The sequence below is a fragment of the Halodesulfurarchaeum sp. genome (assembly GCF_036626455.1).
In the GTDB taxonomy this organism is placed as follows: domain Archaea; phylum Halobacteriota; class Halobacteria; order Halobacteriales; family Halobacteriaceae; genus Halodesulfurarchaeum.
In genome coordinates this window covers 1-52,936 of record NZ_JAZKRK010000008.1, presented here as the reverse complement: position 1 = coordinate 52,936, position 52,936 = coordinate 1, and the positions used below count along the sequence as shown (strand labels likewise).

Annotated in this window: 64 protein-coding genes, 2 tRNA genes and 1 pseudogene (1 of these 67 cut by a window edge); 26 read left to right on the top strand and 41 right to left on the bottom strand. The window is 62.0% G+C overall.

Annotated elements, in window-relative coordinates; translation table 11 throughout:
- From thrC to V5A26_RS04390, 5 genes are all read right to left on the bottom strand, one after another.
- On the bottom strand, positions 1-839 hold the 5' portion of the coding sequence (gene thrC / locus V5A26_RS04410) for a threonine synthase (RefSeq protein WP_332321257.1). Its footprint begins 415 nt before the window's first position; the window shows 839 of its 1,254 coding nt (coding positions 1-839); its start codon is at positions 837-839; its stop codon lies off the left edge, out of view.
- 58 nt (positions 840-897) lie between these two features.
- Positions 898-1,776, bottom strand: a complete 879-nt coding sequence (gene lysX, locus V5A26_RS04405) for a lysine biosynthesis protein LysX (protein ID WP_332321258.1) — start codon at positions 1,774-1,776, stop codon at positions 898-900.
- Between the two features lie 2 nt (positions 1,777-1,778).
- Positions 1,779-1,943 (bottom strand): lysine biosynthesis protein LysW, encoded by a 165-nt coding sequence (lysW, locus tag V5A26_RS04400; protein ID WP_332321259.1) that lies wholly within the window; start codon positions 1,941-1,943, stop codon positions 1,779-1,781.
- 188 nt (positions 1,944-2,131) lie between these two features.
- Positions 2,132-3,670, bottom strand: coding sequence for an argininosuccinate lyase (argH, locus tag V5A26_RS04395; RefSeq protein ID WP_332321260.1), 1,539 nt, complete (start codon positions 3,668-3,670; stop codon positions 2,132-2,134).
- A gap of 7 nt (positions 3,671-3,677) precedes the next feature.
- Positions 3,678-4,913 (bottom strand): argininosuccinate synthase, encoded by a 1,236-nt coding sequence (locus V5A26_RS04390; protein ID WP_332321261.1) that lies wholly within the window; start codon positions 4,911-4,913, stop codon positions 3,678-3,680.
- 303 nt (positions 4,914-5,216) lie between these two features.
- On the opposite strand from V5A26_RS04390, the gene V5A26_RS04385 reads away from it, so the two are divergent.
- Together V5A26_RS04385 and V5A26_RS04380 are read left to right on the top strand one after the other, a co-directional pair.
- Positions 5,217-5,408: a hypothetical protein gene (locus tag V5A26_RS04385; protein ID WP_332321262.1), complete on the top strand. Its 192-nt coding sequence runs from the start codon at positions 5,217-5,219 to the stop codon at positions 5,406-5,408.
- Between the two features lie 46 nt (positions 5,409-5,454).
- Positions 5,455-5,967 (top strand): 2'-5' RNA ligase family protein, encoded by a 513-nt coding sequence (locus V5A26_RS04380; RefSeq protein ID WP_332321263.1) that lies wholly within the window; start codon positions 5,455-5,457, stop codon positions 5,965-5,967.
- On the opposite strand, the gene V5A26_RS04375 is transcribed toward V5A26_RS04380, so the two are convergent.
- A complete protein-coding gene (locus V5A26_RS04375) occupies positions 5,968-8,136 on the bottom strand; it encodes an ATP-dependent DNA helicase (protein WP_332322233.1) in 2,169 nt (722 codons plus the stop codon). It abuts the gene before it with no gap.
- 112 nt (positions 8,137-8,248) lie between these two features.
- Between V5A26_RS04375 and V5A26_RS04370 the strand changes: the two genes are divergently transcribed.
- Complete coding sequence (locus tag V5A26_RS04370; protein ID WP_332321265.1) at positions 8,249-8,797, top strand: metallophosphoesterase; 549 nt, start codon at positions 8,249-8,251, stop codon at positions 8,795-8,797.
- A 141-nt stretch (positions 8,798-8,938) separates the two neighbouring features.
- Positions 8,939-9,070, top strand: coding sequence for a DUF7859 family protein (locus tag V5A26_RS04365; RefSeq protein ID WP_332321266.1), 132 nt, complete (start codon positions 8,939-8,941; stop codon positions 9,068-9,070).
- On the opposite strand, the gene V5A26_RS04360 is transcribed toward V5A26_RS04365, so the two are convergent.
- Positions 9,067-10,086 (bottom strand): threonine aldolase family protein, encoded by a 1,020-nt coding sequence (locus tag V5A26_RS04360; RefSeq protein ID WP_332321267.1) that lies wholly within the window; start codon positions 10,084-10,086, stop codon positions 9,067-9,069. The two genes, V5A26_RS04365 and V5A26_RS04360, sit on opposite strands and share 4 nt — an antisense overlap.
- Positions 10,087-10,223: 137 nt before the next feature.
- Here V5A26_RS04360 and V5A26_RS04355 point away from each other — a divergent pair, with 137 nt between their 5' ends.
- The 3 genes from V5A26_RS04355 (at position 10,224) to V5A26_RS04345 (ending at position 12,774) form a co-directional block, all read left to right on the top strand.
- A complete protein-coding gene (locus tag V5A26_RS04355) occupies positions 10,224-10,688 on the top strand; it encodes an OsmC family protein (protein ID WP_332321268.1) in 465 nt (154 codons plus the stop codon).
- Between the two features lie 50 nt (positions 10,689-10,738).
- A complete protein-coding gene (locus V5A26_RS04350; RefSeq protein ID WP_332321269.1) occupies positions 10,739-10,888 on the top strand; it encodes a hypothetical protein in 150 nt (49 codons plus the stop codon).
- An 83-nt stretch (positions 10,889-10,971) separates the two neighbouring features.
- A complete protein-coding gene (locus V5A26_RS04345) occupies positions 10,972-12,774 on the top strand; it encodes a PAS domain-containing protein (protein WP_332321270.1) in 1,803 nt (600 codons plus the stop codon).
- A 109-nt stretch (positions 12,775-12,883) separates the two neighbouring features.
- On the opposite strand, the gene V5A26_RS04340 is transcribed toward V5A26_RS04345, so the two are convergent.
- Positions 12,884-13,033 (bottom strand): hypothetical protein, encoded by a 150-nt coding sequence (locus V5A26_RS04340; RefSeq protein WP_332321271.1) that lies wholly within the window; start codon positions 13,031-13,033, stop codon positions 12,884-12,886.
- Positions 13,034-13,200: 167 nt separating this feature from the next.
- Positions 13,201-13,305: transfer RNA gene (locus V5A26_RS04335), tRNA-Arg, on the bottom strand.
- A gap of 94 nt (positions 13,306-13,399) precedes the next feature.
- Here V5A26_RS04335 and V5A26_RS04330 point away from each other — a divergent pair.
- Positions 13,400-13,972 (top strand): annotated as a pseudogene (locus V5A26_RS04330) (AAA family ATPase); the annotation flags it as partial.
- 410 nt (positions 13,973-14,382) lie between these two features.
- On the opposite strand, the gene V5A26_RS04325 reads toward V5A26_RS04330, so the two are convergent.
- The 3 genes from V5A26_RS04325 to V5A26_RS04315 all read right to left on the bottom strand — a co-directional run bounded on the left by V5A26_RS04325 (position 14,383) and on the right by V5A26_RS04315 (position 16,980).
- Positions 14,383-14,952, bottom strand: a complete 570-nt coding sequence (locus V5A26_RS04325) for a magnesium transporter (RefSeq protein WP_332321272.1) — start codon at positions 14,950-14,952, stop codon at positions 14,383-14,385.
- Complete coding sequence (locus V5A26_RS04320; RefSeq protein ID WP_332321273.1) at positions 14,953-15,525, bottom strand: magnesium transporter; 573 nt, start codon at positions 15,523-15,525, stop codon at positions 14,953-14,955.
- A gap of 66 nt (positions 15,526-15,591) precedes the next feature.
- The gene (locus V5A26_RS04315) at positions 15,592-16,980 is read right to left on the bottom strand and encodes a signal recognition particle protein Srp54 (RefSeq protein ID WP_332321274.1); all 1,389 of its coding nucleotides are present in this window, start codon (positions 16,978-16,980) and stop codon (positions 15,592-15,594) included.
- A gap of 97 nt (positions 16,981-17,077) precedes the next feature.
- Here V5A26_RS04315 and V5A26_RS04310 point away from each other — a divergent pair, with 97 nt between their 5' ends.
- A complete protein-coding gene (locus V5A26_RS04310; RefSeq protein ID WP_332321275.1) occupies positions 17,078-17,572 on the top strand; it encodes a hypothetical protein in 495 nt (164 codons plus the stop codon).
- Positions 17,573-17,769: 197 nt separating this feature from the next.
- Here V5A26_RS04310 and V5A26_RS04305 read toward each other — a convergent pair whose 3' ends face one another.
- The 7 genes from V5A26_RS04305 to thpR form a co-directional block, all read right to left on the bottom strand.
- On the bottom strand, positions 17,770-18,000 hold the full coding sequence (locus V5A26_RS04305; RefSeq protein WP_332321276.1) for a DUF7385 family protein: 231 nt from the start codon (positions 17,998-18,000) through the stop codon (positions 17,770-17,772).
- Between the two features lie 41 nt (positions 18,001-18,041).
- Positions 18,042-19,106, bottom strand: a complete 1,065-nt coding sequence (gene ftsY, locus V5A26_RS04300; RefSeq protein ID WP_332322232.1) for a signal recognition particle-docking protein FtsY — start codon at positions 19,104-19,106, stop codon at positions 18,042-18,044.
- 4 nt (positions 19,107-19,110) lie between these two features.
- Positions 19,111-19,554: a prefoldin subunit alpha gene (pfdA, locus tag V5A26_RS04295; protein ID WP_332321278.1), complete on the bottom strand. Its 444-nt coding sequence runs from the start codon at positions 19,552-19,554 to the stop codon at positions 19,111-19,113.
- A gap of 50 nt (positions 19,555-19,604) precedes the next feature.
- On the bottom strand, positions 19,605-20,270 hold the full coding sequence (locus tag V5A26_RS04290) for a translation initiation factor IF-6 (protein WP_332321279.1): 666 nt from the start codon (positions 20,268-20,270) through the stop codon (positions 19,605-19,607).
- 2 nt (positions 20,271-20,272) lie between these two features.
- The gene (locus V5A26_RS04285) at positions 20,273-20,554 is read right to left on the bottom strand and encodes a 50S ribosomal protein L31e (RefSeq protein ID WP_332321280.1); all 282 of its coding nucleotides are present in this window, start codon (positions 20,552-20,554) and stop codon (positions 20,273-20,275) included.
- Positions 20,555-20,557: 3 nt separating this feature from the next.
- Positions 20,558-20,710 carry a 50S ribosomal protein L39e gene (locus tag V5A26_RS04280; RefSeq protein WP_332321281.1) on the bottom strand — a complete coding sequence of 51 codons (153 nt, stop codon included), beginning with the start codon at positions 20,708-20,710 and terminating at the stop codon, positions 20,558-20,560.
- 174 nt (positions 20,711-20,884) lie between these two features.
- The gene (thpR, locus tag V5A26_RS04275; RefSeq protein ID WP_332321282.1) at positions 20,885-21,439 is read right to left on the bottom strand and encodes an RNA 2',3'-cyclic phosphodiesterase; all 555 of its coding nucleotides are present in this window, start codon (positions 21,437-21,439) and stop codon (positions 20,885-20,887) included.
- 54 nt (positions 21,440-21,493) lie between these two features.
- Here thpR and V5A26_RS04270 point away from each other — a divergent pair, with 54 nt between their 5' ends.
- Complete coding sequence (locus V5A26_RS04270) at positions 21,494-22,255, top strand: tetratricopeptide repeat protein (protein WP_332321283.1); 762 nt, start codon at positions 21,494-21,496, stop codon at positions 22,253-22,255.
- On the top strand, positions 22,252-22,542 hold the full coding sequence (locus tag V5A26_RS04265; protein WP_332321284.1) for a DUF424 domain-containing protein: 291 nt from the start codon (positions 22,252-22,254) through the stop codon (positions 22,540-22,542). The genes V5A26_RS04270 and V5A26_RS04265 overlap by 4 nt, the downstream gene beginning before the upstream one ends.
- 1 nt (position 22,543) lies before the next feature.
- On the opposite strand, the gene V5A26_RS04260 is transcribed toward V5A26_RS04265, so the two are convergent.
- Both V5A26_RS04260 and V5A26_RS04255 read right to left on the bottom strand, forming a co-directional pair.
- Positions 22,544-23,563, bottom strand: a complete 1,020-nt coding sequence (locus tag V5A26_RS04260; protein WP_332321285.1) for a lysylphosphatidylglycerol synthase transmembrane domain-containing protein — start codon at positions 23,561-23,563, stop codon at positions 22,544-22,546.
- A 94-nt stretch (positions 23,564-23,657) separates the two neighbouring features.
- Positions 23,658-24,515 carry a hypothetical protein gene (locus V5A26_RS04255; RefSeq protein WP_442908747.1) on the bottom strand — a complete coding sequence of 286 codons (858 nt, stop codon included), beginning with the start codon at positions 24,513-24,515 and terminating at the stop codon, positions 23,658-23,660.
- Positions 24,516-24,698: 183 nt separating this feature from the next.
- On the opposite strand from V5A26_RS04255, the gene V5A26_RS04250 reads away from it, so the two are divergent.
- Together V5A26_RS04250 and V5A26_RS04245 are read left to right on the top strand one after the other, a co-directional pair.
- Positions 24,699-25,946 carry an aminotransferase class V-fold PLP-dependent enzyme gene (locus tag V5A26_RS04250; RefSeq protein WP_332321287.1) on the top strand — a complete coding sequence of 416 codons (1,248 nt, stop codon included), beginning with the start codon at positions 24,699-24,701 and terminating at the stop codon, positions 25,944-25,946.
- 66 nt (positions 25,947-26,012) lie between these two features.
- Positions 26,013-26,432: an iron-sulfur cluster assembly scaffold protein gene (locus V5A26_RS04245; protein ID WP_332321288.1), complete on the top strand. Its 420-nt coding sequence runs from the start codon at positions 26,013-26,015 to the stop codon at positions 26,430-26,432.
- 121 nt (positions 26,433-26,553) lie between these two features.
- Here the strand turns inward: V5A26_RS04245 and V5A26_RS04240 are convergent, their stop codons facing one another.
- From V5A26_RS04240 to htpX, 7 genes are all read right to left on the bottom strand, one after another.
- Positions 26,554-26,982, bottom strand: coding sequence for a DUF1641 domain-containing protein (locus V5A26_RS04240; protein ID WP_332322231.1), 429 nt, complete (start codon positions 26,980-26,982; stop codon positions 26,554-26,556).
- Complete coding sequence (locus V5A26_RS04235) at positions 26,983-28,122, bottom strand: NAD(P)/FAD-dependent oxidoreductase (RefSeq protein WP_332321290.1); 1,140 nt, start codon at positions 28,120-28,122, stop codon at positions 26,983-26,985. It abuts the gene before it with no gap.
- A 1-nt stretch (position 28,123) separates the two neighbouring features.
- The gene (locus V5A26_RS04230) at positions 28,124-28,366 is read right to left on the bottom strand and encodes a sulfurtransferase TusA family protein (protein ID WP_332321291.1); all 243 of its coding nucleotides are present in this window, start codon (positions 28,364-28,366) and stop codon (positions 28,124-28,126) included.
- Between the two features lie 5 nt (positions 28,367-28,371).
- A complete protein-coding gene (locus V5A26_RS04225) occupies positions 28,372-28,767 on the bottom strand; it encodes a DsrE/DsrF/DrsH-like family protein (protein WP_332321292.1) in 396 nt (131 codons plus the stop codon).
- A 149-nt stretch (positions 28,768-28,916) separates the two neighbouring features.
- On the bottom strand, positions 28,917-29,951 hold the full coding sequence (gene radA / locus V5A26_RS04220; protein WP_332321293.1) for a DNA repair and recombination protein RadA: 1,035 nt from the start codon (positions 29,949-29,951) through the stop codon (positions 28,917-28,919).
- Positions 29,952-30,098: 147 nt separating this feature from the next.
- A complete protein-coding gene (gene pspAB, locus V5A26_RS04215) occupies positions 30,099-30,695 on the bottom strand; it encodes a PspA-associated protein PspAB (RefSeq protein WP_332321294.1) in 597 nt (198 codons plus the stop codon).
- Position 30,696: 1 nt separating this feature from the next.
- Positions 30,697-31,578: a zinc metalloprotease HtpX gene (htpX, locus tag V5A26_RS04210; RefSeq protein ID WP_332321295.1), complete on the bottom strand. Its 882-nt coding sequence runs from the start codon at positions 31,576-31,578 to the stop codon at positions 30,697-30,699.
- A 115-nt stretch (positions 31,579-31,693) separates the two neighbouring features.
- On the opposite strand from htpX, the gene V5A26_RS04205 reads away from it, so the two are divergent.
- Positions 31,694-32,788, top strand: a complete 1,095-nt coding sequence (locus V5A26_RS04205) for a 60S ribosomal export protein NMD3 (RefSeq protein WP_332321296.1) — start codon at positions 31,694-31,696, stop codon at positions 32,786-32,788.
- On the top strand, positions 32,781-33,800 hold the full coding sequence (locus V5A26_RS04200; protein ID WP_332321297.1) for a class I SAM-dependent methyltransferase: 1,020 nt from the start codon (positions 32,781-32,783) through the stop codon (positions 33,798-33,800). Before V5A26_RS04205 ends, V5A26_RS04200 begins: the two co-directional genes overlap by 8 nt.
- Positions 33,801-33,938: 138 nt before the next feature.
- Here V5A26_RS04200 and V5A26_RS04195 read toward each other — a convergent pair whose 3' ends face one another.
- The gene (locus V5A26_RS04195; RefSeq protein WP_332321298.1) at positions 33,939-34,145 is read right to left on the bottom strand and encodes a DUF7561 family protein; all 207 of its coding nucleotides are present in this window, start codon (positions 34,143-34,145) and stop codon (positions 33,939-33,941) included.
- A 46-nt stretch (positions 34,146-34,191) separates the two neighbouring features.
- The gene (locus tag V5A26_RS04190; protein WP_332321299.1) at positions 34,192-34,365 is read right to left on the bottom strand and encodes a DUF5786 family protein; all 174 of its coding nucleotides are present in this window, start codon (positions 34,363-34,365) and stop codon (positions 34,192-34,194) included.
- Between the two features lie 97 nt (positions 34,366-34,462).
- Between V5A26_RS04190 and V5A26_RS04185 the strand changes: the two genes are divergently transcribed.
- Positions 34,463-35,272 carry a PHP domain-containing protein gene (locus V5A26_RS04185; protein ID WP_332321303.1) on the top strand — a complete coding sequence of 270 codons (810 nt, stop codon included), beginning with the start codon at positions 34,463-34,465 and terminating at the stop codon, positions 35,270-35,272.
- 32 nt (positions 35,273-35,304) lie between these two features.
- Positions 35,305-35,466 (top strand): DUF6757 family protein, encoded by a 162-nt coding sequence (locus V5A26_RS04180; RefSeq protein WP_332321300.1) that lies wholly within the window; start codon positions 35,305-35,307, stop codon positions 35,464-35,466.
- A 47-nt stretch (positions 35,467-35,513) separates the two neighbouring features.
- On the opposite strand, the gene alaS is transcribed toward V5A26_RS04180, so the two are convergent.
- Together alaS and V5A26_RS04170 are read right to left on the bottom strand one after the other, a co-directional pair.
- Positions 35,514-38,285 (bottom strand): alanine--tRNA ligase, encoded by a 2,772-nt coding sequence (alaS, locus tag V5A26_RS04175; protein ID WP_332321301.1) that lies wholly within the window; start codon positions 38,283-38,285, stop codon positions 35,514-35,516.
- Between the two features lie 66 nt (positions 38,286-38,351).
- Positions 38,352-39,326, bottom strand: coding sequence for a replication factor C small subunit (locus V5A26_RS04170; RefSeq protein ID WP_332321302.1), 975 nt, complete (start codon positions 39,324-39,326; stop codon positions 38,352-38,354).
- Positions 39,327-39,473: 147 nt separating this feature from the next.
- On the opposite strand from V5A26_RS04170, the gene V5A26_RS04165 reads away from it, so the two are divergent.
- From V5A26_RS04165 to V5A26_RS04135, 7 genes are all read left to right on the top strand, one after another.
- Complete coding sequence (locus tag V5A26_RS04165; protein WP_332322230.1) at positions 39,474-39,674, top strand: hypothetical protein; 201 nt, start codon at positions 39,474-39,476, stop codon at positions 39,672-39,674.
- A complete protein-coding gene (locus tag V5A26_RS04160; protein WP_332322229.1) occupies positions 39,675-40,604 on the top strand; it encodes a bactofilin family protein in 930 nt (309 codons plus the stop codon).
- A gap of 61 nt (positions 40,605-40,665) precedes the next feature.
- Positions 40,666-40,863, top strand: coding sequence for a ubiquitin-like small modifier protein SAMP2 (samp2, locus tag V5A26_RS04155; protein ID WP_332321847.1), 198 nt, complete (start codon positions 40,666-40,668; stop codon positions 40,861-40,863).
- Positions 40,860-41,240, top strand: coding sequence for a GNAT family N-acetyltransferase (locus V5A26_RS04150; protein ID WP_332321848.1), 381 nt, complete (start codon positions 40,860-40,862; stop codon positions 41,238-41,240). Before samp2 ends, V5A26_RS04150 begins: the two co-directional genes overlap by 4 nt.
- A gap of 136 nt (positions 41,241-41,376) precedes the next feature.
- The gene (locus V5A26_RS04145; RefSeq protein WP_332321849.1) at positions 41,377-41,760 is read left to right on the top strand and encodes an ArsR/SmtB family transcription factor; all 384 of its coding nucleotides are present in this window, start codon (positions 41,377-41,379) and stop codon (positions 41,758-41,760) included.
- Entirely contained in the window at positions 41,757-42,644 is an 888-nt protein-coding gene (gene arsM / locus V5A26_RS04140; RefSeq protein ID WP_332321850.1) for an arsenite methyltransferase, read from the top strand. Before V5A26_RS04145 ends, arsM begins: the two co-directional genes overlap by 4 nt.
- 154 nt (positions 42,645-42,798) lie before the next feature.
- Positions 42,799-43,242, top strand: a complete 444-nt coding sequence (locus V5A26_RS04135) for a TIGR00725 family protein (RefSeq protein WP_332321851.1) — start codon at positions 42,799-42,801, stop codon at positions 43,240-43,242.
- 26 nt (positions 43,243-43,268) lie between these two features.
- On the opposite strand, the gene V5A26_RS04130 is transcribed toward V5A26_RS04135, so the two are convergent.
- Positions 43,269-44,645: a phosphoglucomutase/phosphomannomutase family protein gene (locus tag V5A26_RS04130; protein WP_332321852.1), complete on the bottom strand. Its 1,377-nt coding sequence runs from the start codon at positions 44,643-44,645 to the stop codon at positions 43,269-43,271.
- A gap of 276 nt (positions 44,646-44,921) precedes the next feature.
- Here V5A26_RS04130 and V5A26_RS04125 point away from each other — a divergent pair, with 276 nt between their 5' ends.
- Entirely contained in the window at positions 44,922-45,089 is a 168-nt protein-coding gene (locus tag V5A26_RS04125; RefSeq protein ID WP_332321853.1) for a DUF1931 family protein, read from the top strand.
- A 22-nt stretch (positions 45,090-45,111) separates the two neighbouring features.
- Here V5A26_RS04125 and rpiA read toward each other — a convergent pair whose 3' ends face one another.
- Together rpiA and V5A26_RS04115 are read right to left on the bottom strand one after the other, a co-directional pair.
- Positions 45,112-45,801: a ribose-5-phosphate isomerase RpiA gene (rpiA, locus tag V5A26_RS04120; RefSeq protein WP_332321854.1), complete on the bottom strand. Its 690-nt coding sequence runs from the start codon at positions 45,799-45,801 to the stop codon at positions 45,112-45,114.
- A 38-nt stretch (positions 45,802-45,839) separates the two neighbouring features.
- The gene (locus V5A26_RS04115; protein ID WP_332321855.1) at positions 45,840-46,451 is read right to left on the bottom strand and encodes a protein sorting system archaetidylserine decarboxylase; all 612 of its coding nucleotides are present in this window, start codon (positions 46,449-46,451) and stop codon (positions 45,840-45,842) included.
- An 83-nt stretch (positions 46,452-46,534) separates the two neighbouring features.
- Between V5A26_RS04115 and priL the strand changes: the two genes are divergently transcribed.
- A complete protein-coding gene (priL, locus tag V5A26_RS04110) occupies positions 46,535-47,626 on the top strand; it encodes a DNA primase regulatory subunit PriL (protein ID WP_332321856.1) in 1,092 nt (363 codons plus the stop codon).
- Here priL and V5A26_RS04105 read toward each other — a convergent pair.
- The 6 genes from V5A26_RS04105 to tatC all read right to left on the bottom strand — a co-directional run bounded on the left by V5A26_RS04105 (position 47,623) and on the right by tatC (position 52,856).
- Positions 47,623-47,823, bottom strand: a complete 201-nt coding sequence (locus V5A26_RS04105; protein WP_332321857.1) for a DUF7472 family protein — start codon at positions 47,821-47,823, stop codon at positions 47,623-47,625. The two genes, priL and V5A26_RS04105, sit on opposite strands and share 4 nt — an antisense overlap.
- Positions 47,824-48,183: 360 nt before the next feature.
- Positions 48,184-48,266: transfer RNA gene (locus tag V5A26_RS04100), tRNA-Leu, on the bottom strand.
- 52 nt (positions 48,267-48,318) lie between these two features.
- Positions 48,319-48,834 (bottom strand): peptidylprolyl isomerase, encoded by a 516-nt coding sequence (locus V5A26_RS04095; RefSeq protein ID WP_332321858.1) that lies wholly within the window; start codon positions 48,832-48,834, stop codon positions 48,319-48,321.
- 48 nt (positions 48,835-48,882) lie between these two features.
- Positions 48,883-50,001, bottom strand: coding sequence for an ORC1-type DNA replication protein (locus V5A26_RS04090; protein ID WP_332321859.1), 1,119 nt, complete (start codon positions 49,999-50,001; stop codon positions 48,883-48,885).
- 87 nt (positions 50,002-50,088) lie between these two features.
- Complete coding sequence (locus V5A26_RS04085) at positions 50,089-52,074, bottom strand: MutS-related protein (protein WP_332322228.1); 1,986 nt, start codon at positions 52,072-52,074, stop codon at positions 50,089-50,091.
- A 41-nt stretch (positions 52,075-52,115) separates the two neighbouring features.
- A complete protein-coding gene (gene tatC, locus V5A26_RS04080; protein ID WP_332321861.1) occupies positions 52,116-52,856 on the bottom strand; it encodes a twin-arginine translocase subunit TatC in 741 nt (246 codons plus the stop codon).
- Between the last annotated feature and the right edge of the window lie 80 nt (positions 52,857-52,936).

Sequence of the window (52,936 nt, the reverse complement as noted above, 5' to 3'; positions counted from 1 at the left end):
GCGGCCTGGACACCAGTCAGGACTGGGACCTCGTCGTCTTCGAGTACCTCCGCCTCGACGAGTTCGCGGAACGCCTTGTGGAGCGCGGCCGTGTTGCCAGCGTTCCCCACTGGAAGAACGATGCGGTCCGGCACGTCACCGGTCTGGTCCAGGAACTGCTCGATTATTTCGAGGCCGATGGTTTTCTGGCCCTCGAGTCGGAACGGGTTCAGCGAGTTGAGGAGGTAGACCTCGCCCCTGTCGGCCAGTTCCGAGACGATATCCAGACAATCGTCGAAGTTCCCGTCGACCTCGAGCATCGTCGCCCCGTGGAGGCTCGCCTGGGCGAGTTTCCCCTCGGCGACCTTCCCTTCGGGGAGCAACACGAGTGTCTCCTTGTCCGCCCGGGCGCCATATGCTGCCAGCGCGGCGCTGGTGTTCCCCGTGCTCGCACAGGCTAACCGGCCGACACCGATCCGCTCAGCAACCCGCACCCCGACGGTCATTCCCCGGTCTTTGAAACTCCCGGTCGGGTTCATCCCCTCGTGCTTGATACGAAGGTCGGCGACGCCTGTTTCGGCCTCGATAGTCGGGGCCTCGTACAGTGGGGTGTTTCCCTCCTGGATGGTGACGCCATCATCGACCGGCATGGCGGCGTCGTAGCGCCAGACCCCGGAACCGGAGAAGGCGTCAAGGTCATGATAGTCTTCGTATCGGGCTTCGAGCAACGACCCACAGTTAGCACACTTGTAGGTCGGTTCTTCGAAGGGCGCGACCGTTTCGCCACACTCGATACACGCGAGCCAGACCCCATCCGTGGCTTCGTCCGGGACGGGGCCTGAAAGCGAAAGATCTGTCATCGGGTCAACTCAGACGGTCCCGATACAAATACCACCCGAACGCAACAAAAGGCCCGGCCTACAATGCCATCTTCGCGGCCCCGTTGTCGCTCGCTGTGGCTTTTACCTCAAGCCAATCGACGACTTCGCCGACGATGTCCACGTCGACGACGTCGGCCAGGGCTTTGTACTCGACCGTGTGATTGATCTCGTGGATCGTGTATCCGTCGTCAGTTTCCATGAGATCGACTCCAAGCAGGCCGCCACCGACTGCGTCACTGGCCCGCCGGACGAGGTCCTCGATCTCCTCGTTGATATCCAAGACCCGGGTTTCGGCGCCCCGATGGGCGTTCGTGATCCAGTGATCGGCCGACCGGATCATCCCGGCGACCGGGTCACCGTCCAGGGATAACACACGTAAATCCCGGCCCGGCTTGTCCACGAACTCCTGAATGTAGAAGATCTTGTGTTCGTAGTGGCCCAGGGTCTCCTTGTGTTCAAGGATCGCCTCGGCGGCGTGGTCGTCTTCGATGCGGGCCATCAGCCGGCCCCACGACCCGACGACCGGTTTGAGCACGACCGGATAGCCAAAGTCCTTGATCGCATCTAGTGCTGCCTCGCGGGTAAACGCCACCCGGGTGTCCGGCGTCGGAATGCCGGCCTCCTCAAGGGCCAGACTCGTCTTGACCTTGTCCGAACAGGTGCTCGCCACGTCCGGCGGGTTCACGATCGGCACCCCGTAGGAATCGAAGAATTCCGTGACGTACATCGAGCGACTGGTGGCGACACACCGGTCGACGACGATATCAAGCTCTGCGGCGTCGACACTCGATCCAGACAGGCCGAACTGCTGGTCGCGAACGTCGATCTTTTTGACTTCGTGGCCACGGGACCGCAACTCCTCGAGTAGGAGCTTTTCGTCGGTTCGGATCCGCGAATAGAGGAGGCCGACTTTCACAGTTACTCCCCCCAGTCCTCGTCGAGCTCCGGGGCCAGGTCGAGGACCGGTGGATTCTCCTCGACGACCTCGAGTTCGGTCCCGCAGGTCGAGCAATCGACGATCTCTCCGACTTCGATCGAGTCGTGCAGGGTGAGTCCGGCCCCGCATTCAGGACACGTTGTCATAGCACCAGTTTGTACGCGACTGATTCCCTTAAGCGTTCCGAACCTATCAGCATACATATACTATCTGCACCGGCCGCTCCTCGTGTCAAACCCCGTATTTACCCGGAATCGACGCTTCGTTTTTCGGTGTTTCGATATGATAGTATCAGACTATCGGGAAGATCGAATCCCTGGACGATCGTGTCGGTTCATTCGAACTGGCTCACGGCCTCCGTGCGTGCCTGTTCGGCAGCGTCGCTCGCCGCCTGGCGCTTTTCGGCGTCGATCCGGTCAGCTTCGATGGCCCGCTTCGTTTCTTCGAGGGCCGCCGCCACCTGGGTCGGCGCTGGACCGCCATGCGAATCGCGAGCCGCGACACTCTCGTGTGGGTCCAGCAGCGTTTCGACCGTCTCCCGCTCGACGAACGCCGAAAGGTCGTCCCCGGTCACCGCCTCGGTCGCCTCGGCGAGTGCGTCGATCGTTGCCGACGGGTCGGGGGCGCCCCCATCGAATTCCCCCACGTCTTCCAGTGCTTCCGCGGTTGTCGACACGATCTCGTGAGCGGTGCGGAACGGAAGTCCGCTCATTGCGAGTCGATCGGCGATCCCGGTCGCCGTCGAAAAGCCCTCGCTGGCCGCTGTTTCGAGGACCGACTTGTTCCAGGTGAGCGTGCCAACGGCGCCGGCCGCAACCCCGGTGGCTTCTGTCACGTCGTCCATAGGCTCCCAGACATGGGGGGTCGCCCGCTGAAGATCACGGTTGTAGGCCCGCGGGAGCCCCGAAATCGTCGTCAGCAGCCCCTGGACCGCGCCGGCTGCATCCCCGGCGGTCGCCCGGACCAGTTCCAGGCTGTCCGGGTTCTTTTTCTGGGGCATGATCGACGACGTCGAGGAGTACTCGTCGGCGAGAATCACGTAATCGCGGTTTGCATAGAGGATCAAGTCCTCTGCGAGTCCCGACAGCGTGACCGAGAGGCCGCCGATTGCAGCCATCGATTCGAGAAGGACGTCACGTCCAGCGACCGCATCCATGCTGTTCTCGACAAGGCCGTCGAACCCAAGCAGTTCGGCCGTCCGCTCCCGGTCAATCTCGAACGGCGTCCCCGCAAGTGCCGCGGCCCCAAGCGGCGAGCGGTTGACGCGGTCGATCGCCCCGAACAGACGCTCGGTGTCACGCGCCGCCGCGCCCGCGTAGGATAACAGATAGTGGGCTACCGTCGTCGGCTGAGCCGGTTGCAGGTGTGTGTAACCGGGCATCACCGTTTCGACGTGTTCATCGGCGACCTCGACGAGTGCCTCGCGGAACGTGAGTACCGCTTCGACCGTTTCGAGCAGGTCGGCGCGGAGCTGATAGCGGAGACAGGCTGCCACTTCGTCGTTGCGCGACCGGCCCGTGTGCATCCGGCCCCCTTCCGGGCCGATCGAGTCGATGACTGCCGTTTCGATGGCCTCGTGCACGTCTTCGCCGTCAGGGAGTGCCCCGTGGCCCGCTGCCTCGATATCGTCTAATGCAGTCAGGATCGACCCGGCCGTTTCGTCATCGATGATCCCCTGTTCGGCCAGCATGACGACGTGGGCGCGATCGACAGCTACGTCGGCCTCGAAAATCCGTGCATCGGCGGCCATCGAGGAGAGGAAGTCCCGCGCCGGTCCGCCGCTGAAGCGATCACGGCGAACCACAGTCTCCTCGTTGGTGTCGGTCTCGCTTGGGGCGTCTTCGCTCGTCTGCTCCGATGTGTCCTCGGTCATTGTCTTGTTACTCCTCGTCGGTCGAGAGTCCGTCGGCCGCGAAATCCCCGACGTTCGTCGAGGCCTGGATCGAGGCCGCGAGGCGATCCTGGAACCCGTGGTACTTCGCGACCCCGGTCGCGTCGCCCTGTTCGATGTCCCCCGTAATGCCCTCCGTGTTGAACGAGGCCGCCGCCTCTGAGTAGACCGCGTTGTCGCTCTCGCGGGCGACGGGGCGGGCCTGGCCGCCTTCGAATTTGATCGTGACGGTGCCCGTGACCGCAGTTTGGGTATCGTCGATGAACGCGTTGAGGCTGTCAACAAGCGGTGAGGCGAGCAGTCCCTGGTAGGCCTTTTGTGCCCACATGTCGTCGACGGATTCCTTGAAATCGAGTGTTTCAGCGGTGAGGACGAAGGATTCGAGGGCTTCATGGGCCGCGAGCAGTGTGGTCGCCGCTGGGTGTTCGTAGTTCTCGCGGACCTTCAGGCCCAGAATGCGGTCCTCCATCATGTCAGTCCGGCCGACGCCGTGGGCCCCCGCCATCTCGTTGAGGGTGGTGATGAGTTCGACTGGGTCCATCGTTTCCCCATCGAGGGCGACTGGAACCCCTTCGTCAAACTCGATTTCCACGAGTTCGGTCACGCCGCTCGGTTCCTCGGTCCACTCGTAGATCTCCTCGGGCGGGACGTAGCCGGGATCCTCGAGGTGGCCGCCCTCGATCGACCGGCTCCAGAGGTTCGAGTCGATCGACCAGGTGCCCTCGTTGCCGCTGTCGATGGGTAGGCCCCGCTCTTCGGCGTACTCGATTTCCCACTCGCGTGTCAGATTACGTTCGCGGACTGGTGCGATGACATCCATGTCGGACTGGCGCCAAACGGCTTCGAACCGGAGCTGGTCGTTGCCCTTTCCGGTGCACCCGTGGGCCAGGCCGTCAGCGTCGTGGTCCTCGGCGACTGCCTGGATCGTCGCCGCAATGATAGGGCGAGCCAGGGCGGTCCCGAGCGGATAGCCCTGATAGGTGGCGTTTGCTTTGACAGCGCCGAGGAGCAGGTCGGCGAAGGCGTCAGTGGCATCGACGATGTAGTGTTCGACGTCGAGGGCCTCGGCAGTGGCTTTGGCCTCCTCGAATTCGCTTTCGGGCTGGCCGACGTCGACGGTGACGCCGATGACCTCGTCGTAGCCGTACGCTTCTTTCAATAGCGGTACCGTGACGGTCGTGTCGAGCCCCCCTGAGAAGGCGAGCGCGACGGTGTTGTGTGACATTGGTGTGGATTTGGGTTGTGGTTCACCACGTCGGTGACTGGCTGTCAGGCGTGGCGTTCGAAACGAATCAGGTCGGTGTGGATGAGTCTGGGGTCAGAGAGACCCCCCTCGTCGTCGGGAGGAGTGGAAAAGAGACCCCCGGCTCACGGGCTGAGACGGCTGCCGTGACGTCGAGGGGACCATTGTACCCGTTTCTATCAAGTCGGGGTATTTGAATCCTTCTTTCCGCGCGAGCCTCTGGCACCGTCCCGGCACCGTCCCTCGTCCCTGGTCTTATGTATCCCCTCCCCATACCGGAATGTGATGAAGACTCCGGGAATTGAGACATCGACCGTTCTGAAAGTCCTCCTGGCGATAGCTGCTGCAGTGATCGCATTTCTGGTCTTTGGCTGGGTGTTCCGCGTCATCACCCGGCTCATCTGGTTGCTGGCTGGAGTGCTCATCGTAGTCGTCCTGGCGCTGGTCGCCCTTCGGCTTTTGCGGGACTTGCTGTAGGACGGAATTTCCGGCGGTTTTTATTCGGGACTCACGTAGGACAGCCGTGTACAGCGTCAACGTCCCGGTGCCGCTCGAAATCCGTGAGCTTGCGAGTCAGCTCCGGCCCGCCCTCAGTGGCTTCGATCGGATTCGACCCGCCCGCACCCGGACGCTGGTCCTCAAACGCCTGCCGGCGACTGACCGCCGGGAGTACCTCCACGTGGCGCGACGGGCACGCGAGGCCCTCGAGGGAACGCCACCGTTCGAGGCCGCGGTCACCGGGATCGAGACGTTTTGGGACCCGCCGAAAGGGCCGAGTCCGGTGGCCTACCTCGCAGTCGAGGGTGAGGGATTGAGCCGGATTCACGACCGCCTCGTCGCGGAGTTCGAAGCCGTCGAGACACTGGAAGGCCCGAATTACGTCCCCCACGTGACGCTGGCTCGGGGCGGTCCCCAATCAGCACCTGACCCCGTCCAGGACCGGGAGATCGAGCCGGTCCGCTTTCGAGTCGACACGCTCGAACTGTACGATAGTGTGCACACCGAACGGGTCGAATCGATCTCCCTCCCGGCCTGATCAGGGGTGGGGGGCCTCACCGTCCCAGGCGTCGTGGTCTCTGAAGAAGTTCAACATCGCGTATTTCAGTTTTTCCGGCTCGACGTCGACGAGTTCTCGCCGCTCCTCCGGTGGAAAGTCCGTGTTGACCGAATAGTCGGCCATCCGCGTTCGGGAGGCGGTGGTATAGCGGCGGTCGATGAGGGCCCGCACGCCGATTTCCTCAGGTGAGCGGATCACCCGCCCGATGGCCTGTCGGGTCTTCCTGACGGTCGGAATCTCGACCGCGTATCGCCAGCCGGCGTTTTCCTCGCGGTCGCCAAAGACCTCATCGTAGGCGTCCTGAACCGCCTGCGAGCGCTCGTCAAGGCGAGGATATGGAACCCCCACGACTGCGACTGACTGTGCATCTTCGCCATCGAAACTCACGCCTTCTGCGAGGGTTCCCCAGAGCGATGTGAACATGACCCCGTCGGACCGGGAGACGAACTTCTGGCGACGTTCCTCGACGGGAACTCCCGGTTCGTCGAGAAACGTCGACCCATCGATGTCCTCGAGATGGTCGTAATACCGCGCTGCTTCCGCGTAACTTGGGAAGAAAAACAGCGCGTTCCCGGGCGTGAACCGAACGATGTCCCGAAGGGTGTTCGAGACGACCTCCTGGATGCCGGGGTCCTCGCGTCGACTGGCAAACAGCGGTGGGACGTTCACTGCGAAGGTCCGGCGATTTGCTTCCGGGAACGTCAATCCAAAGGCCAGTTCTTTGGGATCCGCAAGGCCGAGGACCTCCGACAGGACGTCGAACGGCCGGAGCGTGGCACTCATGAGGACTGTCGAGTGGACCTCCTCGAACAGCGATTCGGTGACCTCTCGCGGGATGCAGTTGAAGAGTTCCGCTCGCCCGTAGACTTCTCCGGTCGCCTCGTCCCGGCGAACGCCAAGGGTCGGGTACTGACCGGTTTCCTCGCCCTTCTCGAAGTAGCGCTTGATGAAGTCCGCGGCCTGGAGTGTCTGTGACTCGCGACGGGTGTCCGCATCACCTTCGCGGTAGGCCGTCTCGTACTCCTCGTCGAGGACGATGCCCAGTTTGATCGCGTCCTCCAGGTCGGCCGTGATGTCCGGCCCCTCGTATCGGTTCAGAAACGCTACTGTGAGGTCGTCGCGACCGGTTTCGTTCGCAATTGGGACGTCTGCCCAGTTCGTCCCGACCGCCTCCCGGTCGCCGAAGTCAAAGGAGGCCTCATAGGTTTCGATGAGAGCTTCGCAGAAGGGATCGAAGATACGAATCGCTCCCCCAGACCGCGAGTCCTCGACCTCTTCGGCCTCGGTTGAGGCTTCCTCGAGGGTGTTTTCGGTGAGGGTTCTCGTTGCATGATCTCGGGCGGCGTCCTCGACGTTGTGGGCCTCGTCGAAGACCGCGATGACGTCCTCAGGGTCTCGATCGAGCCATCGGAAGAACTGGGTGCGAATGGCCGGATCGAGGAGGTGGTGGTAGTTCGCCACGACCAACTCCACCCCATTGAGCCCCTCTTTCAGTCGCTCGTAGCCACAGGCACCCCGCTGTTCGGCATACGAGTACACTTCTTCAGGCGTCCGGACGCCGTCGAACAGCCAGGAGACGAACTCGTCGCCGGGACGGGTCAGATTCTCCCGGTAGTGCTTGCAGGTGTGTTGGTCCTCCAACTCCTCGATCTGTTCCTCGACAGCTTCGATCTCTTGGAGGATCGACTGGCGTTTTTCGGCCGCGGATTCGGAACCGGACTGGGCGTCGTCGAGCAGTCGGCGCTCCTTGTCCCGCAACTCTGCGAGTTCGGTTTCCAGGTCAACCACATCCCGAGTGGTATCTCGCAAAACTTGACATTCCTCGTAGCCAACGTCGATATGGCACATCGAGGACTTGCCTTTGAACACTGCGCTCCGGATCGGGGTCTCCGCGTGTATTTCTCGGGCTTCGGCGGTGAACTGTCGCATCTGCTGATGGACGTTCGTCGTGATGACGACGGTCTTGTCGTGCTCTCGTGCATAGGCCAGGGACGGGGCGAGGGCGGCGAGAGTTTTCCCGGTTCCCGGCGCTCCCTCGAAAGCCACATCGCGCCCCACTTCGAGGGCGGCCGCGATGGCATCCATCGCCTCCGCCTGGTGCTCGTAGGGCGTGGCCTTCGGGAAGAACTGGTCGTACTCGGCTGCCACGTGTGCAGGTCACTGGCCTCTCGGACATAAACCCACGCCTGCGCGATGAACGACTTCGCCTGCAACTCTACTGGTTCCAAACGCTGAGGTGAGTGGGGCCCAAGCATCGACCATGATCGTGGTGCTCTCGGACACCCACCGGACCGAGCGGCCCGGACTCACCGGCCCCATTCGCGAAGCCGTCCAGACGGCAGATCGAGTGATTCACGCAGGTGATTTCACCACCGAAGCCGTGCTCGAGGGGTTTCAGTCCCTTACCGACAGCTTCGTGGCGGTTGCGGGGAACCGGGACAGTCCGACTGTGTCCGACCGACTGCCATCTGCTCGGACCCTCGAAATCGGCGAATTCACCGTCGCGGTAACACACACCCAGTCCGGCGGCCAAACAGGGCTGACGTATTTTGGGGCCGAGCGGGACGCCGACCTGGTCATCTCCGGCCATACCCACCACCCACATTTCGTGTCTGCGGAGGGGCCGGCGCTCGTGAATCCGGGCAGCCACGCTGATCCTCGCGGTGGGGACCCGACGTACGTCGAACTCGAACTCCGGAACGGGGCGCTCCAGGGCCGTATCCGCACGCCTTTCGGGGACGAGAAACAGGTGTTTCGGATGGAGGGCCGAAGTGGAGCGGGAGGTGACACGGCAAGGGGCGGGGACTGAACCCGGCCAGAGGGGGGAAAGGACGGGTTTGGCCCCAGGTGTTTGGACAGTGGCTGATACAAAGACTCCAGCGAAGCCTCAAAGAGCGATTTGAGCGCCTGCTGACGAAACGGCTTTGGCCCTGCCGGCCAAGGAATTGATATGGTTGATACAGGCCCGGTCTTTTACTTCATCCTCGCGGCGCTACTGCTCTTTTTCTTCTTCATCTATCTCATGATTCGCCGAACCCTTCTCGGGTTCAAGGAAGGGATGGACCAGAGCCGCGAACGCTAATTGGAAACCGCCACGGTGACAGCCTCGATGGCGTCCTCGATGTCGGTCGCTGAAACGTCGCGGTGCGTGACAAACCGTGCGATCTCCGGCCCGAATTCGGAGGCTTGAACGCCTTCCCCCTCGATTAGGTCGAGGAACTCTGCAGCCGAGAGCCCGAGGCCCCCGGTATCTGCGAGCACGATGTTCGTCTCCGGTTCGGTGATCGCCAACCCCTCGATCTCATCGAGGCTGTTGGCGAGTCGGGTCGCATTGTCATGGTCGATTTCGAGGTGCGAGCGGTTCTCGAGGGCTGTAAGCCCTGGGGCTGCGACGATCCCGGCCTGTCGCATTCCGCCGCCGAGCAGTTTCCGGATGCCACGGGCCGCCTCGATGAACTCGGCCGATCCGGCCAGAATGGAGCCGATCGGGGCGCCCAATCCCTTTGATAGACAGAACATGACCGAGTCGACGGCCTCAGTATACGCGGTCACGTCGACGTCATGGGCGACGGCTGCGTTGAAGAGTCGGGCACCATCAAGATGGACGGGCACGTCTAATTCGTGAGCTGTCGCGGCTGTCTCGCTGAACTGTTCGGGATCAAGCGCGAGGCCGCCACGGGCATTATGCGTGTTCTCGAGGGAGAGGAGCCCAGTCGGCGGGCGATGGAGACCTCCCTCCAGATAGGCATCGCGGACCTGTTCGGGAGTGGGCAACCCTCGCTCGGCGTCGATGGTGCGGATTTGCAGGGCTGAATGCTGGGCAAAGCCGGCTCGTTCGTAGCGCACGACGTGGCTTTCCCGGTCCGTGATGACCTCCTGGCCCCGGTCGGTGTGGACTCGAGCCGCAATTTGATTGCCCATCGTTCCGGACGGAACGAACAGCGCTGCCTCCATCCCAACGACGTCCGCGGCTCTGGCTTCGAGTTCCGCGACGGTGGGGTCGTCCCCGTGAACGTCGTCTCCGACGGCGGCACCGGCGGCTTCCTCACGCATTTCCTCGGTCGGACGAGTGACGGTATCACTTCGCAGATCGATCATGGCAAAACGTGTGTGGCCGGGTGATAAACCGATGACGGTCCGCGTGCAAGGCGTGCACCTCTCTAACATGAAAATATGTCACACTTTACCGTAAAATAATAGACAAGTATACGGTAATTCAGCGTAAAATTAGATATATGCCACAACAGGAACCGGAAACGGACGAGACCGTCTCGTTTGCGATCAGCGCTGAGAGTCGGACTGAGACTCACACGGTCGTCGAGGCTCGAGATTTTTCCTTTTCAGTGGACGAACCAACCCACCTCGGGGGCACCAACGCCGGGCCCAACCCCGTCGAGTACCTACTGGGGGCTCTCGCCGGCTGCCTAAACGTCGTCGGGCACACAGTCGCCGACGAGATGGACCTCGAGATGCGGAACATCGAAGTGGAGATCGAGGGCGACCTCGACCCGCGGAAGTTCATGGGTCAAAGTGAGGAGCCACGGGCCGGCTATCAGCAGGTTGCTGTCTCACTCGCGGTCGAAACGGCGGCTGACGACGACCAGCTCGCGGCGTGGCTCGAAACGGTCGAGGAGCGATGCCCGGTCAGCGACAACATCGCGAATTCGACGCCGCTGTCCCTGGCTGTCGACCGGCGCTAAGCCGATTCCCGGCACCACCCTTGAAGGTTCTGGGGACCATACAACTGTGCGTGCCCGATATCGAGTGCCCAGAGTGTGGCCGCCGGATCGCCATGCACGAACTCGAAACACAAACGGTTGCCAGGCGGGACGAGTTCGAGACGACCTACCGGTGCCCGTACTGTGGCGGTGACTTCCCAGATCCATCTGGGCTTTTCTGAGCCACGGTGAGTCGGTCCGTCTAATATCCATCTACCGTTGATTCTAGGAGAATCCTTTCCCGGATAGCATCCGTAGGGGCCGTATGGCTTCCCAACCGCCGAGCGACTCATATCGGGCGTATTTCGAGCAGTCGCCACTCGCGGTCTTTGTCGTTGACGAAACGGGGAGCTACGTCGACGTCAATCCGCATGCGGCTAAGTTAACTGGGTATTCCCGTGACGAACTCCTCGATATGTCGGTTTCCACTCTGGCCTATCAGACATCCATCGACGAGCCCCTACCGTCGTTTCAGGCCCTCAAGGAGTCGGATCGGGTGGAAACCGAGCTCCAAATCGAACACGCCGATGGCCATCCCATCACCGTTCAGCTCGATGCTGTTTCAGTTAGCGAGGACCGGTTCGTGGCCTACGTCAGAGACATTTCCGATCGGAAAGAGCGCGAACAACAACTCCGGGAACTCACGGAGCGACTCGACCTCGCCATCGAAGGTGCGGACCTGGGAATCTGGGACTGGGACATGGAAACCGGCGAGGTAACCCGTAACGACGAATGGGCCCGGATGTTGGGATACGAGCCTGGCGAGATCCCCGATCGATTCGAGGAATGGGAGGACCTCGTCCATCCGGACGATCGCCAACTGCACGATGAAGCCCTTGAACAGCATATCGAGGGAACCGAACCACTGTATCGGTGTGAATATCGACTCAGAACCACTGATGGGGAGTGGCTGTGGATCCGGAACATCGGGAAAGTGGTCGAGTGGGAAGACGGCGACCCCAAGCGGGCCGTCGGCGTCCATCAGGAAATCGATCAACGGAAACGGGCCGAACAGGCCATTGAAACCGCCAAAGACCGGCTCAGACAGATCATCGATTTGGTGCCGGACCTCCTGTTCGTGAAAAACCGGGACGGGGAGTATCTCTTGGCTAACGAGGCTGTCGCCGATGCGTTCGGGCGTCCGGTCGCGGAGATCCTGGGACAGTCGGATTACGACTTGCTCCATTCGGATCAGGACCCAGCGGATTTCCGGTCGGACGACCTTGAGGTGATCGAGTCGGGCCAGCCAAAGACGATCGAGGAGGAGGAATTACTCACCGCAAGTGGGGAGCACCGGATTTACAACACCGTCAAGATTCCCTACGAACCCGCGGGGAGCGAGGACCCCGCAGTGCTCGGGTACGCCCGGGATATCACGGACCTCAAGGAATACGAACGAACCCTGGAGGCCCAGCGAGATAGCCTCGAAGTGCTGAACCAGACCGTTCGTCACGATATCCGCAATGACCTCCAACTCGTGGTGGCCTACGCCGAGTTGCTCGAGGACCACGTCGAGGAGGCCGGGGTGTCCCATCTCGAACAGGTTCGAAACGCCGCAAAAAACGCGGTCCGGATCACCAAAACGGCCCGCACAGTTGCCGACGTAGTACTACAGGCCGATACCGACCTGACACCGATCAACCTGCGGTCCACGTTAGAGGACGAAATTGAGACCGCCCGCTCGAATCACGAGGCAGCCATCATCCAGGCCACCGGGTCGATTCCGGAGAGTTCCGTGCTGGCTGATGACCTTCTGAATTCGGTGTTCCGGAACTTGTTCCAGAACGCGGTGATGCACAACGATACCGAGGTTCCGACCGTCACCGTGACGGCGACCGAGCAGGACGGCCAGGCCAGTATCGAGATCGCTGATGACGGTCCCGGCGTTTCGGACGAGAAAAGGGACGAGATTTTCGAGAAAGGCGTTCATGGCCTTCAAAGCGAGGGGTCGGGCTTAGGGCTGTATATCGTCGAGACATTGGTCGACCGGTACGGTGGTGAAGTGACCGTCGCGGACAACGACCCTCGCGGAGCGGTGTTTACCGTCCGGTTGCCGTTGGCGGAGTGAGGATTTGAGCAATTTTGTACCGCGGGCACAACGGATTCGAACCAGAGGAAGACTCGCTCCCCGCGGTCGCTCCTCTTCCAGGGCTCGAATCCCGCAGCGTGTTCACCGCTCACTTCGTTCGCTGGAACACGCGGCTCCCGTTCACACGACTCACTTCGCTCGTCGGTTCACGGGCACGACGGGATTCGAACCACCTGAAGACGCTCGTTTCACTCGCGCCTTCCGTACTTCGAATCCCATGTGCCGCTTTCTTCGTCACGTTCGTTCCTCAGAAAAGCGGGCACGACGGGATTCGAACCGGAGGAAGACTCGCTCCCTACGGTCGCTCCTCTTCCAGGGCTCGAATCCCTCGGCGTGTTCACTGCTCACTTCGTTCGCAGGAACACGCGGCTCCCGTTCACACGACTCGCTTCGCTCGTCGGTTCACGGGCACGACGGGATTCGAACCCGCGACCGTCGGATGTCTTCCCCACACAGCCAGGCTGCCCGGGATAGAAGTCCGACGCTCTGTCCGGACTGAGCTACGTGCCCTCACCCCGGGCTTTGACTCCCGCCGTAATATGTGTTACACTCGACCGACTCCAGAGCGGAACCAAAAAGACCACGCACCCGATAGACGGACCTAATGACTATCATCGGCATCGTCGGCCTCCCGGGAAGCGGCAAGAGTGAGGCTGCGACGGTGGCCCGCGAACTCGGCCTGCCCGTCGTCACGATGGGCGATATTGTCCGCCAGGAGACCGAAGCCCGGGACCTCGACCCCGCCGCCGACCACGGGTCGGTCGCCCAGGCACTCCGAGAGGAAGAGGGCCTGGCTGCCATCGCAGACCGCTCGCTCCCAGCAATTCGTGATGCCCAGGCCGAGTCTGACGCGGTCGTGATCGACGGAATCCGATCGGGGGCCGAAGTCGAGCGCTTCGAAGCGGCCTTTGGCGAGGACTTCACGCTTGTCGCGATCACCGCGCCCGACGAACTTCGGGCCGACCGCCTCGAAGTCCGGAACCGCGATTCGAGCGCCGAAGACGGCGGCGAAACGCTTGCCGATCGGGACGAACGGGAACTCGGCTTCGGGCTCCGGGATGCCATTGACCGAGCCGACGTGATCATCGAGAACGACGGCTCGCTAGAGGCGTATCGCGAGACCGTGAGTTCGGTCTTCGAGGACGCCATCGATGGGCCCATTCGGCGGGTCGAGGCGACAATCGAGGCCCCTGTCAAGGAGACGGAAGTCACGGAGCGAGTCGCTGAGGCGATCCTGACGCTGTTTCCCGAAAGTGAGATCGAGTCCCGGGACGATCGGGTGGTGGCGACGACCTACGACCTTGATCACTTCCGCAGGCGGCTCTTCGAGCAGCGGATCCTCGATACCGCTCGGGATCTCTTCTTCGACCGCGCGGGCCCTCGGGGGTTCAGTTTCGAACTGAAAAAAGCGGCCGCCCTGGAGGACGTGATCAACTTCTCTATCGGGACGCCGAACGAACTTGGCGCCATCGAAGTTGCGGTGATCGTCCACGAACCGGGCGTCGAGGAGTATATCGACCTCCTGGCCCCTCGAACAGAGGATGGGACCCCGGCCGAATCGCCGGATCTCTGAGCCAGCCAGGGCGGTCAGGTGAAGAGAGCGACCGCGACGAAAAGCATGACGACGCCGAACACGTCCGCAGTGACCGTCACGACCGGAATAACGACGTCGTCCGGGTCGAGTTCGGCCCGGTACGCGCCATAGGTCGTCAGAACCGTGGCGAGGATCGCTACCACGGCAAGGCCCGCCCCACTGACGGTGGCAATCGCCACAACCTTCCAGAGCGGGAGGACGACCCGGCCCGTCACCAGTGCGAGTATCCAGGCACCGGCTCCAACGAGTGGGAATAGTGTGAGGGCAAGGCCGATAGTGGCAAGTGAGTGGCCACCGAGTTGCTCGTTTCGAGGGCGAAAGGAGAGTGTGCCCAGGTGAAACGCCGTCGAGAGCCGCGACGCGAGCAGACTTCCGAGGTTCCCCGCGGTCCCGATAGTGACCGGGACGAGAATCAGAAGCGAGGGGTACCGATAGAGGACGGCCTCGAAGGTCCCAAGTAGCAGTCCCGACCCGACCGCAACAACCGTCAAGAGGAGGAGCGTTGGCAGCGTCGCCCGGGAAAGCGACCGGAAGGACCAGTACTGTCCGGATGCTGCCTGCATTCAGATCCCCCCGGCGACGATTTCGACGGCGAGTAGCAGGAAGGCGATTCCGATGACGTCCCCGGTGGTTGTGACCAGCGGGCCCACGAGGGTATCGGGGTCGATCCCTCGGCGAAAGCCAAGGAACATGGCCCCGATGACCACTGCAGCGAGGGCGACCCCGGAGAGGAAGGCCGCGATCAGCGCGATGGCCAACAGCATCCAGAGCGGGGCCGCGCTCTGTCCGAGCGCACGGAGCGCGGCCACGGTGAGCACGGCAGCGAATCCACTTGCCAGCATGTTGTTCGACGTGGCCGCGGCGGTGGCCGCCTGAAGTCGATCGTCATCCCACTGAAAATCTGGTCCGAGGAGGCCCTGGTGGAGCCCGGAGGCGATCCGGGCGGCGTAGGCGCCGAAGACGTTTCCCCGGGTGGCGAGGAGCGCGGGAACGAGCACGAGGAGCCCCCGGATCCGTTCGAGGTCACTTTCCATCCCGGCAAGCACCAGCCCAGCAAAAAGCCCTCCGACGGCACTCACCAGGAGCGGTCCGAGCGCCTCGCGGTATGCGGTCCGTGCCAGCGAGGCGATTGTCATCGTGGGAACGTCGGCCGGCGCAGTCAAAAAGGAACCGTCCGCCGCGGCCGAACCTCGGTGCCGAATTTATCCTGTCGGGCCGAGGCCGCCGAGATCGCCGCCCGGACCGCCACCCTGTTGCATCTGTTTCATCATCCGTTCCATGTCGGCATCACCCATGCCCTGGAACTGATTGATGGCCCGGGCCATCATCCGGTATTGTTCGAGCAACTCCCGCACGTCGTCGACCTCAGTGCCGCTTCCGGCGGCGATCCGTTTCATCCGGCTTGCCCCGATCGAGCGTGGATTATCGAGTTCCTCCTCGGTCATCGAGTCCATGATGATCTCGAAGGTGCGCATCCGCTCTTGGGTCATGTCCATTGCATCGTCGGGGAGCTGATCCATCATCCCCCCGCCCAGGCCTGGGACCATGTCGAGCACCTGCGAGAGCGGCCCCATCCGGTCGAGGGCCTTCATCTGATGGCGCATGTCTTTGAGGGTGAAATCCCCTTCCATCATGTCCTCGGGCTCCCAATCGCCCTCCTCTTCTTCGGTCTCCTCCATCGCCCGCTCGACCCGCTCCGTGAGTTGCTTGAGATCCCCCATGCCCAACAGCCGAGAGATGAAGCCGGAGGGCTCGAAGCGCTCGATGTCCTTGACCGTCTCACCGGTCCCGAGGAAGGCGATGGTCGAGTCGGTTTCGTTGACCGCTGTGAGGGCACCACCACCCTTCGCCGTCCCGTCGAGTTTCGCGATCGTAACCCCATCGATACCGATGGACTCGTCGAATCGCGTTGCCTGCTCCTTGGCCCCCTGGCCGATCGCGGCGTCCAGGACGAGGAGGTTTCGATCCGGTTCGACCGCAGTCTCGATCTCCTCGATCTCGTCGATGAGCCCCTCTTCGAGTGCGTGTCGACCGGCCGTGTCGACGATACGGACGTCCGCGTCTTCGGTCGCTTCGAGTCCATCCCTGCCGATTTCGACCGGGTCGTCGGCATCCGGGTCGCCGTAGAACTCGACCTCGGCCCGTTCGGCCATCTCTTTGCCCTGTTCGTAGGCGCCAGGGCGGAACGTGTCGGTCTGAATGACCGCCGGACGAAGGCCTTTCTTCGAGAACCACCAGGCCATTTTGGCCGCCGTCGTCGTTTTCCCGGAGCCCTGAAGCCCGGCCAGGAGGATGGTCTGTGACTCGAGTGGGAGGTCCGTCGACTCGCCGACGAGCTCGACTAGCTCCTCGTAGACAATCCGCAGGACGTGATCCCGCGCCGTGGTGCCACCGGGCGGTTCCTCGTCGAGTGCCCGCTCGCGGATGGCATCCGAGAGCTCCATCACCAGCCCGGTGTCCACGTCGGCTTGGAGGAGCGACCGCTGGATCTCCGTGACGACGTTGTCGACGTCCTCCTCGCTGATGCGGGATTTTCCCCGGAGGTCGTCTAGCGTCGATCGAAGCGAACTCCCCAGATCCTCGAGTACCATCGTGTTGTAAGTGTTAGGCCCGCCGAGCGGTAAATGTCTAACCGTGTGGATTCGCTGGGAGCCGCCGATTTATCCGGTCCGGACCCGAAACGCGCCTGTGCCACCCGCCGCCCTATACATTACGCGCCCGCTGCTCTCGGTGTTGCTGGAGATCGCGGCCGACGCGGAGCCCAATCCTGCGAACGTCTATCTCGTCGCGAGTGCGGCCGGGGACCTCGAAGAACCATCGGCGGATCTGGACGAGGACTCGCTGTCGGAGTCCCTACTTGGGCGAGAGACAGCACCGACCCCGCTTCCCGATCTCGACGCCGTCACCCCTGTGTACTCCGATTTCTACTTCCCGGACGTGGGCAACGCCCTCGATTTCGTCTTTGGCGTCGATCTCGGCACGCCGGCGGGGCAGTCACAGGGCCGCTTTCTCTCACACCCCGATGGAAACCCCGATTTGACTGTTCGGGACGATCTCCATGCGTCGGTACTGGTGGCTGTTCCACCTTGGAAGACGGGGAACGTGTGGGCCTATGACCGGGATAGTACGCGGCGGGATCTGACCATCGTGGCTGCCGAAACGCCAGCCCAACAGTTCGAATAATAAACGGCCGAAAGGAGCCTGAACTCCCCTCTGGCCGACCCGGACCTTTTTCCCGGAAAACCGGACCACTTCAACCCATCACCCGGTCAGTGCCCCGGACGGAACACGGCGGGAGTGTGGCACACCCGTCCGGGCCGAGCAGGTGCCACCTGCTCGCCTTTGTCAACTGCATCCGACCGTCTCCGATGCCACTTCGGCTACATATGCGTGAACAACATCGGCTTGTCCTCTGAGGTCCGGGTGACGCACAGATCGAGTGGTTCTGATAGTTCCAGGCTCGTGGTCTCTCCCGTCACGACCACCAGGTCAGCGAAGGCCTCATCACAAACCGGACAGGGGATCGCGGTGGTGTTCTGGTAGCGCTTCATCGAGTCGGTCTCCTCACGGGGCGTGAGGTAGCTGACCAAATCGTCGTAGTCCTCGCCCATACACGGTTCCTCGGGGGCGGGGACGAAAGCCCTTCGGCTGCTCAGGCGCCGAGCAGGTCCTCGACCAGTGCCTCCGGATCGAAGGCCTCCAGGTCGTCGTAGCCTTGCCCGGTTCCCAAAAAGAGGATCGGCGCGCCAGTCACGCTCGCAATCGAGATGGCGGCGCCACCATGGGTGTCGGCGTCGGCCTTGGTCAGCACCGTGCCGTCGATGTTCGCCGCCTCGTTGAACTCGGTGGCTCGCTTGACAGCGTCCTGGCCTGCGACGGCCTCGTCCACGAACAGCGTCATGTCCGGCCCAACGACCCGGTCGATCTTTGCGAGTTGATTCATCAACCCGTCACTCGTGTGCAGGCGTCCGGCCGTGTCTCCGAGGACCACATCGATATCGTGGGCGTTTGCGTACTCCACAGCATCGTAGATCACCGCTGCCGGATCACCGCCTTGCTCGTGGCTGATGAGCGGCGCGTCGATGCGGTCGGCATGGACCTCGATCTGCTCGTTCGCTCCGGCCCGGTAGGTGTCGCCGTTTGCGAGCACCGACGAGAACCCGTGCTCCTCGAGGTACGTCGCGAGTTTGGCGATCGAGGTGGTTTTTCCGACGCCATTGACCCCGGTGAAAATGATGACGGCTGGTTTATCCGTGGCAGCGAGCCGGTCGAGAAAATCAAACTGACCGACGGAGACGACATCAAACAGCGCCTCCCGAAGCGCTTCCTCGATGAGTCCCGTCGTACTCTCGGTGATCGTCTTCTGCTCGCCGACGAGTTCGGCTTCGATACCGTCCAGGATCTCTTCGGCGACGGACATCTCGACGTCGTTTTCGAGCAAGGCCAGTTCGAGTTCCCACAAGGGCTCCTCCAGGTCCTCGGCGTCGAGAATGACTTTGCCTGTCGCCAGGGACTTCGCTCGGTCGGTCAGTGACGGGCCGCCCTCCGATTCGTCCGCCCCGTCCGGCGCGCCCGCTGTCGAGTCTTCGGTTGCCGTAGAATCGTCAGGGGCTTCGGAATCGGCCTGGGCCTCGTGTTCGGTCGTCGCCTGCTCCGCCGCCACATCGGCCGCGTCCTCGCGGAACTCTCCCAGCTTCTCCTTCAGCCCGTCGAACATCCGCTTATTCGCCCTGTTGCTGGGCCTGCTGCTGGAGCATCTGCTGTTGGGCCTGCTGGGCCTCCTGTTCCAGCTGAGCCTCTTGTTCGTCGAGTTCGGCCTGCTCCTCACGCAGCTCCTCGATACGCTCGTCGACTCGTTCCTGCTTCGTTTCGAGGGTCTCGGCTGCCTCTTCGCGGTCCTCGGTCGCCGCGAAGTTGGCGCCCAGGCTGACGACGATTTCGTCCGCGTCCTCGATGGTCGCGCGGACGAACGCGTCCCCGCCAAGTGGAACGTGAACGGTCGAGCCCGTCTCGAGTACGTCGAGCCCTTCGATGGCCTCGTCAATCTCGCGTTTATCGGTTTCCAGTTCTTCGATCTGCTCGTCGAGTTCTTCACGTCGCTCCGCGAGGGCCTGCATTTCCTCCTGAAGCGCCTGAAGCTGACCGCCGCCTCCTCCAATACTCATGGTCCAAAACCAGACTCTGAGCGGGAAGTATCTTCCTACTCGGGACCGAGCTAATCGATGTAGCCCAGGGCGTCCTCGATGCGTCCGAGTTCCGGGCCAGTCGTGTCCTCCCCGACGAGATAGCCCGCTCCCGCCGCAATAAGTCCCGAACCGACGAGCTGGCCGCCGTAATTAACTGTCCCCACGTCCGCCGGCACCGACAGCGCCGCCTCGACGGCGTCCAACTCCTCGTCGGTGGCCTGTGGATGACAGAGTGCGCCACGATTCGTGGCGACCGCGGCGGAGCCGACGGTATCGACGCCCCCGATCCGGCCGTTGGTCATCGGGACATCGAGTGTCTCCTCGACCACACTCACCGCTTCGTCGGAAAGGTCAGGATGCCCGAAGGCGCCGTGATCGTTCGCGAGGATGACGTTCCCTGCAGCGTTGATCCGACCCGGAAGTAACGCCACTGGCCGATCAGTTTCGGATTCGAGCCGTTCGCGTTCGTGATCGGCAGTGCGCTCGCTCACGACCATCCCATTCGAGTTCGCCGCGAGGAGCGCGCCAACCGTCCCCGACCCATCGATGGTTGTCTCGACGACTGGTGTTTCGAACTCCGCTTCGATCGCTTCGACGGTCTCGGCCTCGAGGTCGGGACGGAGAACCAGAAACCCCTCCGATGCGGCCCCAAAGACCCCGACGTAGGACGATCCGTAGAATGCAGTGCGAAGCACTCTCAGGACTCGGCGTGTTCGGCCTCGACGACCGCGGCGCCCTCTTCTTCGAACCGAGCGGCCCGCACACGAACTTTACTCGGCGGATTGGCACGGCCCCGTTCCCAGACCGCTTCGTTGATCGAGGGGTCCAGTCGAACCGCGTCTTCGGTGACGCTGAACTGGGTGGCCAGGTGCTCGCGAATCATCGACATGGCCTTGTCCCCACGCTCGCTTTTCGACGTCGCCTTGACTTTTCTGAGGGGCACCGTGACGATGCGCTCCTCGAAATCGCTTGCGCTCATGGATTACTCGTCGGTGTCGCTTCGCCGCCAGTGACGACGCTGTGGGTTGCGCTGGGTTTCCTGATCCGTCTTCATGATGACCCAGGCCGGGACGCGGCTGTTCTGGCGCTCGAGCTTGGCCAGCCGCTTTTTCTTGGACTTCGTTTTCTTACTCATAGTGGGCTGAAATACTGGCTCTACTCCTTAAAACGTTGTCCGTTTCCGTCGGCTCGCAGTCGCTGGAGTCTCTCGACGGAAGCTGGAACCGGTAGCAGGGTTTCGATCACCGATCACAACCCAAGTGGAGCAAGATTCGAGTTCGGACCGGCCGAGGACACGATCCAGTCGGACTTACAGCGAGACGCCGTGTACCGTCTCGTATTCCGGCCCATCGTCCGTGAGCGTGCTTTCTTTGAGGCGGACTTCATCGACGGTCATCGTGCCGACAGTCGGGTCCGTCGTCCGGACTCGTTCCTGGACGAGTTCCTTGCCCCCGGCGTGTTTCATACGGGCGAGCGTGACGTGTGGGGTGAACTCGTGATCCTCGGCGTCGAATCCCAGACCGACCAGTTGGTCCTCGATGGGGGCCTGGAGATCGACGAGCGAGTCGGTGCCCTTCCCTACCCCGAGCCAGAGCACGTTGATGTACTCGATGGACGGAAAGACACCCAATCCCTCGAAGGTTGCCTCGAATGGGTCCACGTCGGCCTCGGCGACCGCCCGATCGAGCGCGTCGGCAATGTCGTCGACCCGGCCCGGATCGATATCGCCGAGAAATTTCATCGTCACGTGGGCCTGTTCGGGATCGACGAAGTCCAGCCCTGTGGCGCCCTGGAAATCCTTCTGGAGGTCGGCGATCGGCCCGGTGAACGATTCGGACAGGTCGATGCTGACGAACACCCGCATATCGGCCTTTCGTGTGCCGGTGGCCTTAACCCTCCGTCTCACTTATCCGCTGACATGACTAATCAGGACCGTGAGGAGGGGAACGGCCGCGAGAGCGGCCACGAGTTCTCCTCGGGACAGGGGTTCTCGGAGCCCTACGAGGGCTTCGATCTGGACCCACCCGAACTCGACGTGGAGGACCCGTCGGCCGTCGACCCGGTGGACTCCCGGTCGGTGACCGACCTACTGGACGATCGAAACATCGCGAACGAGCAGGCCGACGCCGACTCCCTCATCGATGTCGGCATCGAGTACATGGCGATCAACCGAGGCGAGCAGGCCGTCGAAACGTTCGAACGTGCGGCCAGGTATGCCACGGACGACACCCGCGAAGCAGAGTCGTGGGTCAACAAAGGCATCGCCCACGGCGAACTCGAGGAGTGGGATGCCGCCGTCTCATCCCATCGCGAAGCGCTGCACGTTGAGGAAGAGGGCGAATTCGCGGCCCTTGCGCACACGAATCTGGCGTACGCGCTTTGGGAGCAGGGCGAGGACGAGTCCGCCTTCCAGCACGCCGAGGACGCCGTTCGAGAGGACCAGCGCCTGCCACAGGCCTGGTACAACCTCGGCTACATTCAGGTCGAACGGGCCCAGCACGAGGACGCGTTGGAGTGTCTCGACAACGCGATTCGCCTGGGCTTCCAGGAGTCCTCGGTCTACGAGGAGAAAGCCAGGGCGCTCGAAGGGCTCGAACGCGACGAGGAGGCCGCTCAGATGCGCGAGACCGCCACCGAAATGCAGGAAGCCGAAGAGGAACGTCTCGTTCACGGTGAATGATCCTCACGGAACGGCAGACCGACCGGGGCCTGCTCATCACGGTCTGTGACCCGGACGTCTTGGGTGAGACCTTCGAGGAGGGGTCGATTTCGCTGGAAGTCACCGAGGAGTTTTATGGGGGGGACCGGGTCGACACCGAAACTGCCGTCGAGGCACTGAAGAGAGCGAGCATCGCGAACCTCGTGGGCACCGAGTCGGTCGAACTCGCCATCGAAGAGGGCTTTGTCGAGGAAGGCAACGTGCTCGAAGTCGAACAGACCCTCCACGCTCAGTATCTCCGACTATAACTTAGCCCCAGCGAGTCGTGACGCCCAGGGCAAGTGAGACACTGCCCCCCAAAATCGTCGGGAGCCAGTAGGTCGCCGCCCGGTGAAGCAATACTGCGGCTGTGGCCATTCCACCAGCCACTGGCGTCGTCGCCACGAGCAACCCCACGAGCATGGCTTCGATGCTCCCAAAGCCACCTGGAAGTGGCACAAACCCGGCGAGTTTGCCGACAGGAATGATGACGAGAAGCGTGGCGACCGGCACTGGGCCACCTAATCCCCAGAGTGCAAGCGACAGAGCGCCGACCTCGAAGAGCCACCCGGCCGTGGAGTAGCCAAGCGCCAGCACGAGGGTTCTTTGGTTCGCCGCGATCCGGCCCAGATCGCCCTGAAAGTTCGCAAAGCGGCTCCGTGCCGTTTGTAGCAGGTTGGCGAGGCGGTCCGGGAAGGCGGCCCCGAGTCGATGAATCGCATCCGCGACCGGGACCTCCAGGCCCCGCGCAATCGAGCGGCGATACCGAACGAGTAGACTGCCTGCGACCCCGACAGCGACCCCTAGCCCAAGTACCCCGAGGACGACGAGTGTCAACTGCTGATTCGGCGAGAAGACGGTCACCGTCAACAGCCCACCCGTCACCGCGATCGAGATCGAGGTGAAGACGTGGGCCGCATCGACGGTCGCGATCGCTGCGAGCCCAGTTTCAAAGCGCGTGTCCGTGACCCGGTTGATCACGTAGGCGGTGACAGGTTCGCCCCCAGCCTGGCCAAAGGGCGTGACGTTGTTCGCGAACATCGCCGAGGCGTAGAGTGCGATCCCCTTCCGTCGGGAGACCGGTTCGTCCAGTGACCCCATAACGGTCCGCAACGAAAGTCCCCAGGCACTCACCTGGCCGAGTCCGAACAACCCGACGAGCGCCAACAGGCCCGGACTGGCGGTCGAAAGCGCCGTTCCGATCCGCTCGAGGCCGACGATCGAGAGCAACAGCCCCATAACCGCAAGCGACCCGAGAAATCCGAGAACCGCAATTTGGCGTCGATTCACGATCGACCACCCCATGCGCGAAGCGATGGGCTCGGATACTCACTTGCGGGTGGAATACACACCACTCTAGTGACACGTCGTGCCAGGGGAACCATTACTTGACTTCGAGCCAGGGGACCTCGATAAGTGGCGGTATATAGGTCTCGATGTGGTGTTCCCAGATGCCCTGTTCCCCGAATGCCTCCCCGTGATCCGACGTGACGACCACGTCACCGTCGAGTTCCTCGACGAGTTCGGCCGTTTCCGCCAGCGCCAGTCGAAGGTTGTCCTCGTAATAGCCACGCAACGTGTCCTCGATGCCGTCAGTGAGGATGTCCGTGGTGCTTCCAGCGTCGAGTTCCACGAGCATGCCCAGTCGCTGGGCGAGTTCGCTGTTGCCCAGTTTGGGTTCGATCCAACGCCGGAGCCGTCCCCCCAGCGAATCGGCTTCTTCCTCCGGCGCGTTTCCGGCCGCCGGGACATCGTCGAAACCCGCCTTGATCCGTTTCATTTTGCGACCGGTTCCCTCCTGGATGAACGGCGCGTGTGGCTGGAGGTAGTGAACAACCAATCGTCCGTCATAGCCGGTTTCGAGTTGCCGTCGGGCGGCCTCCGTGACCGACTGGGGTGCGATAGCTCCCAGGTTCTCGTCCCATTCGTCCTGCCAGAGATCGACGATCGTGTCGATGTGTTCGGTTGCGGTCCACTCGTAGCCCGACGAGGCGCCCCATTTGAGTTCGTTCAGCGGGATGCCGAGGCTGTTGATGAACGGATTTGCCGAGAGATAGGTAAGCTCGTGATCCCCTGTAAACGTCCGAGTTGCCCACTCAGGGGTCGCCGAGCCACTGCTGCGGACCTTCGTCAATTCGCCGTCGAGATACTCCTCGTAGATGTCTGCAAAGACGTCGTATCGGGCCGCATCGAGAACGATGAGGTAGTCCCAGTCCGCTTCGAGAACGTTCTGTTGGGGCAGCGAATCTGAATCACTCATGAGTCTCAATTGGACTTCCTTGGGCGAACTTCGCTTGAAGGCGGGTAAAGGATTGTGATACGCCGAGACCAGGCAGTTTGACCGGCCAGCCCACTTCTGGTTGCAAACCGCCGAGACTCACCCGTACCGAACGACACTTGGGGAGTCACCTCCAAACAGTCGACAATGACGGCCACGGAGCCCGAGTCTCTTGATGTCGAGGCCATTCGCGGGGACTTCCCGATACTCTCACGGACGATCGGTGAGAACACCCCGCTCACGTACCTGGACAACGCCGCGACGACCCAGACGCCGACCCCGGTCATCGATGCGATGAACGAGTTTCATCGCGAGTACAACGCCAACGTCGACCGCGGGATTCACCAGCTCTCGATGGAGGCCTCGATCGAGTACGAGGAGGCCCACGACCGCATCGCTGAGTTCGTCGGCGCCACCGGGCGCAAGGAGATCGTCTTCACGAAGAACACGACCGAGGCAATGAACATGGTCGCTCAGGCCTGGGGCCGAGAGCACCTCGAACCCGGCCGGGCAGTCGTCCTGACGGAGATGGATCATCACGCCTCGCTGGTTCCGTTCACCCAGATCGCCGGTCGGATGGGTGCCGAAGTCCGGCACATTCCGTCTGATGGCGATGGCCGACTCGACATGGAGGCCGCTGCCGACCTGATCGACGACGACGTGGAAGTCGTGAGTGTCCCCCACGTCTCGAACACGCTTGGGACAGTTAACCCGCTCAGGGAACTCGCTGATATGGCCCACGAACACGACGCCCTGATTCTCGGTGACGGGGCTCAGGCTGTGCCCACTCGACCGGTCGACGTCAAATCACTGGACGTCGACTTCTACGCGTTCTCGGGGCACAAAATGGCCGGGCCGACCGGTATCGGTGCCCTCTACGGCCGGGCGGACCTCCTCGAGGAAATGGAACCGTTCCAGTACGGCGGCGGAATGATCGAGCGGGTCACCCTCGAGGGCGCGACGTGGGCCGAAGTCCCCATGAAGTTCGAGGCCGGGACGCCCCCGATCGCGGAGGGAATTGGGTTTGCGGCGGCCGCGGACTACCTCGACCACCTTGGCATGCGTGAGGTGCAGGCTCACGAAGCCTGGGTGACCCAGTACGCCCACGAAGAACTCCGTGACCGGGCGGACGTGACTGTGTACGGCCCGCCCCTGGGCGAGGAACGTGGCGCGCTCGTTTCGTTCACGCTCGATGGGGTCCATCCCCACGACCTCTCCTCGATATTGAACGAGGCTGGCGTCGCGATCCGAGCTGGAGACCACTGTACGCAGCCCCTTCACAACGCACTCGAGATTCCGGCGTCGGCCCGAGCGTCGTTTTATGCGTACAATACGACCGCCGAAGTCGACGTGCTCCTCGAGGGCCTGGACGCGGCCAGGGACCTCTTTGCCTGAGGTACCGGCGGCACACGTGACACCCGCAGGACCCTTGTATCCCGGCTCGCGTACTTCAGCACAACCATGAGCATGGGCTCGGACATGTACCGCCAGCAGATCCTTGATCATTACAAGAACCCCCGGAACTACGGCGAACTCGACTCACCGACGTTCAGCCACCTGGGTCACAACCCATCCTGTGGGGACGAGATCGAGTTCGACGTCGAGTTGGCCGAGGACGGAGACACTATCGAGTCGGTCGCCTTCCACGGTGAGGGGTGTGCGATCAGCCAGGCCGCTGCGAGTCTGCTTGGGCAACAACTGCCGGGCATGACGTTAGCGGAGGTCCAGGAGTTGGACCGGGACGATGCGGTCGAACTGCTCGGCGGGGATATCAGCCCGATGCGGATCAAATGTGCCGTCCTCGCGGAGAAGGTGGTTCAGGACGGCACCGAGATCTATCTCGGCGATCGCGACGACGAGACGACGTCACTCGAGGACTAACAAGACGAAGTCGTCGAAACGACCAGGTCGAGGTCACTCGAAAACTACAGGGCCGGTGGCATTTGAAGACGACCAAGTCTACCTGTTCTGACGGACCGAGTTCGAATACCGCAAGAAACCCTCAGTTCTCGGCCTGTTCGTAGCCCTCGGAGCGACGCTCGATCTGACGCCCCAGTGCCCCCAAAAACTCCATCAGGAAACCGAGTCCACGCTGGACGTCCTCGTCCCGGAGCTTGCCAACGGTTCCCATCATCCCGACCTTTTCGGGATTCTCGAAGGTATCTGCTTCGTCCATCGCGTCCATCATGGTCGCGAGGGTCCGGATCGTGTTCGGCTGGGTTGCGCTTCCGGCGACCAGGCCGAGTTCGTTCGCCAGCCCGGCGACCTCGACGACCATCTCGTCGTCCAGCGCGTCGGCCAGAAGCGAGACCGCCGTTGCCGCTTCTGTCAGGTCTTCAAGTGTGCCGTCCTGCTGGAGTTCGACCATCGCGTCGGCCGCCTCCTGAATCGACTCGGATTCGGCTTCGAGTTCGTCTAATTCATCGCTCATTCACATCACCCCTCTGGCGGTGAGCCAGTAGGCCTCGTTGTATCCCAGCTTCGACCAGTGAAGGAACCGGTTCTCGTCGCGCACGACAGGTTCTCGGTCGTAGGCGAACTCGATGAAGGTGCCCTCTTCGGTCCCAGCCTCGATGAAACAGATCGTCTTGCCGTGGAAGGTCGCTGTCGGGACTTGGTCCCGGACCTCGCTGGCGATACGGGAGACGAGCGTTCCCGAGGCGTAGTGCGCTACACTGCCCGCCTTGCTTGTCGGGAGGTTGGTCACGTCGCCGATACCCCAGACGTCTTCGGCGTGCTCTGACTCGAGGGTGTTCCGGTCGACTTCCATCCACTCCTCGCCGAGTCCCGCTTCCTCGATGATCGGGGAGGCGGTGAACTCAGGGATACCGATCATGAGGTCGAAGTCGAGTTCCTTGCCTTCCAAGGTCTCGATGGTACCGTCCTCGACATTTTCGACGTTGAAGAACGTCTTGGTCTCGATGTCACGCTCCTCGAACCGCGGTACCATCCACTCGGCTGTGGGGCGAACACCGTGGAGCCGTTGGATGGGATAGGTATACGTGATTTCGATGTCCTCGCGAACGCCTCGTTCGCGGAACCACTCCTCCACAATCATGGGGAACTCCACCGGAGCCGCCGGACACACGTGTGGCGTGCCGATGACTGAGAGCACGAGGTGCCCCTCATCGAAGTTCGCCAGCGTTTCGCGGAGATTTTCGGAGGCGTCGGGGCCGTAGAAGTGATGACCAGGCTCGTCTTCGCCGAGGCCTGGTGTCTCTTCCGGCTGCGGGATCGCGCCCGTCCCGACGACCAGATAGTCGTAGTCCAGTTCGCTGCCGTCGTCCATTGCGAGGGACTTCCCGTCCGTGTCGATCTCCGTGACACGCTTGTACACGAGGGTGACCCGGTGGTCGACCAGATCGACCAGGGGCCGCCGCGTGTCCTCGAGTTCTGCTTCGCCGAGCGGGATGTACAGATACAGTGGCTTGTAGAGGTGGTTCGGGTTCGCACTGACGACCGTGATCTCTATTTTGCCGGCTTCGATTTCCGACTCGAGCTCCTCGCTCAGACGGTTTGCGGTAATCGTGCCGCCGCTCCCGCCACCGACGATGACGATTCGCTCCGTCATATCAGGTTTTCTTCACGTAGATCGAGTAATACTCCCCGTCATCGATAATGTCAAGGAGTTCGTGGTCCGCTTCCTCGACCCACTCGGGGACGTCGTTTTTCGACCCCTCGTCGCCCGTGAGGAGTTCGACGACAGTCCCGTCGTCGACGTCTTTGATTTTGCCGATCAGGTCCATGAGGGGGCCCGGACAGGCCGAGCCGATTGCGTCTACCGTTTCGTCCGCTTGGATGTCTGTTTCACTCATTGTTGTTAAACGAAGATGATCTGTTTGTCTTTGGCACGGTTCAGGAACCCGGAAACACCGAGGGTGTCGTCGAAGACGTCGACGTAATCCTCGAGGTCGTTTCCGAGCACGTCCATCGCCATCTCGCAGGCGTAGACCTGGAGCGGGCCGATGGCTTTTGCTTTCTCGAGCTGTTCGGTGAAAAGCGGACTCGACGTGTCGGCTGACATCATCGCGTCAGCAACGCGGCCGCCTTCGAAGTCCATGTTTTCGACGGTCTCAGTCTCGAACGGGTTGAGTCCGTTCATCGTCACGAAGACCTCCACCGGAACGTCCGAGGAGGCAGCGACACTTGCGATCATGCTTACTGCCTGCACTCGTTCGAACTCCTCGGAGGCGAGGACGACTGCATATCCGGTCATTTTGCGTCCACCACAGTCTCCCTACGGGGCCGAGAGTAGTAATGCATTTTGTTTCCAACATTGTAAGAATCCGCCGGGGGGCACGAGAACTCTTTAATATGCCCAAACGGATTCGAGTCGGCCCGCTCCGAGTCCGCTGTCTTCACCGGCTACTCCGGCATCAGTCCGCCGTCTTCGACGCGCATCACTGCTTCACCGTCAGCAAGATTCGGGGCGTCCACGAGCCGAACGATGCGTTTGCTGCCTTTCGAATTGCGCAGGTAGATCCGGAATGTCGAGGTGTGGCCAAGAATGTTGCCCCCGATCGGCTTGGTGGGGTCGCCGAAGAAGGCGTCGGGATTCGACTGGACCTGGTTGGTCACAACGACTGCAGTATTGTAGAGGTCGCCGATACGCAACAGGTCATGGAGGTGCTGGTTGAGTTTCTGCTGCCGATCCGCGAGTTGCCCCCGACCCACATATTCCGCCCGGAAGTGGGCGGTCAGGGAGTCCACGTTCAGCAGGCGGACGGGCCACTCGCTGTCCTCGTTCTCGGCGGCGACCTCCTTTGCCTTCTCGGCCAGGAGGATCTGGTGGTTCGAGTTGAAGGCCTTCGCGACGTGGATCTTGTCGAGGATGTCCTCGATCAGTGTCTCCATCGCCGCCTCGTTGTCCGGCCCGCCTTCGATGTCGCGTTCGTCCATCGTCGCCTCGATGGCCTCGTCGTCGAGCCCCCGGACCATGTCGTCGATCCGCTCGGGGCGGAAGGTGTCCTCGCTGTCCACGAAGATCGCACTGCCTTCGAGGCCGCCGAATTCCTCGGGCAGTTGGACGTTGACGCAGAGTTGGTGGGTGATTTGGGACTTGCCCGACCCGAACTCGCCGTAGACTTCCGTGATGGACTGGGTTTCCGAGCCCCCGCCGAGTAGTTCGTCGACCTCGTCGATGTTCCAGGTGAGCTTGCCGATCTGTTCGCGACGTTCGAGGACGGCACGACCGCTCTCGAATCCGCCCACGTCCGCTTTTTCGCGGGCCGCGTTGATGATGTCCCCCGCACTCGATTCGCCGACGTCGGCCGTGTTGGAGAGTTCCCCCGGAGAGGCGACTGCCAGCCCCTCGAAGGAGTCAAACCCCGCATCGCTCAGTTTGTCAGCTGTCGCTGGCCCTACTCCCGGGAGATCTTCGAGATCCGCGTCAGTTGCCATACCTGAGGATTGTCCGGGTTCGGGGATAAACCCTCGTAAACACCAAAGTGAAAGTGAAAGCACCGGCGTGCTATGGGTTAGTTTTCATCGTGCCAGAAGGTTTACCCGGGAATACCGACCTGCCAGAAGGTTCACCCGCTATACCGATCACTCCCAAGGATGCGCGTTGGGCCGGTCGGGCCAGAGCGGATACCAGTACGCTGAGTCCTCCTCCACGTCGAGTTCGTCGTCCATCACTGACTGGAGTTTGACCTCGCGGGCGTCGTCCCGCTGAGACGTGCCGTGTGGCGCGAACGGATAGAACGAACCCCGACGGAACGAGTAGATCCAGTAAACGTCCTCGCCACCATCCTCGGGTTCGAAGTGAAATACGGCCGCGAGGAGGCGGTTCCCGTACCCTCGCTCGGAGAGGGTATCAGCGGCGACGTAGAGGTCGGCGACGAGTTCCTCGAAGGACGAGCGGGTCGCAACCGCCCAGGTGTACCCGTGGTCGTCCTCCTGGACGCTCGACCAACCCGGCCCGTCCAGCACGGCTTCGACATCACGAAGCGCTCCTTCGAAGTCCGTCGAGTCCATCGCCGAGAAGACGAGGCCGGCAGTGTCTCCGGGTTCGTAGTCCAGATCGACGGTCATCGTCACCGAGGCGGCGGTCAACTGGAACAGGTCGTCGGGATCGGCAGCCCGGGTGGCATCTGCCTCGGCCTGACTCCCAAAGACCTTCCGCAGACTGTCAAGAATGCCCATTTCAGGCTGTTTCGAGTTCTTTTTCGAGGGCGCGGAGCCGTTCGACCCGCTTTTCGGTCGTCGGGTGTGTGCTGAAGAGTCGTCCCACGAAGCCAGCCTTGATGGGGATGATGAAGAACGCGTTCATCTCGGCCTGGTCCCGGAGGTCTTCGTCTGGGACCCGGTCGATCCGGTTGTCGATCTTCAACAGCGCAGAGGCGAGTTTCGAGGGGTTTCCGCTGATCATCGCGGCTCCCCGATCGGCCGCGTACTCCCGGTATCGTGAGAGTGCCCGGACGAGGAGGAAGGAGATGATCCAGACCACGATCGAGACCAGGATGGCCACGAAGACCGGTGCGCCCCCGCCCTGTTTGCCACGTCCGCCAGCGAACAGCCAGCCCCACCGGACGACGATGAACGCCAGCGTCGAGAGGAAGGAGGCGATGGTCATCACGGTCATGTCTCGGTTCTTGATGTGTGAGAGTTCGTGGGCGAGCACCCCTTCGAGTTCGTCTTCGTCGAGGGTCTGCATGATGCCGGTCGTTACTGCGACGGCCGCGTTGTTTTTCGACCGACCGGTCGCAAAGGCGTTTGGCACCTGTGAGTCCACGACGGCGACTGTCGGTTTGGGCAGGTCGGCCTGCTGGGAGAGCCGTGAGATCGTCGCGTGCAGTTTCGGCTGCTCCTCCGCGGTAACCTCCGTGGCCCCCATGCTCCAGAGGGTGAGTTTGTCGCTGAAGAACCACTGGACCAGCGAGAAGCCCCCGAAGAAGAGGAGCATCATTGTGGCCCCGCCGCCCATGTACCATGTAATCGCGCCGGCGAAGACGATATAGAGGACGAAGAGGAGAAACATCGTCACTCCCATCCGGAATCGCAAGCCCCAGTCCGCTTTCCACTCCATGTCTGTCACCCGCTTACGGAGGGAGGTAGAAACGCTTTCCGGCACGGTGACGACGCCCCGACTGGGTGAGGTGATTACAGACCACTTAACAGCCTCGACGGCCTATCCAGTTTCAATGACGACGGACTCCGGGACGTTCTGTCCCCGCTGTGGCGATCCCGTCGACCCCGAACTGGTGGGGTCGACCGACCGGGGGCTCTGCACGGATTGCTATCTCGAGAATTTCGAACTCGTCGACGCTCCGGACACCGTCGAGGTCACCGTTTGTGCCCGCTGTGGCGCGGTCAACCGGGCCGATTCCTGGGTCGATGTCGGCGCGCGCGATCTCACTGACGTGGCTATCGATGAGGTGACCGAGGAAGTCCAGGTCCACCGCGAGGCCGAGGACTTCTCCTGGACGGTCGACCCCGAACAGATCGACCGGAACACCATCGTGTTGCACGCGAATTTCACCGGGACCGTTCGTGGCAGGGAACTCACCGACGAACGACCGGTCCGTGTCGCGATCGGGAGGGGCACCTGTCAACGCTGCGGGCGGATCGCCGGCAACTCCTACGCGAGTGTGGTCCAGGTCCGTGCCAGTGGCCGATCGCCACGTCCCGAGGAGGCCGACAGAGCGGTCGAATTGGCCCACGAAATTACTAGCGAGATGGAGGCCAAAGGGGATCGGGAGGCCTTCGTCACGGAGGTGCTCGACTCGGGGCATGGCCCGGATATCAAACTCTCGACGACCAAACTGGGGCGACGCGTGTCCGCGAAACTGATCGAGGAGTTCGGCGGCAAGGTCTCTGACTCCGAGACCCTGGTCACCGAAGACGGCGACGGCAACGAAGTCTACCGGGTTACTTACGCCGTTCGCTTGCCAGCCTTCAGGCCGGGGGACATCATTGAGGTCCCGGACACCGATGGGCCGGTTCTCGTGCAGGGCGTTCGGGGGAATCTGAAAGGGGTCGATCTCCAGACAGGCGACCACTTCGAGGTGAACTTCGAGGATGGTGTTGTTCCGAACGCGACCAAGATCGGGTCCCGAACCGAGGCTGTAGAAACGACCGTTGTCTCGGTGCTGGACGACCATGCAATCCAGCTGTTGGATCCCGCAACCAGCGAAACCCGAAGTGTGGCCCGCCCCTCGTTTTTCGGCGCGGACGCCCGGACCGTCGAGGTGGTCCGAATCGAGGGCGACCTGTACATGCTCCCCGCCAATGAGTGACCTGGCAGCCCTCGTCGAGAAACCGAACGTCGACGTCGCGATCGCCTCACTTCAGGACGAAGGGATTCACGACGACAGTCGTCGCCTCGTGGAGTACGACGACAAGACGGTGGCGATCCCGATCACCGAACCGCCGTCCAATACCCGAGTCGAGGACGTCATCGAACAGATCGACCCGGACCCTCGAATCGTCGACCTCCCGACGGTGCTTCGGGAGCGTGGCTTCTCGGAGGCGGACATCGAGCGGGCTCCGAGTTCGTGGGCCGTTATCGGGGATGTAATCCTCGTTCGGTTCGGTGACTGTGACCGTCGGGAGGCGGTCGCCGAAGCATTGCTCGACCTCCACCGCGGTGCGGATACCGTCGTCGATCGTGGGGGGATTTCGGGCGAAATGCGGGAACCGGATATCGAGGTTATCGCCGGGGACGGAGAGACGGAGACGATCCACACCGAACACGGAACCCGGTACGCGCTGGACCTCGCGAAGGTGATGTTTGCCCCGGGAAACAAGGCCGAACGGGCGCGAATGGGCGAGACCGTCGACTCGGGGGAACGGGTCCTGGATATGTTCGCCGGAATCGGGTACTTCACATTGCCGATGGCCCGGGCCGGGGCACACGTCACCGCGATCGAGAAGAACCCGACCGCCTTCCAGTTCCTCTCGGAGAACGCCAGGCTCAACGCGGTCGAGGACCGGCTCGAACTGCTACTCGGGGACTGTCGGGATGTTGTTCCGATCCGGGTGAACGCTGGGGACGCCTACGACCGGGTCGTGATGGGCTATTACGATGCCTACGAATACCTGGACCCGGCGATTTCGGCCCTCGAACCCGGTGGGAGGATTCACATGCACGAGGCGACTCCCGAGGCCCTGTTCCCGGAGCGCCCCACCGAACGACTGCACAGAGCCGTGGATGCGGCCGGTCGGGAGGTCTCATCGATGGAGACGCGACGGATCAAATCCCACAGCCAGGGCGTGGTCCATGCCGTCCTCGATGCCACGATCGATTAAGGGTCAGTGGGTCCAAACTGGTAAATTCCTTCGGCCCGAAAACCAACTATGGATCGCGAACAACTCATGGCGCTGTTCCTCGTTTTCCTGATGGTCGGCTCGGTCCTGGCCTACGGTATCTCCTTCCTGTAGGCCGGGTCAGGCCGACTCGTCGAGGGCAGCTACGTCTTCGACAGTCGCCTCCTCTGGGAGCTTTTCGATACAGTCAAAGCATAGTTGATGTTCGGTGCCGTCGACGAGTTCGAGGGTCATGCCTCCCGTTTCTGTCGAGTCCATCGTCCAGAAGTTCGCAATCCCACCCGCGATCGGGATCTCCTGACCGCACGCGTCACACCGTTCAGTCATGGACCCGGTAGGGGACCGACGGGCAAAACGCTGGGCTTGTGCCCATCTATTCGTCGGTGATCTCGTGGAATTGGTCGAGCAGTTCCTCGGTGGAGTTTCCCGATTCGAACTCCACTGATCCCTGGTAACTGCTCCTGGTGTCGTCTTCGGAGAGGTCCATACTCGAATTCTTCCGTTCTCGACGCTCGTGCTCCTGTTCGTCGTAGGAACCTAATGACATGAGAGGTATACCCATGGGTTGAGTGGGTATGGTAATCAATGTATCGCCGATTCCGACCCGACGAAAGGAGTATGGGGCCGGCCGACCCCCCTTCGGTATGGTCTATGCGGATCTGCACGTCCATACGACGAACTCGGACGGCAGCCTGTCGCTCGGTGCTGTGCCTGCGGCTGCTCGGGCGGCTGGGGTCTCCGTCGTCGGCGTGACCGATCATGACCGGCTCCATCCCGATCTCGAGGCCCCTCTGACCGAGCGCGAGGGGGTCAGACTCATCCAGGGCATCGAACTCCGGACCGAGACGCCGACCCAGCGGATCGATTTACTCGGCTACGGGCTCAATCCGACCGCGGCCCTTCGCGCTGAAACCGACCGGCTCGGAACGGATCGGAAAATCCGTGGCCGCAAAATCATCTCGTGTTTGGAACGCGAACTTGGCATTGACCTGCCCCTCTCTGTGACTGAGCGAACGGGCCGGCCCCACATCGCCAGGGCAGTCGTCTCGCACCCTGAAACGGGCTACGAATCGGTCGAGGCGGTGTTTCAGGATCGTATCGGGTCGGGACGGCCCTGTTTTGTCGCCCGGGAGGTCCCCGCTTTCGAACGGGCCGTCGAACTCCTCCAGGATGCCGCAGAGGTCGTCAGTTTGGCCCATCCGTTTCGGTATCCTGACCCAGAAGCTGCGCTGGACCACTGCGGGGCGCTCGATGCTGTTGAACGCTACTACCCCTACGACCGACCGGCCTCGGCCGAACCGGTCGTTGACACGGACTTGATCGAATCGACCATCGAGGAGCATGATCTCCTCGAAACCGGCGGAAGCGACGCTCACGGTGACGAAATTGGGACGACAGGACTCGATCGCGAATCCTATCGCGGACTCGGGGCGGCCATTTCGCCGCAGCCGTGACGTTCAGGGGGCTTGGGTTATTGGGGTCATATATGGAGTGTCACTACTGTGGGCGGCCGGCCGACATGACCGCCGAATCCGGCGGCGTCACGGTCGGGCTTTGCGAGGATCACTTCCGGGAACGGCTGGACGAACTCTCCGAATCTGTGGCGATCGAAGAACTCCGCGACGAGTTAGACATCGACCGGGCCTGAAACAGCCCGCTTCTCACGCCCAAAACGACGTTTTTCCGGTTTGAGGATTAGGCCTCGATTGCTGCGGTGAGCAGGTCAGGGACCGTATCGAGTGCATCGTCGAGTGCGTCGACCTCAGGGCCGCCACCCTGTGCGAAATCGGGCGGGCCACCGCCGCCGCCACCGACCTGACTGGCCAGTTCCGAGACCAATTCGCCTGCGTTGACCGGCGCCCCTTCGGGCACCGAGACGACGAACTGCGCCCCGTCGACCCCGCTGCCGAGGATGGCGACGACACCGTCGTCGGCGAGCACGTTTGCGGTCGCTCGCAACTCGTCCATGTCGACGTCGAGGCGGTTGACGACTGCCTCCCAGTCGCCGAATTTGATGCGGTCTGCCTGTTCGCCGCCCCCAGCGCGGGCCTCGGCGAGTTGCTGTTTGAGCCCCTCGATCTGCTTGCCGCGTTCCTTCCACTCGGAGAAGAACCGCTCGGCCGTCTCGGGCACTTCCGACGGCGTGACATCAAATGTCTCGGCGGCAGCCTGCAGTGACCGTTCCATCGCTTGGACGTGTCCGACGGCCGCATCGCCCGCGGCGAATGTGAGCCGCTCGACGCCGTCTTGGACCCGCTCCGTCGAGAGGATTTTGATGGACCCGATCTCGCCGGTCCGGGTCACGTGGGTCCCACCACAGGCCTGCACGTCCTCCCCGACATGGATCAACCGGATGTTTTGCCCGGCGGGAATGCCACCTTGATAGAGGTCGAAGCCGTAGGTTTCCTCGGCTTCGTGTCGGTCGGGCCACTCCTGGTGCACGTGGAGATCCGCCATCACCGTCTCGTTCGCTCGCATTTCGATTTCCTCGACCGTCTTGCGGTCCAACCGTTCGTAATGGCGGATGTCGATCCGCGAGGAACTGGTCCCCTTCTGGGCCCCGGCCTGTCGCACATGATCGCCCAGAACCTCCCGTGCCGCATCGATGACGACGTGGGTCGCCGTATGATGGCGCATGAGCCGCCGACGCCGATCCGTGTTGATTTTGCCGGTGACGAATTCCCCATTGCCGGGATCGCCATCGGTGTGGTGTCGAATGACCCCGTCCTCGATCTGGACGTCTTTCACATCGACTGTCGTCTCGTCGGTCGAGAGTGTGCCATGGTCGGCTGGTTGCCCCCCACCCTCCGGGTAGAACATGGTTTGATCGAGCACGACGTCGTACCCCTCCTCGCGCTCGAAGACGTCGAGGACGATAGCCTCGAACTCCGTGCGGTAGGCGTCGTTGTAGTAGAGTTGTTCGGTCTCTGGCAGGTCCGCAAAGCGTTGATCGCGGCTTGTTCGGGCGGTCTCGGTGGTCTCCGTGTCGTGCCGTTGTGCCACCAGAGCGTAGAAATTGTCCGGGACCTCAACCTCGACGTCGAACTCCGCGGCGATCTCTTGGACCATGTCCGGTTGGATGCCGTGGGAATCATACAAATTCACCAGCGTCGATTTGGGGATGGGAGTGGCCGTCTCGGCGCGCTCCTTGGCGATCTGTCGGACCCGACGACCGCCCCGTTCCAAGGTTTCCTCGTATTTCGCCACTTCCGAGCGAACGATGTCCCTGACCGTCTCCCGGTCCTCGTAGCCAAGGCGCTCGGCCTGCATGTCGACGAGATCCGCGATCGGAGTCTCGACCTCGATCGCCTCGACCAGTCGGACGGTTCGACGAAGCACCATTCGGGCCAAATAGCCGGTTCCCACGTTCGACGGGACGATTCCATCACCGAACATGTACGCGAGCGTGCGGGCATGGTCAGCGATCGCGTAGATGTCCTCGAGGGGCGAGACCAGGTCGTCGATGTACTCGACCTTGACGCCGAGTTCCTCGGCGATCGTTCGTCGGGCAGCGCCCACATCCTCCGCTTCGTCGATGTCCAGTCGACCGGAGAGTTTGGACGCTCGATGGATCAGGTCCTTCTCGTTTTCGCTGAGTTCGATCCCGGCCTGTTCTTTGAGGAACGCGATCATCTCCGGGTAGACTGCTTCGTAGACGGTCGGGGTGCCCTGGCTCACCCAGGTCCAGCGCTCGAGCCCGTATCCCGTGTCGACGATGTAGGTGTCCATCGGGCTGTACCGGTTGCCGTCCTTCAGCTCGTACTCGCCCTCGGGGTCTTGTTCCATCGACATGAAGACCAGCGTGGCGAGTTCAGCCCCCCGGTAGAGCACCTCGAAGGCCGGGCCAGCGTTGCCGCCCCCGACCCACGGGTCCTCGATGTATGTGATTTCCGCGGGGTCGACGCCCATCTCCTCGAAGAACTCGTCACAGAGCTCGACAGTTTCGTCCTTCCAGTAGACCTCGCCCTCGTAAGCCAAGTCTTCATCGGCGTCCTCGCGGGCGTTGAACGCGTGATGGGCCATCATCTCGAAGGCCATCGTATGTCGCCCGGTTTTGCCCACATTGTCGATGTCCTGCATCCGGATGCAGGGTTGACTGATGGTCAGCGGGTTCGCCGGTGGGGGCGTCTGCCCGCTCGTGACCAGTGGCTGAAAGTCGTAAATCGAGGCCTGGGTCAACAGGACGTCGTCCCGCCATCGATTTGCCGCAACGGGATACGGCTCGACCCGTTCGTGGTCCCGCTCCTCGAAGAAGGAGAGAAACGCCTCTCGCATGTCCTTGAGCGTATACTCGGTGTCGAGACTCGGGGTGTCGATGAACTCGTATTGGTCACAGGGGGGTTCCCCACAGGTGGCCCGGTCGTGGTCTCGCGTCCAGAAGAAGGAGCCACACTCCGTACATTCCGTCCGAACGAAGCCTTCCTCCTCGAAGTATTCGAGGCGGTAGGCGTCCTCAAGGTCACTCATTGCAGGGAAGTGGCCGATGCGGGGCTAAAACAGTTCCGGGACTGAAGAGTGGGCGCTCGTTTTCCGTTAGGATTCCCCGGCGGCAAGTGCCACCGCGGCCAGCAGTGCTTCCAACTGGACCTGTTCGTTGGCGCCTTCGCTGATTCGGTAGTCCGCTTCCCCAAGTCGGTCCATGAGGTGAACCGCCGCTTTGTCTTCGAGTTCGAACTCCCAGATCGACCGGTGAAGCTGATCGATGATGTCCCCGCCGGCCAGTCCCCGTTCGGTGATCAGATCGGCCAGGTGCGCCCGTGCCCCCGTGAAATCGCCGTCAAGCGCCCGCTCGATCATCTCCTCGATCTCTTCGGGCCGGGCGGTGCTCGTGATCGCGTACACGGCCTCCTCGTCGACGACGCCACCTGCGGCAGCGGCGCTCTGGAGTGCGTTAATGGCCCGTCGCATGTCGCCGTCGGCGGCATAGGCGAGTGCATCCAGTCCCTCCTCCGTGAATTCGATGCCCTCTGTCGCCGCGATGTCCCGGATCCGTGCGATAACGTCCGCGTCGTCTATTGGGGAAAAGCGGAAGACGGCGGTGCGGGACTGGATCGGGTCGATGATCTTCGAGGAGTAGTTACAGGAGAGGATAAACCGGGTGTTCTTCGAGAACTGCTCCATCGTGCGGCGGAGTGCTGATTGGGCCGCAGAAGTGAGCGCGTCTGCTTCGTCGAGGAAGATGATGCGATAGTTGTACCCGCCGAATGAGGTCCGCGCGAAGTCCTTGATCCGCTCCCGGACGACGTCGATCCCTCGCTCGTCCGAGGCGTTCAGCTCGAGGAAGTTTTCCTGCCAATCGTCGCCGTAGAGTTCTTTGGCAATGGCCTGGGCCGTCGCTGTCTTGCCGGTGCCCGCTGGTCCTGCAAATAGGAGGTGGGGCAGATCGTCCCGCTCGACGTAGCTCTTCACCCGCGAGATGATCGCCTCGTGGCCGATCACCTCTTCCAGCCGCTCGGGTCGGTACTTCTCGACCCAGATTTCCTGGCGCCCGGCCGCGGAAGCTGTCATGGTTTCGGAGAGGTCCGTCCGGGCCTTAAACTCCCCGAGACGGAGCCTCCACGGAAAGTCCGTGCTGTCAAACGCGGCCATACCCCCGCTGACTGTGCCACTTAATGTCAGTATAAATTTATAAGGAAACTGAGTGAACGATGTAGTATGCAACTGCAGACCCTGTACTACCGGTTCCTGCTCCTCTCACTGGCTGTCCTCCTGGTGTTCGCGACCGGTCCGGCGCCAGTGGCTGCCCAGTCCATTGGCGGTGAGGTGGGCACCCAAATGATGACCGGCAGTGTGGTCATGTCCGAAGGCGAAACTGCGTCGGGGCTCGATGTGATAGCCGGGACGGTCCTCATCTGAGTGACGGTCGCCGGCGATTTGAATGGCGTCGCCGGGGACGTCGTCATTGCCGAATCGGGTGTCATCACCGGAGACGTGAGCGTCGCGACGGGCTCACTTCGGATTGCTGGGACCGTCGATGGGAGCGTTTCGGCCGGGGCGAGCGCCGTTTCGCTCACCCAAACGGGAGCGGTGGCCGGTGACTTCTCGGTCGGCGCTGCAACCGTGACCATCGACGGGACCATCGGTGCAGACGCGACTGTTGGGGCCGATACGATCACGCTCGGCCCGACGTCCCAGATCGACGGGGAGCTTCGGTATGACGGCGCGCTGACCCAACAGTCCGGGGCTGTCGTCCAGGGGCCTGTCGTGGAGGACTCCCCGATCGGTGGCTTTGGCCCGGTCGGGATATCTGGGGACTCCTGGGAGACTATCGGCTGGCTCGATTCCCTCTACGGCCTGTTTGCGAACCTCCTCTTGGGGGCGATTCTCCTGTTCTCCCTCCCTCGATTCTCGAACCGCGTCGCCACCCAGGTCGTCGATTCAACCGGCCGTTCTGCACTCCTCGGTCTGCTCGTGCTTATCACTGTTCCGTTCATTCTCGCGCTCACGGCGGTGACGATTGTTGGGATCCCGCTCGCGATTTTGGGCGTGTTTGCCTCCCTTTCCCTCATCTGGGTCGGGATAGTGAACGGCGAGTTCGCGGTCGGTCGCTGGCTGCTCGGGCGCTGGCAGGACGAACCGAACCGGTGGTTTGCGCTCGGATTGGGCTTAGTTCTCTTCACCGTCATTGGAGCCGTGCCCATCGTTGGTGGGCTGGCCATGTTGGCCGTACTTCTGGTCGGTCTTGGGGCGCTCGCTGCGGCCCTTCGAGGCACGTATCGACGACGAAGTGGCCGGATATCATCGACGACGGCACCCCAGAACACGGACTCGACGATGGCGGCCTGAGAACCGCCCACAATGCACCCGACGACATGCTCAAACCGCTCCAGTCGAAGTGTGACACGACATGCGCGTGACTGTCGAGGTCGTCGGCGACCGGGTCGAGGAGGTTTCCCTTGACGAGGGGACCTACGGAGAGGTGCTTTCTGCTGTCGGCCTGAGTCCGCACGAGGCCAGTGTCTTCGTCGACGGGCGCCCGAAACCAGTCGATGGGACGGTCACCGAAACCGAGGTGCAAGTCCTTAGACTTGTTCAGGGCGGATGAACATCGAACTGGCCAGTCCGGACGACCTCGCTGCGGTGATGAACGTGTTCGACGGAGCGGATCTCCAGGTTTCGGCCACGGAGGTTGCAGAACACATTGACAGCGAGGAGGTGCTTGTTGCCCGCTCTGACCGGGGAACGGTTATCGGCGGCCTGGTGGGTCGACCCCGGGAGCGGGACGTTCGGATCGAGCCGATCGCGGTCCGGCCCGGCCGGCGCGGACAGGGGATTGGAACGGAACTCGTTCGGGCGGCTGGTGGCCGGTGGGGCCGACTCACAGCGACCTTTGACGCGGAGTTGACATCGTTTTACCGGCAGGCTGGATTCGAGGTCGAAGGCGCTGAGCGGCGAGTTGGCTATCGTCCACCGCCGAAATGATCTCTACCGACCCTGTCTGAGAGGACATTGGACACGGACTATTTTTGCGATTGCAGGGGAGGGGCGACCCGGAGGAGATGGTGCCTGGCCAATCGCCACCCCTTTCACCCATATCCGTATATTCACAAATATACAAATGGCCAACAATCAACCGGCAGAACCAGATGAGCGGTCAGAATCGGGATCACAAGCAGCGAGCGAACCCTGCTGTACCGCTGTCGACCATGACCTGACCGCCGGCCAAATCGAGAACGATGTGAGAATGCTTTCGGCGATGGGAAACGAGACCCGCTACGAGGTCCTTCGGCTTCTCGATGGGGCCGGGAGTCCGGTCTGTGCATGCGACCTCAAACCCGAACTCGAGGTGGACCAGAGTACGACTAGCCGGGCGCTCAAACGGCTCTACGAGGTAGATCTCGTTGACCGCCGCAAAGACGGTCGCTGGCGGTACTACTCGACGACGGACCGGGCGGAGACCCTTCTTGCAGCCATCGAGACAGTACGGAGTGACGACCAATGACCCGAGAGACGTCCACTGACACGGACACCCGAACAGACCGAGGAACCGAGGCGGAAAAGCGGGACGCGGTTCGGGACCGATACGGCGCGATTGGGGCAGGAGAGACGGAGACCAGAACTGAGACAACCCCAGGCGACTCTTCGGGGGAGGGTGATTGCAGTGGCGATTCCTCGGAGTCCGAGACGTCTTGTTGTGGCGGGGGCGCTGAGTCCTCTCACACTGAAACGCTGGGATATGACCCGCAGCGACTTGACATCGTTCCCGAGGGGGCGAATCTTGGACTGGGTTGTGGAAATCCAACGGCAATCGCCGAGTTGGAATCGGGTGAAACGGTTCTGGATCTGGGCTCTGGTGGTGGATTCGATTGTTTCCTCGCTGCCGAGGAGGTCGGGCCGGACGGGCAGATAATCGGTGTGGACATGACTCCCGAGATGCTCGAACGCGCTCGACAAAACGCCGGTCGCTCCGGGTTCGAAAACGTGGGCTTTCGATTGGGCGAGATCGAACACCTGCCGGTCGCTGACGAGTCCGTCGACGCCATCATGTCGAACTGCGTCGTCAACCTTTCTCCCGCGAAAGAGCGGGTGTTTGAGGAGGCTTCTCGTGTGCTCAAACCGGGTGGTCGACTGGCGATCTCGGATATTGCGCTGACTGAGCAGGGGTCCCAGGAACTCGATGACACTGATCTCGAGCAATACGCTGCCTGTGTGTCCGGGGCGGCCACAATCGCGCAACTCGAGAGCCTCCTTGAGGAGGCGGGGTTCGAATCGGTTTCGGTCCGACCGAAGGCGGAGAGCGAGTCGATCATCCGGGTGATGTACGACGACCCCCATCTGCAGGACCTCCTTTATTCCGCCCGAATTTCCGCCAGAAAACCGCAGTAAGGAACTGATACCGACCCGCTATACGAAAATCTCTTGGAGGCACAGATCCAGTCCGCCACCGGGATACCGCAAACCGCTGCATGTCGAAACGGCTTCCAGCTTCTCCCGGACCGCTGGGGAAGGACTACGGGGTGTGCGCCGGTATTTCTGGAACATGCGTGTCAGTGTCATCGGTGGTGGCGTGGTGGACCAGGGGACCTACGACGTGGCTGAACATGTCGGTCGACTCCTCGGTACCCGGGGCCACGACGTCATTTGTGGCGGGTTGAGCGGGGTGATGGAAGCCGTCGGGAAGGGCATGGCCGAAACAGGCGGGCAAACCATCGGCATTCTCCCGGGAAATGATCCGAAGGCCGCGAACTCCTATATTGACGTCCCCATCGCAACGGGCATTGGGTCGGCCAGGAACGTGTTCGTCGTCAAGAACGGGGCCGCAGCCATCGCAATCGATGGAGCGACGGGCACGCTCTCGGAGATCGCACATGCACTCGATATGGGAAAACCGATCGCCGGGCTCGACACCCACGACATCGAGGGGGTCGAGTCCGTCACGACACCGGAGGCGGCCGTCGAATACGTCGAAACCGCGGTCGAGTGACCTCTCACCCGCTAATGCCCACGGTTTCAGACCAAAGGTTTAACGATGTTTCGGCCAGCCTCGAGCAGCGCCTCAACTCGCGTCTCACTCCCAGCCTCCGCATAGACCCGCATCTTCGGCTCGGTCCCGCTTGGGCGTACAACTAACCAGGACCCGTCTTCGAGAAGTGCCTTGATGCCATCGGCTGGATTCACTTCCTCGACTGCCCGGTCCGCAATGGAGTCCGGGAGGGACGCTTCCAACTCCTCGATAACCCGCTCTTTCTCCGAATCGGGACAATCCACGCTCAGTTTGTCCTGCTGGATCGCCCCGTGTTCAGATCGCAGTTCGTCGAGCCGATCGTCGTAGGCGCGCTCTGATTCGACAGCGGCAGCGAGCAGTGCCATGAGCACTCCGTCTTTTTCCCGGATGTGGCCACAGATCGAGAACCCGCCCGATTCTTCCCCGCCCATCAACGCGTCGTGCTCGTCCATGGCCCGGGCGACCCATTTGAACCCGACAGGCGTCTCGATCACGGACTCACCGTGGTCGTTGGCCACCCGATCGATCAGGAACGTTGTCGAAACCGTCCGAACGGCGGGGCCAGACTGTTCATCCAGGAGGTGGTCATAGGTCGCAGCGAAGAACAGGTTCTCGTCGAGATACCCCCGCGCCGGTGATATGATTGCCAGCCGATCGGCGTCTCCGTCGTTTGCGATGCCCAGATCGGCGCCAGTTTCCTGGACTGCATCGATGAGCCCTTCGAGGTTCTCCGGGCTTGGTTCCGGCGGCGATCCGCCGAACTCCGGGTCACGTTCACACCGACGGGCAGTGACCGTTGCGCCGGCCCGTTCGAGGAGACGGTCCGTGACACCCCGACCGCTCCCGTGCATTGCATCGTAGACTACCTCTAGTCCCTCCAGTTCGGGTTCTATGAGGTCCAGGACGTGTGTCGCGTGTGGCTTCTGGAAGTCGACCTCGCTGATCGTTCCCCACTCTGATTCGGGACTCGGGTCGGGTTCGGCCAGTCGGCTTTCGATATCTTCGGTCACGTCGGGCATCGCCGGCGCGCCGTCATCGGGGAAGAACTTGATCCCATTGTAGCTCGGCGGATTGTGCGAGGCCGAAATCACGAGGCCACCCGCCAGATCCCGGTCCACGATTGCATAGGCGACGAGCGGAGTGGGAATATCTCGTTCAGGGAGCAACACGTCGTAGCCGTTGGCCACAAGGACTCGTGCAGCCTCGTTGGCGAAGCCCCTTGAGGTCTCACGGGCGTCGTAGCCGATGGCGACTGTCTGGCCCGATTTGCCGACCGCGTCGAGGTGGTCCGCGGTGGCTTGAGCGACGATGCGCACCCGCCGATCCGTGAACGTATCGAGTGTCGCCCGCCAGCCCGAGGTCCCAAACGAAATCTGATCCATGCTCGTCTGCTAGTGAGGTATGGAAAAAACGGCACCGGTCGGTCTTCGTCCGACCTGACTCGCCTTCGTCCGGTATTTTGCCAGCATCGGCATACGTTTGGCACTTCTAAAAATCCCGAAAATAGGGTTTTCAGAAGCTGAAAAGGTCATTTAGCCCTTTCTGGTTCGTATTCCGGACCCGGTTCGAAGCGGGCATCTGCAGTGAAACCGGGGTTCGAGGCCTATGGCGCTTGATTTGGGAACGTTTATAATGGGCCATCGGAAAAACAGAAGCGTATGGCAGACCTGATCGTCAAAGCCGCCGTGAAGGAAGCACTCGACGACAAAAACGTCTCCTCTGACTTTTACGATGCGCTTGACGAGCGCGTTGAGGACTTGCTCGCCGACGCTGCCCGTCGGGCCGAGGAGAACGGTCGCAAGACAGTACAGCCACGCGACCTGTAGACGAACAGGCGAATCGCGGATCTTATCGAGTGGACCGGACTTGTACACCCTCAGGTCCGCCCACAACGATTTCGTCTGCAACGTCGACGAACAGTCCATGCTCCAGCACGCCGGGGATCGTGGAGAGCGCAGTTGAAATGGCCGCAGGGTCTTCGATGGGCCCGAAATCACAATCCAGGACGAGGTTCCCGTGCTGGGTGATGACCGGTCCGTCCTTCCGACCGGCGCTTCTAAGCGTCGGTTCACCATCCATATCTCGAACTGTCTTCATTACGGTGGGCCTGGCGGCTGGAACGACCTCGACCGGAACTGGATGTGACAGCACATCCGTTTCCTTCGAATCGTCGACGACGACCACGAACCGGTCAGCGGCCGCGTCCACGATCTTCTCGCGGGTGTGGGCAGCGCCCCCGCCCTTGATCAGGTCTCCATCGACTACTTCGTCGGCCCCGTCGATCGCGATGTCGACGGCGTCGACTGCGTCCAGTTCTGTGAGCGGAATTCCCGCGTCAAGCGCGACTGCGCGTGAATGATACGAGGTGGGTATCCCCGTGATGTCATGTCCCCTCGCGACCGCTGCGCCCAGTGCCTCTGTTGCATAGGCGGCGGTGCTGCCGGTGCCGAGGCCGACGACATCCCCGTCAGTTGCCATTTCGGCTGCGCGCTCGCCTGCCTGCCGTTTCCGTGTCGCCCGCGATCCCCCGTCTTTCATATCACGGTTCGCGCTCCCGACCGACAAAAACCCGCGGTTCATCGACCCGGATCGACGGCGAGGATTGACTCACCGGCCCGAACTGTCGCCCCCATTGCCACCTCGATGTCGCTCAATTCGAACCGTTCGGGTAACAAGACATCCGCTCGGCTGCCAAATGAAACGTGTCCGATCCGTTCCCCTCGCTCGATGTTGCTCTCTTCGGAAACGTGTGGATGAATGCGCCGAGCGACGGTGCCTGCGGTGAGTGTCACCCGGAACTGGTCGATGTCGATGTGGGCCCGTTCGTTCCGCTCAGCGTCTTTGGTGAACGCCGGCCAATGGCCGCCTGGCACATGCTCGATGGTGGTGATCTCGCCACCGACCGGAGCCCGATTGACGTGGACGTCGGTGATGTTCATAAACACGCCCAGGCGGATTCGCTCGGCGCCGGTCGCTTCCTGTTCGGTTCGGAGCACTGTTACGGTCCCGTCTGCCGGGGCCAGGACCCCCGCATCGGGACTCGATCGCTCGGGATCGCGATGAAACCAGATAATTCCGAGGCCGAGAAGGATCAGGACGAGTCCCACAAGCGGTGACAGGATGAGCCCCACGGCCCCGACCGCAACGACTGGGCCAGCGAGCCGCCAGGTACCGGGGGCCAATTGCATGGTTGTGGGTAGGCTACCCGGGAATAGGGCTTTTTCGGGTCGACGGCGAGGCCTTTATTGGCATCGAGTGGGAACTGCCGCCGATGGACGCGTTCCACGCCCGCTATCCCTTTCTCCGCGAGGCTAGAGCGGCCGTCGAGGAGGCGGGGGTGGACCTGGAGGCCGTCGTCCGAAGCGAGGATGCTGTCGTCGATCGGGCTCGCCAGCGCGTCGAACGGGCCCTGACTGACCGCGAGATCGGTCCCCCGGCTCGGTCGACGCGGATCGAACTCCTCTCCTATCCAGTTGCCCGAGTCATCGCCTCGCTCGTCGACGCCTCGATCGTTCGACAGCGATACACGGAGGCCGAGGCGGCCGCCGCTCGGGAGCGCTTCGAGGAAGACTTCGCGGACGAGGACGAGATCAGCTCGGTCGGGACGCCAACCCTGGATCGCCAAACCTTGCTCTCCGAGTTCGATCTCGATTCGGTCGTCCGCCAAACTGCGGACGGGTTCGAGATGACCGTGAGCGCGTATCTCATGTATTCGGCGTCGCTGCGGCCGAGCAAGTGGCGCCTTTCGACCCGTGTACTCGATGAGGGCTGGGTGCAGATCAGCGAAGCCGAACTCGAAACCCTGCTCGAGCAGGCGGTCGAGGACCGGGTCGAAGAGGGACTCCCGCTTTCGGTTCCAGACACGATCGCAACCGTATTGGACGAACCGGTGGCCGAAATCGAGTCAACGCTCGAAGAACTGGACCTCACGCGGGAGATCGACACCGTCGTGCCCGAGTTGTTCCCGCCGTGTATGCAACACCTCCTCGACCGGGTTCAGCAAGGCGAGCACCTGGCTCATCACTCGCGCTTTGCCATTACGTCGTTTCTCGCGAATATCGGCCTGAGCACGGACGAAATCGTCGATATCTACCGGACGAATCCCGGTTTTGGCGAGGAGATGACCCGGTATCAGACCGATCACATCAGGGGTGATACGAGCCCGACCGAGTACACTGCACCGTCATGTGCGACCATGAAGGCTTACGGGGACTGTGTGAACCCTGACGATCTCTGTGATGCAATATCACACCCGCTTTCCTACTACGAAGTCAAACTTGACGACGAGGCGGCGGACCATACTGACTGGCGAAATCGGGAGACAGAGGAATCTGCAAACGCCGAGGAAGCCGCAGAGGACTAATCGCTGTCGAGGAAGAGTAGGCCGAGGGCCCCCATGACGACAATGAATGCGACGATTCCGCCGATCATGACAAACGCCCCGGCTGCTTCGCCCTCCGCGGCGCCCATCGTACTTCCGGCGATGAGAAAGGCGATGAAGACGGCCACGCCGATCAGCGCCAGCCCGGCTTCGCGGAGGACCTGTCCTTCGAATTCCATGGCTGTCGTTTCGGTCCAGCCCCAAAAAAGCCGTCGAAGGGGAGCTCTCGGGACGATTGGCTCACATATTCGATCCCAGTGACCACCGAAAGACTCGCTTTGCATCGTCTTTCGAGCCCCCGCTCGCCTCGTTCGAGACACTCACTTCGTTCGTGTCTTGGCACTCACGGGTCACTTCGTTCACCGTTCGCTATCGAGGTCTCACTCCGTTCGACCTCGCATGCGAGGGATGGGATTCGAACCTATAGACCACCGAAAGACTCGCTTCGCATCGTCTTTCGAGCCCCCGCTCGCTCCGCTCGCGGGGATCCTGCGAGAGCGATCTGGTGAGAAAATAGGAGAGCGAGGTTGTGCGAAAAGTGCGAGGGATGGGATTCGAACCCATGGACTCCTGCGAGAGCGGGTCTTAAGCCCACCGCCGTTGGCCACTTGGCTACCCTCGCTCGAAGTGAGGCTTGGAGAACGATCCGGTAAGCCCTTTCGACTCGGCTGCAATTAGTCCTGGATGGTGACAGACTCCAGGAGGATTTCTTCCTTTGGTTTGTCCTGTCGGTCGGTCTTGGCCCCACTGATTTTCTCGACTACCTTCATCCCGTCAGTCACTGAGCCGAAGACTGCGTGTTTCCCGTCCAGATGGGGCTGCGCCCCAAGGGTGATGAAGAACTGTGACCCGTTCGTGTTCGGGCCACTATTCGCCATCGAGACGATGCCAGCGGAATCGTGTGACAGTTCGTCGTGGAACTCGTCGTCGAAGGTGTAGCCCGGGCCGCCGCGGCCGGTGCCGGTCGGGTCGCCGGTTTGAATCATGAAGTCGCCGATGATCCGGTGGAAGAGAACGTCGTCATAGAGGGGCTTGCCCTCCACCGTCTCATCTGTTTCAGGGTCTGTCCACGTCTTCTCGCCCGTCGCCAGGCCGACGAAGTTGTCGACGGTGCGGGGTGCACGCTCGTCGTACAGTTCGATCTCGATGTCGCCTTTGCTCGTATGCAGCACGGCAGACAAGTCTCCCATACCTACATATCCCGGTCCGCGGGGATAACAGTGCTGTTCACACACCTGTTACTCGAGCAGTTCGAGGACCGTCTCCGCGTCGTAAGCCAGGGTGAGCGAGCGCGAGCGACCACGCCCGTCGAGACTTTCGTATTCGGCCTCGATAAGCCCCAGATCGTCGAGCTTGTTCACGATTTCGGTGTACCGGGTGTAGCCCAATTCGGTCTTCTCGTGGAAGGCTTCGTACACCGCACCGGCCTGTTCGGCGGTGGTCTCGGCGATGACTTCGAGAAGTGTACTTTCCGGATCAGAGAGACCCTTGAGGTGCCGTTCGAGGTGCACATTCCGGGCGGATTCGAAGGCGTTCGTAACATCCTCCAGTTCGATATTCTTGCTTGCCCGGCGCTCGGCGTTGAGTCCGGCCCGCCGTAGCAAATCGATACCTACCCGCAGATCCCCGGTCTGTGCGGTGAGTTCGGCCACTTTATCGAGCACCTCGGGAAGAACGACGTCCGGCCTGAACCCGATCTCGATCCGGTGGCGAAGGATGTCGACGATTTCGGTCGTGTCGTAGACCGGGAAGTAGGCTTCTTCGGGGCGGAACACACTCTGCACCCGGCTGTCAAGCCCCTCTATCAGGTCCAGATCGAGATCCGAGGACACAAGGATCACCCCGATTTTGGTGCCTGGATGGGCCTCGTGGGCGCGAAGGAGCGAGTAAAGCGTTTCCGAGGCCTCGTTCTCGTAGAAGAGGTAATTCACGTCGTCCAGCGCGACGACGAGGACGGTCTCCTCTTCGGTGAGTTTCTCGGCGATCTGCCCGAAGAGTTTCTTGAAGGAGATGCCCGAGGCTGGCGGTTCGTACTCGAAAAGCGCCCGGAAGATCCGGGAGAAAACCGCGTACCGCGTCGAATCCACCTGACAGTTCACCCGAACCGCCCGAACTCCCGGCTGGGAATCGAGTTCCGAGAACACCTTTTGAATTGCCGTCGTCTTCCCCGTCCCCGGTGGACCGGTCGCCATGACGTTCAGCGGGCGGGACCCGCGGGTCGCCGGTCGAAGGGCGTGGGTCAGCGTTTCGAGTTGGGTGTCCCGGTGCTCGAAAACCTCCGGAACGTAATCTATTTCGAAGACGTGTTCGTCCCGGAAGATCGACTCGTCCCAGGAGAGCATGTCTTCGTCCGTCATGGTGTCAATCGAGCCACCACGTCCACTTAACCCTTCCCGCCAGCGGCGATCTATCCGGAAGATCGCGTTTCTCTAACGGCAGGATGCTTAGAACTTCGACAACAACTGTCGGTAAAACGAATGTTCGTCGCTTGCCTCGGATGATTCTCCGGCGAGTTTCTCGACGATGAGTTCGGGCGTGGATCTGGCCAGGTGGTTTTTCTCTGGCGAGCGCTCGACGCGCAATTCGCCGTCTTCGAGCCCGATGGCCCGAATTCCATCGACCGTTACCGACGTCTCACAGGCATCCTGAATCCCGCCCGCGAGATGGGACACGATCACTGCGGTGGCGTCCGCTTCTTGGAGCGCTTCGACGATCCCGGCGATGATTTTGGCCGAGGCCCCCGGTTCGGTGATGCTCTCTAGTTCGTCGACGAGAACGAGTTTCGTCGCTGATCCCGATGCGAGTGTGGCAAAATCCGTGACTGTCGTTTCGAGCGCGCCCGCGTCGAGAGTCCCTCTGGATTTTGCGTGATAGTGCACCTCCTCGACGGACGGAACAGTCGCCGATTCGGCGGGTACCGGGAGGCCCATGTGGGCGAGAATCGTGATCGAGGCGACCATGTCGAGGGTCGTCGTCTTCCCCCCGCTGTTCACTCCGGAGAGGAGGGACACCCCGTTGACGGCGTAATCAACGGGTTCGACAGCCTCAGGCGGTTCCTCGAGCAGCGGCGATCGACCGCCTGTGATGTTGAATCCACTCCCATTGTGTTCGGCCATCACACAATCGAAATCCGCAGCGAATCGGGCAATGGCAACCTCGATATCGAGTTCGAGGGCCCGATGAACCAGGTCCGTAACCGGCTCCCGTTGGTCGGCGAGTTCTGCGGCGACTTCTTGCTTGACCTGGCCCGCACGTCGGTCTCGGGCCGTTGTGAGCTCCTCCTCAAGTCGCGACAGGACGGCGTCGTTGCGCTCGACCGGGAACGTTGGCTCCTCGGGAAAGAGTCGTTCTCCGGTGGCGATTTCCTCAGGCTCGAGAACGAGGGCTTCCTGGAAGTGGTCGCGAGCCGCCTGGACTGCCACCTCGAACTCGGCTTCGAGTTCGCGGGCAAGGATCGAGTCGACGCCCGCGCCCCGCTCCGCAAGGGAGAGCAAGTCCCCGCCGTCAACGGTCACGTCGGTCTCGGAGATCGCTTCAGTCAGCCGGTCGTTAGCAATTGATTCGGCCGTCGAAACGGCCTGCTCTAGTTCCGAGACAGCGGTTGTGAGCCGCGAGAGTTCCTCGTCGCTTGTGACCGTACCTTGCCCGTCGATTCGGTCGAGTGCCTCGAGGAGCCCTTCGAGATCCAGTTCGCAGTCGAGACCGGCGACCCGGTGGACGGCTGCGGCCGCTCGGATGGACTCGCGATTCGCGCCGTAGAACGAGAGGACCCGTTCCGGTACGACCTCAACGGGACTTGCAAGCGCGTTCGGTTGGACCTGCACGTCCCCGTCGATGTCGATCCCGGCGAATTCCTCGTCGAGGGCGATCACAGTCGCATAGCCTCGGGCGAGGTCGGCGAGTGAGCGGGTGTCCTCGACGAGTTCGACGCTCACTTCGGGTATGGCGTCCCTGGCTTTGCTGTACGTTTCTGCGTCCGTCGTCGCCAGACAGCGATCACGAACGCGAACGTCCCGTGGCTCGCTCAGGGGCTCGAGCCCGTTGAGGGCATCCAGCACGGCTTGGTCGACGTCCCGTTCGAGTGCTCGCGTCGCGACGGTTTCGGTTTCCGCGATCCGTGCATCGACTGCACTCGGGTAGAACGTCTCGACGCGCTGCCGACCGTACTCGGTGACCGTTCTGTCCGCGAGACGGTCGAGCAGCCCTTTGTACACCGCTTCGGCTCGATCTGTGGCGAGAAACCCGCCGGGGTCGTCGTGTCGATGCCTGATCGCGTTCCGGACGAGTCTGACGGCTCGCCCCTGTGAAAGCCCTGGTGCGGACGCAATCGTGGCAACGTCTCCCCGTTCAAGAGCGCCTTCTGGATCGTCGAGTGCGGTCAGCGCCTCTCGGGTCTTCGGCCCGACTCCGGGGATCGCCTCGATCTCCATCGAGTTGAACCTTCACTCCGAGCGGCTAAACGGTTGGGGAGTCAGCCGTCCCCGCGACCCGTCCATCTGAGTAAGAGGAGGGTCCCCTCGAAGAGCCCGACCATCGTGAGGGCGATGAGGAACGGCGCCATTCCGGTCGGGTCCGGGCTGAAGAGGAAAGCGATACCTAGGAAGACCCCCCACATGATTAGCCGCCGGTCCTCGAGCCAGGTCCGGGTGGTCAACCCCATCATTATGGCGAGCATGATGAACAGCGGAATCTGGAAGACAACCGCGAGAAAGCCCAGCAGCACGAGCATGAGCGTAAAGGTATCACCGAGTGCGAACGCGATGTCGACGACATCTCGCGAGTACTGCATGAAATAGGTCATGACCGCGGGGAGGATCAGGAAGTAGCCAAAGAGCAAGCCGACGAAGGCGAGCACCAGACTTGTGGGCACGGCAGCGAGATAGTAGCGCCGCTCGTGCGGATACAGCCCCGGCCGCATGAATGCGTAGGTCTGGTACACGAAGATCGGCAACGCGAGGACGACCCCGAGCAGACTCGCGGCCTTCAACTGCGAGATGATGAGCTCCAGTGGATGGTAGACGTGCGGTTTCGAAATGTCACTCGGAAGAATCGAGTACCAGAGGAAGTTGATGAACTCCTCGCCGAAGGGGAACGCGAGCAGGCTAACGAGCCCCGCGAAAAAGAGGACGACTGCGACCCGCTTGACCATCTCTTCGATGTGTTCGGTGAGTGGTTGTTCTTCGTCCTCGGATGGCCCCGTCTTGCGTTCTATTGGGGTCGACTCCTCGCCTGACTCTGTCGAATCCTCCGTGTCCTCGTCTGCCTGGTCTGCCTCTTCGTCATCTTCACTTG

Excerpts from the sequence above, each read along its gene's own strand:
- lysW (WP_332321259.1), bottom strand. The coding sequence starts at position 1,943 with ATGACAACGTGTCCTGAATGCGGGGCCGGACTCACCCTGCACGACTCG.
- argH (WP_332321260.1), bottom strand. The coding sequence starts at position 3,670 with ATGACCGAGGACACATCGGAGCAGACGAGCGAAGACGCCCCAAGCGAG.
- V5A26_RS04390 (WP_332321261.1), bottom strand. The coding sequence starts at position 4,913 with ATGTCACACAACACCGTCGCGCTCGCCTTCTCAGGGGGGCTCGACACG.
- V5A26_RS04385 (WP_332321262.1), top strand. The coding sequence starts at position 5,217 with ATGAAGACTCCGGGAATTGAGACATCGACCGTTCTGAAAGTCCTCCTG.
- V5A26_RS04370 (WP_332321265.1), top strand. The coding sequence starts at position 8,249 with ATGATCGTGGTGCTCTCGGACACCCACCGGACCGAGCGGCCCGGACTC.
- V5A26_RS04365 (WP_332321266.1), top strand. The coding sequence starts at position 8,939 with ATGGTTGATACAGGCCCGGTCTTTTACTTCATCCTCGCGGCGCTACTG.
- V5A26_RS04360 (WP_332321267.1), bottom strand. The coding sequence starts at position 10,086 with ATGATCGATCTGCGAAGTGATACCGTCACTCGTCCGACCGAGGAAATG.
- V5A26_RS04355 (WP_332321268.1), top strand. The coding sequence starts at position 10,224 with ATGCCACAACAGGAACCGGAAACGGACGAGACCGTCTCGTTTGCGATC.
- V5A26_RS04345 (WP_332321270.1), top strand. The coding sequence starts at position 10,972 with ATGGCTTCCCAACCGCCGAGCGACTCATATCGGGCGTATTTCGAGCAG.
- V5A26_RS04325 (WP_332321272.1), bottom strand. The coding sequence starts at position 14,952 with ATGCAGGCAGCATCCGGACAGTACTGGTCCTTCCGGTCGCTTTCCCGG.
- V5A26_RS04320 (WP_332321273.1), bottom strand. The coding sequence starts at position 15,525 with ATGACAATCGCCTCGCTGGCACGGACCGCATACCGCGAGGCGCTCGGA.
- V5A26_RS04315 (WP_332321274.1), bottom strand. The coding sequence starts at position 16,980 with ATGGTACTCGAGGATCTGGGGAGTTCGCTTCGATCGACGCTAGACGAC.
- V5A26_RS04305 (WP_332321276.1), bottom strand. The coding sequence starts at position 18,000 with ATGGGCGAGGACTACGACGATTTGGTCAGCTACCTCACGCCCCGTGAG.
- ftsY (WP_332322232.1), bottom strand. The coding sequence starts at position 19,106 with ATGTTCGACGGGCTGAAGGAGAAGCTGGGAGAGTTCCGCGAGGACGCG.
- pfdA (WP_332321278.1), bottom strand. The coding sequence starts at position 19,554 with ATGAGTATTGGAGGAGGCGGCGGTCAGCTTCAGGCGCTTCAGGAGGAA.
- V5A26_RS04285 (WP_332321280.1), bottom strand. The coding sequence starts at position 20,554 with ATGAGCGCAAGCGATTTCGAGGAGCGCATCGTCACGGTGCCCCTCAGA.
- V5A26_RS04280 (WP_332321281.1), bottom strand. The coding sequence starts at position 20,710 with ATGAGTAAGAAAACGAAGTCCAAGAAAAAGCGGCTGGCCAAGCTCGAG.
- thpR (WP_332321282.1), bottom strand. The coding sequence starts at position 21,439 with ATGCGGGTGTTCGTCAGCATCGACCTGTCCGAATCGTTCACCGGGCCG.
- V5A26_RS04270 (WP_332321283.1), top strand. The coding sequence starts at position 21,494 with ATGACTAATCAGGACCGTGAGGAGGGGAACGGCCGCGAGAGCGGCCAC.
- V5A26_RS04265 (WP_332321284.1), top strand. The coding sequence starts at position 22,252 with ATGATCCTCACGGAACGGCAGACCGACCGGGGCCTGCTCATCACGGTC.
- V5A26_RS04250 (WP_332321287.1), top strand. The coding sequence starts at position 24,699 with ATGACGGCCACGGAGCCCGAGTCTCTTGATGTCGAGGCCATTCGCGGG.
- V5A26_RS04245 (WP_332321288.1), top strand. The coding sequence starts at position 26,013 with ATGAGCATGGGCTCGGACATGTACCGCCAGCAGATCCTTGATCATTAC.
- V5A26_RS04240 (WP_332322231.1), bottom strand. The coding sequence starts at position 26,982 with ATGAGCGATGAATTAGACGAACTCGAAGCCGAATCCGAGTCGATTCAG.
- V5A26_RS04235 (WP_332321290.1), bottom strand. The coding sequence starts at position 28,122 with ATGACGGAGCGAATCGTCATCGTCGGTGGCGGGAGCGGCGGCACGATT.
- V5A26_RS04230 (WP_332321291.1), bottom strand. The coding sequence starts at position 28,366 with ATGAGTGAAACAGACATCCAAGCGGACGAAACGGTAGACGCAATCGGC.
- V5A26_RS04225 (WP_332321292.1), bottom strand. The coding sequence starts at position 28,767 with ATGACCGGATATGCAGTCGTCCTCGCCTCCGAGGAGTTCGAACGAGTG.
- radA (WP_332321293.1), bottom strand. The coding sequence starts at position 29,951 with ATGGCAACTGACGCGGATCTCGAAGATCTCCCGGGAGTAGGGCCAGCG.
- pspAB (WP_332321294.1), bottom strand. The coding sequence starts at position 30,695 with ATGGGCATTCTTGACAGTCTGCGGAAGGTCTTTGGGAGTCAGGCCGAG.
- htpX (WP_332321295.1), bottom strand. The coding sequence starts at position 31,578 with ATGGAGTGGAAAGCGGACTGGGGCTTGCGATTCCGGATGGGAGTGACG.
- V5A26_RS04205 (WP_332321296.1), top strand. The coding sequence starts at position 31,694 with ATGACGACGGACTCCGGGACGTTCTGTCCCCGCTGTGGCGATCCCGTC.
- V5A26_RS04200 (WP_332321297.1), top strand. The coding sequence starts at position 32,781 with ATGAGTGACCTGGCAGCCCTCGTCGAGAAACCGAACGTCGACGTCGCG.
- V5A26_RS04195 (WP_332321298.1), bottom strand. The coding sequence starts at position 34,145 with ATGACTGAACGGTGTGACGCGTGCGGTCAGGAGATCCCGATCGCGGGT.
- V5A26_RS04190 (WP_332321299.1), bottom strand. The coding sequence starts at position 34,365 with ATGTCATTAGGTTCCTACGACGAACAGGAGCACGAGCGTCGAGAACGG.
- V5A26_RS04185 (WP_332321303.1), top strand. The coding sequence starts at position 34,463 with ATGGTCTATGCGGATCTGCACGTCCATACGACGAACTCGGACGGCAGC.
- V5A26_RS04180 (WP_332321300.1), top strand. The coding sequence starts at position 35,305 with ATGGAGTGTCACTACTGTGGGCGGCCGGCCGACATGACCGCCGAATCC.
- alaS (WP_332321301.1), bottom strand. The coding sequence starts at position 38,285 with ATGAGTGACCTTGAGGACGCCTACCGCCTCGAATACTTCGAGGAGGAA.
- V5A26_RS04170 (WP_332321302.1), bottom strand. The coding sequence starts at position 39,326 with ATGACAGCTTCCGCGGCCGGGCGCCAGGAAATCTGGGTCGAGAAGTAC.
- V5A26_RS04165 (WP_332322230.1), top strand. The coding sequence starts at position 39,474 with ATGCAACTGCAGACCCTGTACTACCGGTTCCTGCTCCTCTCACTGGCT.
- samp2 (WP_332321847.1), top strand. The coding sequence starts at position 40,666 with ATGCGCGTGACTGTCGAGGTCGTCGGCGACCGGGTCGAGGAGGTTTCC.
- V5A26_RS04150 (WP_332321848.1), top strand. The coding sequence starts at position 40,860 with ATGAACATCGAACTGGCCAGTCCGGACGACCTCGCTGCGGTGATGAAC.
- V5A26_RS04145 (WP_332321849.1), top strand. The coding sequence starts at position 41,377 with ATGGCCAACAATCAACCGGCAGAACCAGATGAGCGGTCAGAATCGGGA.
- arsM (WP_332321850.1), top strand. The coding sequence starts at position 41,757 with ATGACCCGAGAGACGTCCACTGACACGGACACCCGAACAGACCGAGGA.
- V5A26_RS04135 (WP_332321851.1), top strand. The coding sequence starts at position 42,799 with ATGCGTGTCAGTGTCATCGGTGGTGGCGTGGTGGACCAGGGGACCTAC.
- V5A26_RS04130 (WP_332321852.1), bottom strand. The coding sequence starts at position 44,645 with ATGGATCAGATTTCGTTTGGGACCTCGGGCTGGCGGGCGACACTCGAT.
- V5A26_RS04125 (WP_332321853.1), top strand. The coding sequence starts at position 44,922 with ATGGCAGACCTGATCGTCAAAGCCGCCGTGAAGGAAGCACTCGACGAC.
- rpiA (WP_332321854.1), bottom strand. The coding sequence starts at position 45,801 with ATGAAAGACGGGGGATCGCGGGCGACACGGAAACGGCAGGCAGGCGAG.
- V5A26_RS04115 (WP_332321855.1), bottom strand. The coding sequence starts at position 46,451 with ATGCAATTGGCCCCCGGTACCTGGCGGCTCGCTGGCCCAGTCGTTGCG.
- priL (WP_332321856.1), top strand. The coding sequence starts at position 46,535 with ATGGACGCGTTCCACGCCCGCTATCCCTTTCTCCGCGAGGCTAGAGCG.
- V5A26_RS04105 (WP_332321857.1), bottom strand. The coding sequence starts at position 47,823 with ATGGAATTCGAAGGACAGGTCCTCCGCGAAGCCGGGCTGGCGCTGATC.
- V5A26_RS04095 (WP_332321858.1), bottom strand. The coding sequence starts at position 48,834 with ATGGGAGACTTGTCTGCCGTGCTGCATACGAGCAAAGGCGACATCGAG.
- V5A26_RS04090 (WP_332321859.1), bottom strand. The coding sequence starts at position 50,001 with ATGACGGACGAAGACATGCTCTCCTGGGACGAGTCGATCTTCCGGGAC.
- V5A26_RS04085 (WP_332322228.1), bottom strand. The coding sequence starts at position 52,074 with ATGGAGATCGAGGCGATCCCCGGAGTCGGGCCGAAGACCCGAGAGGCG.